59 protein-coding genes (1 of these 59 only partly in view) are annotated in these 54,603 nt (G+C 76.7%); 24 read left to right on the top strand and 35 right to left on the bottom strand.

What is annotated here, in order from left to right; translation table 11 throughout:
• On the top strand, positions 1–281 hold the end of the coding sequence (locus BUE45_RS00295) for a TetR/AcrR family transcriptional regulator (RefSeq protein WP_073373723.1). 298 nt of this gene lie to the left of the window's left edge; the window shows 281 of its 579 coding nt (coding positions 299–579); its start codon lies off the left edge, out of view; its stop codon occupies positions 279–281.
• A 10-nt stretch (positions 282–291) separates the two neighbouring features.
• A complete protein-coding gene (locus tag BUE45_RS00290; protein ID WP_073373721.1) occupies positions 292–1,464 on the top strand; it encodes a GDSL-type esterase/lipase family protein in 1,173 nt (390 codons plus the stop codon).
• Positions 1,465–1,510: 46 nt separating this feature from the next.
• Here the strand turns inward: BUE45_RS00290 and BUE45_RS00285 are convergent, their stop codons facing one another.
• The 4 genes from BUE45_RS00285 to BUE45_RS00270 form a co-directional block, all read right to left on the bottom strand.
• Entirely contained in the window at positions 1,511–1,846 is a 336-nt protein-coding gene (locus BUE45_RS00285; RefSeq protein WP_073373719.1) for an ArsR/SmtB family transcription factor, read from the bottom strand.
• 46 nt (positions 1,847–1,892) lie between these two features.
• The gene (locus BUE45_RS00280) at positions 1,893–2,489 is read right to left on the bottom strand and encodes a dihydrofolate reductase family protein (protein ID WP_073373717.1); all 597 of its coding nucleotides are present in this window, start codon (positions 2,487–2,489) and stop codon (positions 1,893–1,895) included.
• A 179-nt stretch (positions 2,490–2,668) separates the two neighbouring features.
• Positions 2,669–3,424 carry a MerR family transcriptional regulator gene (locus tag BUE45_RS00275; RefSeq protein ID WP_073375169.1) on the bottom strand — a complete coding sequence of 252 codons (756 nt, stop codon included), beginning with the start codon at positions 3,422–3,424 and terminating at the stop codon, positions 2,669–2,671.
• A 20-nt stretch (positions 3,425–3,444) separates the two neighbouring features.
• Positions 3,445–4,335: a DUF2268 domain-containing putative Zn-dependent protease gene (locus BUE45_RS00270; RefSeq protein ID WP_073373715.1), complete on the bottom strand. Its 891-nt coding sequence runs from the start codon at positions 4,333–4,335 to the stop codon at positions 3,445–3,447.
• 104 nt (positions 4,336–4,439) lie between these two features.
• On the opposite strand from BUE45_RS00270, the gene BUE45_RS00265 reads away from it, so the two are divergent.
• Complete coding sequence (locus tag BUE45_RS00265) at positions 4,440–5,624, top strand: MFS transporter (protein WP_073375168.1); 1,185 nt, start codon at positions 4,440–4,442, stop codon at positions 5,622–5,624.
• A gap of 326 nt (positions 5,625–5,950) precedes the next feature.
• Here the strand turns inward: BUE45_RS00265 and BUE45_RS33075 are convergent, their stop codons facing one another.
• Together BUE45_RS33075 and gdhA are read right to left on the bottom strand one after the other, a co-directional pair.
• Entirely contained in the window at positions 5,951–6,451 is a 501-nt protein-coding gene (locus BUE45_RS33075) for a hypothetical protein (RefSeq protein WP_245832667.1), read from the bottom strand.
• Between the two features lie 224 nt (positions 6,452–6,675).
• Positions 6,676–8,049: an NADP-specific glutamate dehydrogenase gene (gene gdhA, locus BUE45_RS00255; RefSeq protein WP_073373713.1), complete on the bottom strand. Its 1,374-nt coding sequence runs from the start codon at positions 8,047–8,049 to the stop codon at positions 6,676–6,678.
• A gap of 235 nt (positions 8,050–8,284) precedes the next feature.
• Between gdhA and BUE45_RS00250 the strand changes: the two genes are divergently transcribed.
• Together BUE45_RS00250 and BUE45_RS00245 are read left to right on the top strand one after the other, a co-directional pair.
• A complete protein-coding gene (locus BUE45_RS00250; protein WP_073373711.1) occupies positions 8,285–8,962 on the top strand; it encodes a GNAT family N-acetyltransferase in 678 nt (225 codons plus the stop codon).
• Positions 8,963–8,999: 37 nt separating this feature from the next.
• On the top strand, positions 9,000–10,151 hold the full coding sequence (locus BUE45_RS00245; RefSeq protein ID WP_245832666.1) for a Gfo/Idh/MocA family protein: 1,152 nt from the start codon (positions 9,000–9,002) through the stop codon (positions 10,149–10,151).
• Between the two features lie 121 nt (positions 10,152–10,272).
• On the opposite strand, the gene BUE45_RS00240 is transcribed toward BUE45_RS00245, so the two are convergent.
• Positions 10,273–10,836, bottom strand: a complete 564-nt coding sequence (locus BUE45_RS00240; RefSeq protein WP_073373709.1) for a helix-turn-helix domain-containing protein — start codon at positions 10,834–10,836, stop codon at positions 10,273–10,275.
• 41 nt (positions 10,837–10,877) lie between these two features.
• Between BUE45_RS00240 and BUE45_RS00235 the strand changes: the two genes are divergently transcribed.
• Together BUE45_RS00235 and BUE45_RS00230 are read left to right on the top strand one after the other, a co-directional pair.
• On the top strand, positions 10,878–11,402 hold the full coding sequence (locus tag BUE45_RS00235; RefSeq protein ID WP_073373707.1) for a GNAT family N-acetyltransferase: 525 nt from the start codon (positions 10,878–10,880) through the stop codon (positions 11,400–11,402).
• Positions 11,403–11,560: 158 nt separating this feature from the next.
• Positions 11,561–12,541 carry an EamA family transporter gene (locus BUE45_RS00230; protein WP_143173223.1) on the top strand — a complete coding sequence of 327 codons (981 nt, stop codon included), beginning with the start codon at positions 11,561–11,563 and terminating at the stop codon, positions 12,539–12,541.
• Positions 12,542–12,553: 12 nt separating this feature from the next.
• Here BUE45_RS00230 and BUE45_RS00225 read toward each other — a convergent pair whose 3' ends face one another.
• Complete coding sequence (locus tag BUE45_RS00225) at positions 12,554–12,958, bottom strand: DUF2784 domain-containing protein (RefSeq protein WP_073373705.1); 405 nt, start codon at positions 12,956–12,958, stop codon at positions 12,554–12,556.
• A gap of 122 nt (positions 12,959–13,080) precedes the next feature.
• On the opposite strand from BUE45_RS00225, the gene BUE45_RS00220 reads away from it, so the two are divergent.
• The gene (locus BUE45_RS00220) at positions 13,081–13,914 is read left to right on the top strand and encodes a sugar nucleotide-binding protein (RefSeq protein ID WP_073373704.1); all 834 of its coding nucleotides are present in this window, start codon (positions 13,081–13,083) and stop codon (positions 13,912–13,914) included.
• A 12-nt stretch (positions 13,915–13,926) separates the two neighbouring features.
• On the opposite strand, the gene BUE45_RS00215 is transcribed toward BUE45_RS00220, so the two are convergent.
• The gene (locus BUE45_RS00215; protein WP_073373702.1) at positions 13,927–14,352 is read right to left on the bottom strand and encodes an HIT family protein; all 426 of its coding nucleotides are present in this window, start codon (positions 14,350–14,352) and stop codon (positions 13,927–13,929) included.
• Between the two features lie 287 nt (positions 14,353–14,639).
• Here BUE45_RS00215 and BUE45_RS00210 point away from each other — a divergent pair, with 287 nt between their 5' ends.
• Together BUE45_RS00210 and BUE45_RS00205 are read left to right on the top strand one after the other, a co-directional pair.
• Positions 14,640–16,202 (top strand): sodium-dependent transporter, encoded by a 1,563-nt coding sequence (locus BUE45_RS00210; protein WP_073373693.1) that lies wholly within the window; start codon positions 14,640–14,642, stop codon positions 16,200–16,202.
• Positions 16,202–16,315 carry a methionine/alanine import family NSS transporter small subunit gene (locus tag BUE45_RS00205; RefSeq protein ID WP_073373692.1) on the top strand — a complete coding sequence of 38 codons (114 nt, stop codon included), beginning with the start codon at positions 16,202–16,204 and terminating at the stop codon, positions 16,313–16,315. Before BUE45_RS00210 ends, BUE45_RS00205 begins: the two co-directional genes overlap by 1 nt.
• Before the next feature lie 157 nt (positions 16,316–16,472).
• Here BUE45_RS00205 and BUE45_RS00200 read toward each other — a convergent pair whose 3' ends face one another.
• From BUE45_RS00200 to BUE45_RS00175, 6 genes are all read right to left on the bottom strand, one after another.
• On the bottom strand, positions 16,473–17,018 hold the full coding sequence (locus BUE45_RS00200) for a type 1 glutamine amidotransferase domain-containing protein (protein ID WP_073373691.1): 546 nt from the start codon (positions 17,016–17,018) through the stop codon (positions 16,473–16,475).
• A 97-nt stretch (positions 17,019–17,115) separates the two neighbouring features.
• Positions 17,116–17,949 (bottom strand): SDR family oxidoreductase, encoded by an 834-nt coding sequence (locus BUE45_RS00195; protein WP_073373690.1) that lies wholly within the window; start codon positions 17,947–17,949, stop codon positions 17,116–17,118.
• A gap of 95 nt (positions 17,950–18,044) precedes the next feature.
• Complete coding sequence (locus BUE45_RS00190) at positions 18,045–18,758, bottom strand: hypothetical protein (RefSeq protein WP_073373689.1); 714 nt, start codon at positions 18,756–18,758, stop codon at positions 18,045–18,047.
• A gap of 46 nt (positions 18,759–18,804) precedes the next feature.
• Entirely contained in the window at positions 18,805–19,419 is a 615-nt protein-coding gene (locus BUE45_RS00185; protein WP_073373688.1) for a helix-turn-helix domain-containing protein, read from the bottom strand.
• Between the two features lie 283 nt (positions 19,420–19,702).
• The gene (locus tag BUE45_RS00180; protein WP_073375161.1) at positions 19,703–20,467 is read right to left on the bottom strand and encodes a MerR family transcriptional regulator; all 765 of its coding nucleotides are present in this window, start codon (positions 20,465–20,467) and stop codon (positions 19,703–19,705) included.
• A gap of 177 nt (positions 20,468–20,644) precedes the next feature.
• Positions 20,645–22,024 (bottom strand): FAD-binding oxidoreductase, encoded by a 1,380-nt coding sequence (locus BUE45_RS00175; protein ID WP_073373687.1) that lies wholly within the window; start codon positions 22,022–22,024, stop codon positions 20,645–20,647.
• Between the two features lie 161 nt (positions 22,025–22,185).
• Here BUE45_RS00175 and BUE45_RS00170 point away from each other — a divergent pair, with 161 nt between their 5' ends.
• Both BUE45_RS00170 and BUE45_RS00165 read left to right on the top strand, forming a co-directional pair.
• Positions 22,186–22,929 carry an SDR family oxidoreductase gene (locus tag BUE45_RS00170; RefSeq protein WP_073373686.1) on the top strand — a complete coding sequence of 248 codons (744 nt, stop codon included), beginning with the start codon at positions 22,186–22,188 and terminating at the stop codon, positions 22,927–22,929.
• A gap of 58 nt (positions 22,930–22,987) precedes the next feature.
• Positions 22,988–23,398, top strand: a complete 411-nt coding sequence (locus BUE45_RS00165) for a DNA-binding protein (RefSeq protein ID WP_073373685.1) — start codon at positions 22,988–22,990, stop codon at positions 23,396–23,398.
• A 42-nt stretch (positions 23,399–23,440) separates the two neighbouring features.
• Here the strand turns inward: BUE45_RS00165 and BUE45_RS32325 are convergent, their stop codons facing one another.
• The gene (locus BUE45_RS32325) at positions 23,441–23,629 is read right to left on the bottom strand and encodes a hypothetical protein (protein ID WP_073373684.1); all 189 of its coding nucleotides are present in this window, start codon (positions 23,627–23,629) and stop codon (positions 23,441–23,443) included.
• 421 nt (positions 23,630–24,050) lie between these two features.
• Here BUE45_RS32325 and BUE45_RS00155 point away from each other — a divergent pair, with 421 nt between their 5' ends.
• Positions 24,051–24,917, top strand: coding sequence for a sigma-70 family RNA polymerase sigma factor (locus BUE45_RS00155; RefSeq protein ID WP_073373683.1), 867 nt, complete (start codon positions 24,051–24,053; stop codon positions 24,915–24,917).
• A 59-nt stretch (positions 24,918–24,976) separates the two neighbouring features.
• Here the strand turns inward: BUE45_RS00155 and BUE45_RS00150 are convergent, their stop codons facing one another.
• Positions 24,977–25,519 carry an MOSC domain-containing protein gene (locus BUE45_RS00150; protein ID WP_073375159.1) on the bottom strand — a complete coding sequence of 181 codons (543 nt, stop codon included), beginning with the start codon at positions 25,517–25,519 and terminating at the stop codon, positions 24,977–24,979.
• A 379-nt stretch (positions 25,520–25,898) separates the two neighbouring features.
• Between BUE45_RS00150 and BUE45_RS00145 the strand changes: the two genes are divergently transcribed.
• Entirely contained in the window at positions 25,899–27,539 is a 1,641-nt protein-coding gene (locus BUE45_RS00145) for an ATP-binding cassette domain-containing protein (RefSeq protein ID WP_073373682.1), read from the top strand.
• A 143-nt stretch (positions 27,540–27,682) separates the two neighbouring features.
• Here the strand turns inward: BUE45_RS00145 and BUE45_RS00140 are convergent, their stop codons facing one another.
• The 3 genes from BUE45_RS00140 to BUE45_RS33070 form a co-directional block, all read right to left on the bottom strand.
• Positions 27,683–28,300 (bottom strand): GyrI-like domain-containing protein, encoded by a 618-nt coding sequence (locus tag BUE45_RS00140; protein WP_073373681.1) that lies wholly within the window; start codon positions 28,298–28,300, stop codon positions 27,683–27,685.
• The gene (locus BUE45_RS00135; RefSeq protein WP_073373680.1) at positions 28,290–28,817 is read right to left on the bottom strand and encodes a PadR family transcriptional regulator; all 528 of its coding nucleotides are present in this window, start codon (positions 28,815–28,817) and stop codon (positions 28,290–28,292) included. Before BUE45_RS00135 ends, BUE45_RS00140 begins: the two co-directional genes overlap by 11 nt.
• A gap of 81 nt (positions 28,818–28,898) precedes the next feature.
• Complete coding sequence (locus BUE45_RS33070) at positions 28,899–29,120, bottom strand: lysophospholipase (protein WP_245832665.1); 222 nt, start codon at positions 29,118–29,120, stop codon at positions 28,899–28,901.
• Between the two features lie 966 nt (positions 29,121–30,086).
• Here BUE45_RS33070 and BUE45_RS33690 point away from each other — a divergent pair.
• Complete coding sequence (locus BUE45_RS33690; protein ID WP_073373679.1) at positions 30,087–31,286, top strand: sensor histidine kinase; 1,200 nt, start codon at positions 30,087–30,089, stop codon at positions 31,284–31,286.
• Here the strand turns inward: BUE45_RS33690 and BUE45_RS00120 are convergent.
• Positions 31,277–32,746, bottom strand: a complete 1,470-nt coding sequence (locus BUE45_RS00120) for a serine hydrolase domain-containing protein (protein ID WP_178378414.1) — start codon at positions 32,744–32,746, stop codon at positions 31,277–31,279. The two genes, BUE45_RS33690 and BUE45_RS00120, sit on opposite strands and share 10 nt — an antisense overlap.
• A 127-nt stretch (positions 32,747–32,873) precedes the next feature.
• On the opposite strand from BUE45_RS00120, the gene BUE45_RS00115 reads away from it, so the two are divergent.
• From BUE45_RS00115 to BUE45_RS00100, 4 genes are all read left to right on the top strand, one after another.
• Complete coding sequence (locus BUE45_RS00115) at positions 32,874–33,545, top strand: response regulator (RefSeq protein ID WP_073373677.1); 672 nt, start codon at positions 32,874–32,876, stop codon at positions 33,543–33,545.
• Between the two features lie 31 nt (positions 33,546–33,576).
• Complete coding sequence (locus BUE45_RS00110) at positions 33,577–34,221, top strand: TetR/AcrR family transcriptional regulator (protein WP_073373675.1); 645 nt, start codon at positions 33,577–33,579, stop codon at positions 34,219–34,221.
• Positions 34,222–34,323: 102 nt separating this feature from the next.
• Positions 34,324–35,475, top strand: a complete 1,152-nt coding sequence (locus BUE45_RS00105; protein ID WP_073373674.1) for an alpha-hydroxy-acid oxidizing protein — start codon at positions 34,324–34,326, stop codon at positions 35,473–35,475.
• A gap of 265 nt (positions 35,476–35,740) precedes the next feature.
• Complete coding sequence (locus tag BUE45_RS00100) at positions 35,741–36,670, top strand: ribonuclease Z (RefSeq protein WP_073373672.1); 930 nt, start codon at positions 35,741–35,743, stop codon at positions 36,668–36,670.
• Positions 36,671–36,800: 130 nt separating this feature from the next.
• Here the strand turns inward: BUE45_RS00100 and BUE45_RS00095 are convergent, their stop codons facing one another.
• The 4 genes from BUE45_RS00095 to BUE45_RS00080 all read right to left on the bottom strand — a co-directional run bounded on the left by BUE45_RS00095 (position 36,801) and on the right by BUE45_RS00080 (position 40,701).
• Positions 36,801–37,820 (bottom strand): aminotransferase class V-fold PLP-dependent enzyme, encoded by a 1,020-nt coding sequence (locus BUE45_RS00095; protein ID WP_073373670.1) that lies wholly within the window; start codon positions 37,818–37,820, stop codon positions 36,801–36,803.
• A 9-nt stretch (positions 37,821–37,829) separates the two neighbouring features.
• Positions 37,830–38,789, bottom strand: coding sequence for a phosphotransferase (locus tag BUE45_RS00090; protein WP_073373668.1), 960 nt, complete (start codon positions 38,787–38,789; stop codon positions 37,830–37,832).
• Positions 38,790–39,071: 282 nt separating this feature from the next.
• Positions 39,072–39,980, bottom strand: coding sequence for a DMT family transporter (locus tag BUE45_RS00085; RefSeq protein WP_073373666.1), 909 nt, complete (start codon positions 39,978–39,980; stop codon positions 39,072–39,074).
• A gap of 10 nt (positions 39,981–39,990) precedes the next feature.
• A complete protein-coding gene (locus tag BUE45_RS00080) occupies positions 39,991–40,701 on the bottom strand; it encodes an ArsR/SmtB family transcription factor (RefSeq protein WP_218619470.1) in 711 nt (236 codons plus the stop codon).
• 218 nt (positions 40,702–40,919) lie between these two features.
• On the opposite strand from BUE45_RS00080, the gene BUE45_RS00075 reads away from it, so the two are divergent.
• On the top strand, positions 40,920–41,654 hold the full coding sequence (locus BUE45_RS00075) for a class I SAM-dependent methyltransferase (RefSeq protein WP_073373661.1): 735 nt from the start codon (positions 40,920–40,922) through the stop codon (positions 41,652–41,654).
• Positions 41,655–41,819: 165 nt separating this feature from the next.
• Here the strand turns inward: BUE45_RS00075 and BUE45_RS00070 are convergent, their stop codons facing one another.
• The 5 genes from BUE45_RS00070 to BUE45_RS00050 all read right to left on the bottom strand — a co-directional run bounded on the left by BUE45_RS00070 (position 41,820) and on the right by BUE45_RS00050 (position 45,011).
• Positions 41,820–42,584 (bottom strand): class I SAM-dependent DNA methyltransferase, encoded by a 765-nt coding sequence (locus BUE45_RS00070; protein WP_073373659.1) that lies wholly within the window; start codon positions 42,582–42,584, stop codon positions 41,820–41,822.
• Positions 42,585–42,698: 114 nt separating this feature from the next.
• On the bottom strand, positions 42,699–43,085 hold the full coding sequence (locus tag BUE45_RS00065) for a pyridoxamine 5'-phosphate oxidase family protein (protein WP_073373657.1): 387 nt from the start codon (positions 43,083–43,085) through the stop codon (positions 42,699–42,701).
• 28 nt (positions 43,086–43,113) lie between these two features.
• A complete protein-coding gene (locus tag BUE45_RS00060) occupies positions 43,114–43,908 on the bottom strand; it encodes a transglutaminase-like domain-containing protein (RefSeq protein ID WP_245832664.1) in 795 nt (264 codons plus the stop codon).
• Positions 43,909–43,925: 17 nt separating this feature from the next.
• The gene (locus BUE45_RS00055) at positions 43,926–44,738 is read right to left on the bottom strand and encodes a MerR family transcriptional regulator (RefSeq protein ID WP_073373655.1); all 813 of its coding nucleotides are present in this window, start codon (positions 44,736–44,738) and stop codon (positions 43,926–43,928) included.
• Positions 44,739–44,771: 33 nt separating this feature from the next.
• On the bottom strand, positions 44,772–45,011 hold the full coding sequence (locus BUE45_RS00050; RefSeq protein ID WP_178378413.1) for a hypothetical protein: 240 nt from the start codon (positions 45,009–45,011) through the stop codon (positions 44,772–44,774).
• 167 nt (positions 45,012–45,178) lie between these two features.
• Here BUE45_RS00050 and pip point away from each other — a divergent pair, with 167 nt between their 5' ends.
• Positions 45,179–46,108: a prolyl aminopeptidase gene (pip, locus tag BUE45_RS00045; protein ID WP_073373652.1), complete on the top strand. Its 930-nt coding sequence runs from the start codon at positions 45,179–45,181 to the stop codon at positions 46,106–46,108.
• Position 46,109: 1 nt separating this feature from the next.
• Here the strand turns inward: pip and BUE45_RS00040 are convergent, their stop codons facing one another.
• Both BUE45_RS00040 and BUE45_RS00035 read right to left on the bottom strand, forming a co-directional pair.
• Positions 46,110–46,763 carry a response regulator gene (locus tag BUE45_RS00040; protein WP_073375157.1) on the bottom strand — a complete coding sequence of 218 codons (654 nt, stop codon included), beginning with the start codon at positions 46,761–46,763 and terminating at the stop codon, positions 46,110–46,112.
• The gene (locus BUE45_RS00035) at positions 46,763–47,956 is read right to left on the bottom strand and encodes a sensor histidine kinase (RefSeq protein ID WP_073373650.1); all 1,194 of its coding nucleotides are present in this window, start codon (positions 47,954–47,956) and stop codon (positions 46,763–46,765) included. The genes BUE45_RS00040 and BUE45_RS00035 overlap by 1 nt, the downstream gene beginning before the upstream one ends.
• 135 nt (positions 47,957–48,091) lie before the next feature.
• Between BUE45_RS00035 and BUE45_RS00030 the strand changes: the two genes are divergently transcribed.
• Both BUE45_RS00030 and BUE45_RS00025 read left to right on the top strand, forming a co-directional pair.
• Positions 48,092–48,409: an SHOCT domain-containing protein gene (locus BUE45_RS00030; RefSeq protein ID WP_073373648.1), complete on the top strand. Its 318-nt coding sequence runs from the start codon at positions 48,092–48,094 to the stop codon at positions 48,407–48,409.
• 572 nt (positions 48,410–48,981) lie between these two features.
• Positions 48,982–50,823, top strand: a complete 1,842-nt coding sequence (locus tag BUE45_RS00025) for a PQQ-binding-like beta-propeller repeat protein (RefSeq protein WP_143173221.1) — start codon at positions 48,982–48,984, stop codon at positions 50,821–50,823.
• A 468-nt stretch (positions 50,824–51,291) separates the two neighbouring features.
• Here BUE45_RS00025 and BUE45_RS00020 read toward each other — a convergent pair whose 3' ends face one another.
• From BUE45_RS00020 to BUE45_RS00010, 3 genes are all read right to left on the bottom strand, one after another.
• Positions 51,292–52,260 carry a DUF2332 domain-containing protein gene (locus tag BUE45_RS00020; protein WP_073373644.1) on the bottom strand — a complete coding sequence of 323 codons (969 nt, stop codon included), beginning with the start codon at positions 52,258–52,260 and terminating at the stop codon, positions 51,292–51,294.
• Between the two features lie 77 nt (positions 52,261–52,337).
• Positions 52,338–52,997: a DJ-1/PfpI family protein gene (locus BUE45_RS00015; RefSeq protein ID WP_073373642.1), complete on the bottom strand. Its 660-nt coding sequence runs from the start codon at positions 52,995–52,997 to the stop codon at positions 52,338–52,340.
• Between the two features lie 3 nt (positions 52,998–53,000).
• Positions 53,001–53,957 (bottom strand): GlxA family transcriptional regulator, encoded by a 957-nt coding sequence (locus BUE45_RS00010; protein ID WP_073375155.1) that lies wholly within the window; start codon positions 53,955–53,957, stop codon positions 53,001–53,003.
• Between the two features lie 151 nt (positions 53,958–54,108).
• Here BUE45_RS00010 and BUE45_RS00005 point away from each other — a divergent pair.
• Positions 54,109–54,603: ABC transporter ATP-binding protein/permease (locus BUE45_RS00005; RefSeq protein ID WP_143173220.1), on the top strand; the 495-nt coding region annotated here is incomplete at its 3' end.

The raw sequence follows: 54,603 nt of genomic DNA, 5'->3' as shown, positions 1-54,603 counted from the left end.
ACACCGCCGCGCGGTTCCGGCTCGACCCGGCCACCGCCGCCGACAGCGCCGGACCCCGGCACGCCCGGATGACCCGCGCCGTCCTGCGCGGCTACGACCTGCCCGAGGGCGAGGAGACCGCCGCCGTGCGGCTGCTCGGCGCGGCCCTGCACGGCTACGTGAGCCTGGAGGCGGGCGGCGGCTTCGACCACAGCGCCCCCGACACCCAGGCCACCTGGGAGCGCACCCTGGACGCCCTCGACTCCCTGCTGCGGAACTGGCCCGCACCCGACCACACCTAGGAACACCGCCATGGACCTCACCACCACCCCGGTCACCGCCGACCTGCTGCGCGGGGCCGTCGAACTGCGCCCCACCGAACACGGGCTCCGGCCCCTGCGCCTGCCCGCACGGGCCCTGGCCCAGGCGCCCGACCCGCTCCTGGACGACATCGCCGCCCAGACCTCGGGCGTGCGGCTGGCCCTGCGCACCCGCGCCACCGTCGTCGAACTGGACGCCCTGGCCACCAAGCGCTCCTACGCCGGCGCCCCGCCGCGCCCGGCCGGGGTCTACGACCTGCTCGTCGACGGGCGCCTCACCGCCCAGGGCACCGTGGACGGCGGCGAGGCCCTCCTCATCGACCTCGCCTCCCAGAGCGTGGAGCGCCGCCCCGGCCCCGTGGGGACCGTGCGCTTCACCGGCCTGCCCGACCGCGACAAGGACGTCGAGATCTGGCTGCCGCACAACGAGGCCACCGTCCCGGTCTCCCTGCGCACCGACGCCCCCGTCCTCGCCGCGCCCGACCGCGGCCGGCGGGTGTGGCTGCACCACGGCAGCTCCGTCAGCCACGGGTCGGACGCGGCGAGCCCCACCGGCACCTGGCCCGCGGTCGCCGCGCTGCGGGCCGGGGTCGACCTGGTCAACACCGGCCTGAGCGGGAACGCCATGGTGGACCCGTTCACCGCCCGCGCCCTGCGCGGGATCCCGGCGGACGCCATCAGCGTCAAGTTCGGCATCAACGTCGTCAACGCGGACGCCATGCGGCTGCGGGCCTTCGGCCCGGCCGTGCACGGGTTCCTGGACACCGTGCGCGAGGGCCACCCGGACACGCCGCTGCTGGTGGTCTCCGCGATCCACTGCGCCCTGCACGAGGAGGTGCCCGGGCCCACGGCGATGGACACCGGGGCCCTGGCGCAGGGGCGGCTGTCCTACCTGGCCACGGGCGACGCGGCCGACCGCGCGGCCGGGCGGCTCGCACTCGCCGACATCCGCCGCGAGCTGGCCCGCATCGTCGCCGAGCGGGCGCCGCAGGACCCGCACCTGCATTACCTGGACGGCCTGGAGCTGTACGGGGAGGCGGACGCGGCCGAGCTGCCGCTGCCCGACGGCCTGCACCCGGGCCCCGAGGCCCACCGGCGCATCGGCGAGCGGTTCGCCGACCTGGCCCTGGCCGGCGGCGGCCCCCTGGCCGCCGCGGACCGCTAGGAGCCGCGCCCCGGGGCGGGCGCGGCGGGCAGGGCGGGCGGCCCGGCTAGAGGGCGGGGGCGCGCCCGGCGCGGTCGGCGCTCACGACGGCGTCCAGCACGCCGGGGAAGGCGGCCTCGACCTCCGCGCGGCGCAGGGCGTTCATCCGCGAGGTGCCCTCGTAGTACTGGCGGATGAGCCCGGCCTCGCGCAGGACGCGGAAGTGGTGGGTGGCGGTGGACTTGCCCACCGGCAGGTCGAACCCGCCGCAGGCCACCGCGGCGGGGGCGTCGTAGAGCTGCTCGACGATACTGCGGCGCACCGGGTCCACCAGCGCCTCCAGCAGGCGCTGGAGCGTGAGGGCTCCGACGTCGGGGTGCCGGGGGATGCGCTCGGTGTCCATGCGGTCATCTTACGAGCGGCGGCCCGGGCCCGGGCCGCCCCGCGCCTCACACCCGGGCGTACTCGGTGACGCTCACCCCGTTGTCGAACACCTGCCGGTCCCGGACCTCGAACAGCCCGGGGTCGAACCCGCCCTCCACCAGGGGCACGCCCGTGCCGGCCAGCACCGGGTAGGCCTTGAGCACCAGGCGGTCGATCTCGGGCAGCAGGGCCCCGGCGAGCCGGCCGCCCCCGCACAGCCAGATGTCCAGGCCGGAGTCCTGCGCCTTGAGCCCGCGCACCAGCCCCACCGGGTCGCCGCCGACCACGGTCACCTCCGGGGCGGAGACCGGCCCCAGGGTCGTGGACACCACGTACTGGCGCAGGTGGGCGTAGGGGCTCTCGATGCCGTGGTCGTAGGCGGCCCGGTAGGTGCCCAGCCCCATGACCACGGTGTCGAAGCGGGCGTTGGGGACGTCCTGGAGCCCGGCCGCGGCGCGGCCCGCGGTGGGCGTGGCCTCGGGGAAGCGGGCGTCCACCCAGGCGTTGTAGGCGGCCGAGCGCTCCTCGTCGGCCAGCGGGGCGAAGAAGAAGTCGAACTCCCCGCCGGGCCCGGCGATGCGCCCGTCCAGGGAGACGGCGGCGTAGTAGACGAGTTCACGCATGAAACCACTCCATTCAAAGTACTCCACTTGAAGTGGTCATGACTGTAGCAGGGAACCCGCCCCCGCGGCGCACCCGGGCCACCCCGCCCTCGCGGTGCCGGCCGCCCCCCACGGCGCGCACCGGGCCGGCACCGCCGTGGCCGGGCCCGCCCCCCGCGGAGCCCGCCGGCCCCGCCCCCCTACATGCGGGTGCGGGTGTGCACGTACAGCGCCTCGCGCACGAACTCCGCGACCTCGGCGTCCCGGAAGATGTGGGCGTACGCCGGATCCTTCGCGTAGGCGTCGGCCAGGCACTCCACCATCTCGACCGAGCGCTCCCGCTCCCCCGCGTGCAGCGGCGTCCCCGGGACCGCCAGCCACTCCACGTGCCGGACCGCCAGGTCGCGGGCACGCGCGGAGCCGGGGGCGGCGCCCTCGCGGTGGGCCGCCGCCCAGTCGGCCACCAGGGCCTGGGCCCGGCGCTTCCACTCCTGCTGTCCGGCCAGGCCCTTGCCGTGCCACCAGTCGTTGGCCGCCCGGAACGCCTCCTCGCCCCAGCGCCGCACGACCTCCTCCTCGTAGCGGTCGTTGAAGCCCTCCAGCATCACGTCCGGGCTGGGGTCCACCCCCGCCTCCCGCGCCCGCAGGGTGTGCCGCACCGCCCGCAGCCGCCGGTCGACGCGCTCGCGCTCCTCCTCCAGCGCCGCCACGTGCGCCCGCAGCCCCTCGACCTCGTCCAGCTCCTCCGACAGCACCCGGCCGATGTCGGCCAGCCCCATCCCGGTGCGGCGCAGCAGCAGGATCCGCTGGAGGCGGGCCACCTCGCCGGGGCCGTAGTGGCGCAGCCCGCCCGGCCCCGTGCGGGAGGGGGGCAGCAGCCCCACCAGGTCGTAGTGGCGCAGCGTACGGCTGCTGACGCCCGCCCGGGCGGCCAGCTCCCCGATCGTCCACTCCACCGCGGTCCCCCCGCCCTCCGTCACCGGGCCGTGCGGCCCAGCGCGGTATCGATGATCAGCGCGTGGTCGTCGCGCAGCGCCTGCGCGGCGGTGCGCCCGGTCGCCGCCAGGTAGGCGTCGACCAGCCGGGTCCCGGCCGCGTACCCCGCCCCCGCCGGCAGCCCCACCGGGGCGGTGCCGAAGCGCCGGGCGCTCTCGTCGCCGTGCACCCAGGCCGTGAAGTTCTCCATGCCGGTCACCTCCAGCCCCGTGACCACCTTGGCGAACACCGCATCGTCGTGCAGGTGCGGCACACCGATGCGGGTGTGCCCCAGGCGGTCACCGTACAGCTGCCGGGCGAACGCGTCGGCCAGCCCCTCGCCGACGATGTGCTCGCCCACCGTCACCGTCGCCGGGTTCCACACCACCCCGCCCGGGGCCCAGCGCAGGTTGTGGTGCAGCTCGTGCACGGCGGTGCTCTCCAGCCGCTCCAGGTTCTCCGGGGACGGCCACAGCGTGATGGCGACGTACCCGGGGATGCCCCCGAAGCCCGTCACCCCCAGGGCCGTGTCCGTGAAGTGGGCATCGCCCGGGTCGCCCAGGGTGAGCAGCACGGTGATGTCGTGCACCTCCAGGCCCGGCACCGCGCCGGCCAGCTCGGCGGCGGCGCCCTCCATCGCGGCCCCGATCCGGTTCCACGCGTCGGCCCGGGCCAGCTCCCCGACGGCGGCCAGGCACCGCTCCCCGTCGCGGTCCAGCGGGAACCCCATCCCCCGCAGGTGCACGTCGGCGAGGTCGACCTCGCCGGGGTGGTAGCGGTACATCCCCCGCGAGGGTTCGAGCATCTCCTCCAGCAGGGCGCGGCGGTCGGCGGCCGGGGCGCGCAGCACGCCCTCCATGCCGGTACGGGTGTCGACAACGGTGATCGTCATGGCCCCGACCGTAGGGGTTGACGCTGCGGCAACCGCAAATCCGCGCCCGCCCGGGCCCGCACCGCGGAAACACCCCCGTGACCCGGCCCGCCTAGGCTGTCGTGATGCGCGTGCGCAACCGTTGGGTCATCCTGTCCTTCGCCATGGTGGCCCAGATCGCCGGGGTGACCGCCGTGTTCGGCGTCCCCGCGGTCCTGCCCCAGCTGGGCGAGGCCCTGGGCACGGGCACCGCGCAGGCCGGAGCGGTGGCGGGCCTGCCCTCCCTCGGGCTCCTGCTCACCCTGCTGCTGTGGGGCGTGGTCATCGACCGGGCCGGCGAGCGGGCCACCATCGTCCTCAGCCTCCTGCTCACCGCCGCCGCCCTGGCGGCGCTGCGGGCCGCCGACGGACTGTGGGGGGTGTCCGCCGTCATGCTGGCCGTGGGGGCGGCGGCCGGCCCCGTCAACGCCGCCAGCGGACGGCTCGTCCTGACCTGGTTCTCCGCCGCCGAACGCGGATTCGCCATGGGCGTGCGCCAGTCCGCCCTGCCCCTGGGCGTGGCGCTGGCCGCGCTCGTCCTGCCCGGGGCGGCCGAGCGGTGGGGGTTCGCGCCGGCGATGACCCTGCCCGCCGCCCTGGCGCTGGCCGCCGTCCCCCTGGTCCTGCTCACCGCGGCCCCGCCCCCCGCGCGGCCCGGCGCCGGCGGCTCCCCCGGGGGCACCGCCGCCAACCCCTACCGGGGCCCGGCCCTGTGGCGGGTCCACGGGGTCAGCATGCTCCTGGGGGTTCCGCAGGTCACGCTCATGGTCTACGCCCTGGTGTACCTGGTGCAGGAACAGGGGTGGGAGGCCCCCGCTGCGGGTGCCGCGGTGGCCGCCGCCCAGCTTCCGGGTGCCGTCGGGCGGCTGCTGCTGGGGGTGTGGTCGGACCGCACCGGCGACCGGATGCGGCCGGTGCGGTGGCTGGCCGCCGCCACCGCGCCCGCCCTGCTCCTGCTCACCCTCCTGCCGCCGCTGTGGAACGGGGCCGCGGTGCCCCTGCTCCTGGTGTGCCTGGTGTCCACCATGTGGCACAACGGGCTGACCTTCACCGCCGTGGCCGAACTCGCCGGGACGGCGTGGGCGGGGCGGGCGCTGGCGGCCCAGAACTGGCTCCAGGCCGTCAGTACCACCCTGACCCCGCTGCTGATGGCGGCGGTCATCACCCTGTGGGGGCTGCCCGCGGTGTTCGCGGTCGCCGCCGTGTTCGCCGCGGCGGCCGTGGCCGCGGTCCCCGCGCTGCGCGGCGCCCGCGCCGGCGCGCACCGCTAGGTGTACCGGCCCCGGAGGCCGGTGGCACCCGCCCCGCCCGGCAGGGGCGGCGAGACTCTGCGGTGCCGGTGGGGCTCGCGGCGCCACCCCGGCCGCCGGGCCGCCCGCACCGCCCGCGCCCGCCTCACGACCCCCGGCCACCTCGCGTCGGCCCGCCGTGCCGCGGACGGCCGGTGGCCGGGCGGCACCGCCGGGCACCGCCCGGCAGGGGCGCCTTCACGCGCCGTCCGGTGGGCGAGCGCCCGGAAACCGCCTCCGCGCTCGGGCCCCGGTCCGCGCGCTGCGCGCCGGGCGCGCATCCGGGCCCCGCCGGGACCCGGCCACCGTCAGTGGGCGGGCACCGACACGCAGACCACGGTGGTGTCCTCCAGCGCCTCCACCGTCCCGGGGGAGTTTTCGGGCACGTGGACGTGGTCGCCCGAGCGCACCGTGGCGGCGCCGGCCCCCTCGCCCACGCGCAGCGCTCCGGCGAGCACCACCCAGACCTCCGTGTAGGGGGCCGGCAGGTCGGCGCGCGCCCCGGCCGCGAAGAACGCCGTGTAGGTGCTCAGCGGTCCGCCCTCGGCGGCCTCCACGCCCGGAGCGATGCGGATGCCTGCGCCGAAGCGGACGGCGTCCCCGCCCGTTCCCGGGCCGAACCCCCGCACCCGCGGTGGTGTGTCCACGGCGTCCTCCCCGGTCTCGGTGACGGTCAGGCGTCGAAGTCGGTGACGCGCACCGGCGGCCCGGAAGGCCTCCGGGGGCCGGTCGGGGCCGGCGACCCGGGCGACGGTGACGGCCATGGCCTGCTCCCCGGGGCCGCGGGCGGTGTCCTGCCGGTCGGCCACCACCGTAGAACCTCGACTCCGCTTGAGGTCAAGGGCCCCGGTGCCGTGGCCCCGAGGCCGGAGGGAACCCAACGCGCGCGGCCCGGTTCCCGCCTCCCGTCCGCACCGGCGGTCCGCCGGGCCTGCGCAAACCGGTCGGGGCCTGCTTCCCGGGGCCGCGGACGGCGGCCCGCCCTCCGGCCACCGGAGGGCGGGCCGCGCCGCGCGGGCCCGCGCCCGAACCCCTAGACCAGGCCCTGGGCCACCATCGCGTCGGCCACCCGCTCGAACCCGGCGGCGTTGGCCCCCAGCACGTAGTCGCCCGGGGAGCCGTGCCGCTCGGCCGCCTCCTCGCACCGGTCGTGCACGTCCGCCATGATCGCGGCCAGCTCGCCCTCGGTGTACTCGAACGACCACGACTCGCGCCGCGCGTTCTGGCGCATCTCCAGCACGCTGGTGGCCACACCGCCCGCGTTGGCCGCCTTGCCGGGGCCGAACAGCACCCCGGCCTCGCGCAGCACCCGCACCGCGTCGGGGGTGGTGGGCATGTTCGCGCCCTCCACGACCGCCTGCACGTCGTTGGACACCAGGGTCCGGGCGTCGTCGGCGCCCAGCTCGTTCTGGGTGGCCGAGGGGATCGCCACCGCGCACGGCACGTCCCACACGCTGCCGCCCGCCACGTACCGGGAGTCCCCGCCGCGCCGCGCCGGGTACTCGGCGATCCGGCCCCGCTCCACCTCCTTGATCTGCTTCAGCAGCTCCAGGTCCAGGCCCTTCTCGTCGACCACGTAGCCGCCGGAGTCGGAGCAGGCCACCACCACGGCGCCCAGCCCCTGCGCCTTCTCCACCGCGTACAGCGCCACGTTGCCCGACCCCGACACCACCACGCGTGCGCCCTCCAGCGAACGGCCCCGGCGCTCCAGCATCCGCTGCGCGAACATCACGGCCCCGTACCCGGTGGCCTCGGTGCGCACCCGCGAGCCGCCCCACTCCAGGCCCTTGCCGGTCAGCACCCCCGCCTCCCAGCGGTTGGCCAGGCGCCGGTACTGGCCGAACAGGTAGCCGATCTCGCGCCCGCCCACACCGATGTCGCCGGCCGGGACGTCGGTGTGCTCGCCCAGGTGGCGGTACAGCTCGGTCATGAACGACTGGCAGAACCGCTCCACCTCGGCGTCCGAGCGGCCCTTGGGGTCGAAGTCCGAGCCGCCCTTGCCGCCGCCGATGCTCATCCCCGTCAGGGCGTTCTTGAAGATCTGCTCGAAGCCCAGGAACTTCACCACGCCCAGGTCCACGCTCGGGTGGAAGCGCAGACCGCCCTTGTAGGGGCCCAGCGCCCCGTTGAACTCGACCCGGAACCCCCGGTTGACGTGCACCCGGCCGCGGTCGTCGCGCCAGGGGACGCGGAACGCGATCTGGCGCTCGGGCTCGCACAGCCGCTCCAGGATGCCGGCGTCGACGTACTCGGGGTGCTGCACCAGCACCGGCGAGAGCGTCTCCAGGACCTCCAGGACCGCCTGGCGGAACTCCGGCTGGTCGGGGTCGCGGCGCACCACCCGCTCATAGGCGGCGCGCACGGCGGGGTGGTGGTCGGCCAGGCCGGTGGGGTGAACGTCGGACATGCGCAACGCGGTCCTCTCGGTGGCGGCGGCCCCGACGCCGGCGGGGCCGCCGCGGCAGGGTGATGTCGTGGCTGTTTCGGTGGCGTGCCATCGACGTTACACACGCCCCGACCACCGCCTTCGAACGCGGGGTACCTCCCCGCGCCGCCCGGACCGGCGCCACCCCCCGGGTGTGATCTGATATGGACACCGGACCCAGGGGTCACACCAGACCCGCACCCCGCAGAGGACGCCCATGACCGACCCCGCCCGCACCCCGCTGCCCGACCTGGTCCGCCGCTGGCAGAGGGGCTGGGGGACCGCCCGCTCCCTGCCCGAACCCCTGGAGCGGGACGGGGCGCTGCGCGTGCACTTCGGGTTCGAGCACCGCCACGACGAGTACGTGCTCACCGACGCCGACGGCGACCCGGACTCGATCGCGGCCGTCGCCCGGCGCGTCCTGGCCTCCTCCCGCACCGACTGGGTGACCTCCCCCACAGCCGCCCCCGACAAGACCGCGCTGCTCCTGCGGGAGGCGGGCCTGGAGGTCGACCCGGGCACCGAGACGCTCATGGGCGCCGACCTGGACGAGCACCCCCTCCTGGACCCGCCGCGCCCCTACCGCGTCACCACCGGGCGGGCGCGCGGGGTGCTGCGCGCACGGGTCTCCACCGCCCTGGGAGAGGAGGCGGCCAGCGGCGCCATGGGGCTGTCCGACGGCGACGCCGTGGCCGACGCCATCACCACCGAGCCCGCGCACCGGCGCCGCGGCCTGGGCGGGGCGCTCATGTCCTCCCTGGTCGGGCACGCCCGGCGGGCGGGGGCCGAACACGGGCTGCTGGTGGCCTCCGCCGAGGGGCGCCACCTGTACACCTCGCTGGGCTGGACCCCGCTGGCCACGGTCCTCATCGCCCGCGCCCCGGCCGGAAAATAACGCGCGCCCGGGCCCGCGCCCCGCCATCATGGGCCCCATGGAAGACCCGACCCGGGCCGCCGGGCCCCCTGCCGACCGCGCCGCCGCCCGCGACACCGCGCCTGCCGCACCCGCCGACCCCGGCGCGCCGCCCGCGCGGCGCGTGAGGATGGGGGTGGTGGGCCTCGTCCAGGGGCTGCACCTGGCCCGGTGGGCGCGACGGGTCGGCATCGACGTGGTCGCCGCCTGCGACACCGACCCGGCCGCCCGCGCCAGGGCGGGCGCCGCCCTGCCCGGGGTCCCCCTGGGCGGGCACTGGCGCGACCTGCTCGGCGCCGACCTGGACGCGGTCCTGCTGGCCGACGACTTCGACACCCACGCCGCCCCGGCCGAGGCCTTCCTCGGACGCGGCGTCCACGTCCTGTCCGAGACCGCCGCCTGCGCCGACGCCGACCAGGGGCGGGCGCTGGTGGAGGCCGCCCGGGCCTCCGCCGCCACCTACTCCTTCGCCGAGAACTACGTCCTGCACCCCCACGTGCGGCTGCTGCGCGCCGCCGTGGCCGCCGGGGAGCTGGGCCGGGTCTCCCTCATCGAGGCCGACTACCTGCACGGCATGTCCCCCGGGGCCGTGCGCGCCCTCACCGGGGACCCCGCGCACTGGCGGGGCCGCATCGCCCCCACCGCCTACTGCACCCACGCGCTGTCGCCGATCCTGGCGGTCACCGGCGCGACGCCCGTGGAGGTCACCGCGTTCCCCGTCGACACCGCCGACCCGCGCGGGGCGAGCGTGATGGCGGTGCGCCTGTCCACCGGCGCCCTGGCCCTGACCCGCAACGGCTTCCTCCAGGGCGAGTCCGACGCCCACTGGAGCCGGATGTCGGTGCACGGCACCCTGGCCGCCGCCGAGTCGGTCCGCGCCGCCGGGGAGCGCGCCTGGTCGGTGCGGGTGCGCCACGAGGCGTGGACCCGCCCGGACGGCGCCGCGCACGAGGAGGAGCGCACCGCGCCGCCGGTGCTCCTGGACGGGGAGCCCGTGGAGCGCGGTCAGGAGGGGACGGTGCTGGTGCTGCGCGGCCTGCGCGACACCGTGCTGCACGGGGCGCCGCCGCCGGTGGGGGTGCGCGAGGCGGTGGCGGCCTCGCTGGTCGGGGTCGCCGGGGCCCGCTCCCTGGCCGAGGGATCGCGGCCGGTCCCGGTCCCCCTGCCCTGAGCCGCCCGCTCCGCCGGGCGGCGGGCTCCCGCGGTCCCCTCGGGGCGGCCCTGCGCGGAGGGCCCCCGGTCGTGCGGCTGCGCCCCGCGCCGGTCCCCCGAGCCCGTGTCGGATTGCCCCCTCAGGGGGCGCGGCGGGTGACGGCCACCAGGTAGCGGCACTCCCGCCCGCCCGGGTTGTGGAACTCGCAGGGGGCGGGCGGCCCCGTCTGGAGGCAGTCGCCCGCCCCCAGCCCGTGCACCGTCTCCCCCTCCCGGAACTCCAGGTCCCCCTCCAGCACCCAGATCTGGTGGTGGGTGAAGGCGTAGGCCTCGGCGGGGAAGGACACCCGGGCCCCCGGGGGCAGGTGCACCTCCACCAGCTCCAGGCGGCCCCCCGAGGCGGGCGAGACGGCCCGGCGGGTGTACCCGGTGCCGGGGTCGGTCCACACCGGCTGCTCGGCGCGGCGGACCAGGCGGCGCTCGCCGCGCTCGGCGCTGGCGATCAGCTCCGACAGGGTGATGCCCAGCGCCGCCGACAGCCGTCCCAGCAGGGACGCGGTGGGCTGGACGTCGCCGCTCTCGATCCGGCTGACCATGGACCGGGAGACCCCGGAGCGGTCGGCCAGGGCGGCGCCGGACAGGCCCCGGTCGGCGCGCAGGCGCTGGAGGGTGGTGGCGAGGGCCACAGAGAGGTCGTCGCTCATGGCGTTCATCATAGTGGACAGATGCGTTTACCATCCTCACTATGAACGCGATGCCCGCACTCCACACCGTCCGCGACGCCACAGCGGCCGACGCCGCCGCCTGCGCCGACATCTACGCGCCCTACGTCACCGACACCGCCGCCACCTTCGAACTCCAGGCCCCCACCGCCGAGGAGATGGCCGTCCGCATCGCCGCCGCCCGCAGCCGCCACGCCTGGCTCGTCCTGGAGGACGCCGGGGGCACCGTCGCCGGCTACGCCTACGGCGGCGCCTTCCGCGCCCGCGCCGCCTACGACCGGTGCTGCGAGGTCAGCGTGTACCTGCGCCGCGGACTGCGCCGCACCGGCGCCGGACGCACCCTCTACACCGCACTCCTGCCCCGGCTGGCCGAACGCGGCATGACCCGCGCCATCGCCTGCATGACCCTGCCCAACGACGCCAGCCTGGGCCTGCACCGCGCCCTGGGCTTCACCGACGTCGGCGTCATGCACAAGGTCGGCTTCAAGCACGGCGCCTGGCACGACGTGGCCTGGGCCGAACTCGACCTCACCGCCCCGCCGGCCTGACCCCCGCCGCCCGCGCCCGAGGGCACCGGGCGCGCACCGGCACGAAGGCCCGGGCCGGCACCGGCCCCCGGCCGGACCACCCGGGGAGGACGCCCCGCCCCGCCCGCCCCTATCCTCGAAAGATCCCACCTTTTCCGCCGCGTCCCCCGGGAGAGACCGTGCCCGCAGCGCCCGCCCGCCACCGCCCCACCGGCCTGGCCTTCGCCCTCGCCTCGGCCCTGGCCTTCGGCGGCTCGGGCGTCTTCGCCCGGCCCCTCCTGGACGCCGGCATGGACTCGGTCCACGTCACCTGGCTGCGCCTGGCCGGGGCCGCCCTCCTGCTGCTGCCCGTCGCCGTGCGCCACCGCCGCCTGCTCACCCGCCGCCCGCTGCTCATCCTCGCCTACGGCGTCTTCCCCATGGCCGGCGTCCAGGCCCTGTACTTCGCCGCCATCGCCCGCATCCCCGTGGGCATCGCCCTGCTCATCGAGTTCCTGGGCCCCGTCCTGGTCCTGCTCTGGCTGCGCGCGGTCCGCCGCACCAAGGTCCCCCCGGCCGCCGTCGTCGGCGTCATCATGGCCCTGACCGGCCTCGTCCTGCTGCTGGAGGTGTGGGCGGGCATGCGCCTGGACGCCCTGGGCGTGGGCCTGGCCCTGGGCGCCGCCGCGGCCCAGGCCGCCTACTTCCTGCTGTCGGACCGCACCGGCGAGGACGCCGAACCCCTGGCCGTCATCGCCTTCGGCGCCCTCACCGCCACCCTCCTGCTGCTGCCCCTGGCCCGCCCCTGGAACCTCGACTGGGGCCTGCTCGCCACCACCACCGCCCTGGGGCCGCTGCCCCTGCCCGGCTGGGCGCTCGCCCTGTGGCTGGGCCTGGTCTCCACCGTCATCGCCTACTTCACCGGCATCGCCGCCGTGCGCCGCCTGTCCCCGCAGATCGCCGGGGGTGTCGCCTACCTGGAGGTCGTCACGGCGATCGTCCTGGCCTGGGTCCTGCTGGGCGAGGCCCTGACCCCCGTGCAGATCCTGGGCGCCGCGGTCATCGTCGCCGGGGCGTTCATCGCCCAGACCGCCGTCCCGGCCGCCCCGCACCCCCCGGCCCCAGCGCCCGCGGACCCCGGCGACCCGGCCGGCCCCGACCGGCCCGCCGCGCTGGCCTGAACCCCGCACCGCTCACCCGCGCGCGCCCACCGACGGGAGCCCGGCGCCGCCGGCCGCGCGGCGGCCCCGCCACAGCCACCACGCGCCCGCCCACGAGCACGCCACCACCGCCGCGATCACGTACCGCGACGTCATCAGGTGCTCGCGCGGGTACAGGGTGCCGGTCAGGTAGTGGTCGATGAACCCGAACTCCATCTCCGGCCGCCCCGTCGCCGCCCGCGACCAGTTCTCGATCTCGGTCAGGAAGCACGGCCAGTCCACGATGACGATCCCCAGCGCGTAGGCGGCCACCCCCAGGTGCACCCAGAACATCCGGGGGCGGCGCCAGGCGGTGAACCCGCCCAGGACCACGAAGGCGAAGAACACGAAGTGCAGGGCGGCGGCCGCGTACCCGGCCGCCAGAACGAGGGAGGTCATACCCCGACGCTACGAGGGCGCCCCGCCCCTCCGCATCGGTACGCGTACTCATTCCCTCCGGGCCCCGCACCCGCCCCGGCGGCCTCCCGCAGCGCCCGGGCGCCCACCGGTAGCGTGGCCCCATGAGCACCGTTCTCGTGCTGGGCGCCGGCGGCCACCTGGGCGGGGAGGTCGTCCGCCTGGCCCTGGCCGCGGGCCACCGGGTGGCCGGGACCTGGGCCACCCGCACCCCCCACGCCCCGCCGGGCACGGCCCTGCACCGGCTGGACCTGCGCGAGCGCCGCGCCGTCGCCGACCTGGTGCGGCGGGTGCGCCCCGACGCCGTCGTCAACGCCGCCTACCGCCAGGACGACTGGCCGGTCACCGCCGACGGGGCCGCCCACGCCGCGCTGGCCGCCGCCGCGGCCGGGGCCCGCCTGGTCCACGTCTCCAGCGACGCCGTGTTCTCCGGCGCCGCCCCCTCCTACCCCGAGACCGCGCACCCGGACCCCCGCACCCCCTACGGCGCCGCCAAGGCCGCCGCCGAGACGGCGGTCGCCGCCGTACACCCCAACGCGGTCATCGCCCGCACCTCCCTGATCATCGGCGGCGGCGCCTCCGCCCACGAACGCCGGGTCCACGCCCTGGCCGCGGGCGCACCCGGCGCCCTGTTCACCGACGACGTCCGCTGCCCGGTCCACGCCGGCGACCTGGCCCGGGCCCTGCTGGAGCTGGCCGCCACCGACCGCTCGGGCGTGCACCACCTCGCCGGGCCCCACGCCCTGAGCCGCCACGAGCTGGGCGTCCTCATCGCCCGCCGCGACGGGCTGGACCCCGGCCTGCTGCCCCGGGGGCGGCGCGCCGAGTCCGGACCTCCCGGGCCCCTGGAGGTGCGCCTGGACTGCACCGCCACCCGCGCCGCCCTGGACACCGAACTGCGCGGGGCCCGGGCCTTCCTGGCCCGGACCCCGCGCTGACCGCCCCCGGCGTCAGCTCCCGGGGAGCAGGGCGCGCAGCCGCGCCGCCTGCCCGTGCAGCACCTCCCGGTCGGCCTCCTCCCACAGCGCGTGAAGGGAGAAGGGGTCCCCCGCGAACCGGGGGAAGACGTGCAGGTGCACGTGGAAGATCTCCTGCCCGGCGGCCTCGCCGTCGGCCAGGAAGAGGTTGACCCCCTCGCAGCGCACCGCGCCGCCGCGCAGGGCGGTGCCGATCCGGCGGGCCGCGCTCCACAGCCTCGCGCCCAGGGCGTCGTCCAGGTCGCCCAGCCCGGCCACGTGGGCGCGGGGCACCACCAGCACGTGCCCGGGCGTCACCGGGTACAGGTCCATGAACGCCACGACCAGGTCGTCCTCGTAGACCGGGCTGGACACCAGCCGGCCGGCGACGATGCCGCAGAACGCGCACTCCTCGTCCACGAAGGGACCTCCTCACCCGTCCGGGGCCGCGGCGGGGGTGGCCGCGAACCCCACCGTCGCACGCCGCACCGCCGTGCCGCCACCGATTTCGGACCGGCCGGGCCCGCCCCCGGAGCGCGCCCCCGTGCGCCGCAGCCACCCGGGAACGCGGCGCTGGACGTTCGATCACCAGGGACTTTCCGGAGAAGACGAACATACGACACCAGGTCCCGGAACATGCCCCTTCGTCCAAATCCTGCTACCGTGCGGGGCGCGCAACGACGGTATGTGACGGAGGAGACCTCACCATGGCCCAACAGGCCCAACAGCCCCGCGAGCAGTGGGGGTCGCGCGCGGGCTTCCTGATGGCGGCGATCGGCTCCGCCGTCGGCCTCGGCAACATCTGGCGCTTCCCCTACATCGCCTACGAGAACGGCGGCGGGGCGTTCATGGTGCCCTACCTGGTCGCCCTGCTGACCGCGGGCATCCCGCTGCTGATCCTGGAGTACTCGATCGGCCACAGGTACCGGTCCTCCGCCCCGCTCTCCTACCGGCGCATCTCCCGGCCGGCCGAGGCGATCGGCTGGTGGCAGGTGGCGATCTGCTTCGTCATCGCCGTCTACTACGGAGCGATCATCGCCTGGAGCGCCTCCTACGTGTGGTTCTCCCTCACCGGGGCCTGGGGCGAGGACCCCGACGGGTTCTTCTTCGGGGAGTTCCTCCAGGCCAGCGAGGCACCCGGCGCCATCACCGGCTACGTGCCCGCCGTCGCCTGGCCGCTCCTCGCCGTGTGGGTCGTCGTCCTGGCCATCCTGGCCCTGGGTATCCGCAACGGCATCCAGAAGGCCAACATGGTCTTCATCCCGCTGCTGGTGGTGCTGTTCCTCGTCCTGGTCGTCCAGGCGGTCACCCTGGAGGGCGCCGCCGCCGGCCTGGACGCCCTGTTCAGCCCGGACTGGAGCGCCATGGCCGACGGGAGCGTGTGGGTGGCGGCCTACGGGCAGATCTTCTTCTCCCTGTCCATCGGCTTCGGCATCATGGTCACCTACGCCTCCTACCTCAAGCGCAAGGCCGACCTGACCGGCTCGGCCATGGTCGCGGGCTTCGCCAACAGCTCGTTCGAGCTGCTGGCGGGCATCGGCGTGTTCGCCGCCCTGGGGTTCATGGCCACCGCCGCCGGGACCGCCGTCGACGAGGTCGCCACCTCCGGGATCGGGCTGGCCTTCATCGCCTTCCCGCAGATCATCTCCACCCTGCCCCTGGGCGGGTCGGTGTTCGGCGTGCTGTTCTTCGCGTCGCTGGTCATCGCCGGGCTCACCTCGCTGATCAGCATCGTCGAGGTCGTCGTCTCCGCGGTCCGGGACCGCGTCGGCCTGGGCCGCCTCCAGGCGGTCCTGCTGGTCGGCGGGGTCATCGCCCTGGTGTCGGTCCTGATCTTCCCCACCCACCAGGGCGTGCACTACCTCGACGTGTTCGACCACTTCATCAACCAGTACGGCATCGCCCTGGCCGCCCTGGTGATGCTCATCGTGTTCGGCTGGGTCCTGCGCCGCCTGCCGGCCCTGCAGGCCCACGCCGACAGCGTGTCCTCGGTCCGCCTGGGCCGGTGGTGGCGGATCACCCTGAGCGTGGTGACGCCCGTCCTGCTGGGCTTCATGATGTGGGACGGCCTGCGCAGCGAACTGGCCGAGAACTACGCGGGGTACCCGACCGGGTTCCTGCTCGCGGCCGGGTGGGGCGTGGCCATCGGGGCCGTCGTCGTCGGCGTCGTCATCGCCCTGGTGCCCTGGAGGCGCGCCGACCGGATGGCCGCCCACGAGCGCGCGGACGGTGAAGGGGACGAGCAGGACCGGAAGAAGGAGGACCGCTGATGTCGATGGGCGCTATCACCATGATGGTCGTCTCCATGGTGCTGCTGTGGGGCGGTCTGGTCGCCGCCGTCGTCCACCTGCGGCGCCACCCCGAGGCGCCCGAGGACGACTGACCCCGGGCGCGCACGCGCACGCACGGAGAGGGGGCGGGGCCGGTCGGCCCCGCCCCCTCTCCGTGCCGCTCCCGGTGGTCGGGAGCACGGGGGCGGACCCGCGGGTCCGCCCCCGCAACCTCGCGGCCCGGCCCCGGCGCCCGCCGGACCGCTCCGCTCAGGACCGGGACAGCTCCTCCACGATCCGCGCGCAGAACGCCGGCAGGTCGTTCGGGTCGCGGCTGGTGGTGATCCCCCGGTCCGTCACCACCTCGGCCTCCACCACCTCGCCCCCGGCGTTGCGCACGTCGGTGCGGATGCTCGGGTACGACGTCACCGAGCGCCCCCGCACCAGGTCGGCCTCCACCAGCATCCACGGGCCGTGGCAGATCGCCGCGATGGGCCGCCCCTGCGCGGCGAACTCGCGCACGAACCGCACCGCGTCGGCGTCCGCGCGCAGGTTGTCGGGGTTCACCGTGCCGCCGGGGATCACCAGCCCGTCGTAGTCGCCCACCGACGCCCGGGACACCCGCCGGTCCACGGGGAACCGGTCGGCGGGCTCGATGTCGCCGTTCATCGCCTGGATCTCGCCGTCTTCGAGCGAGAGCAGCTCGGTGTCGGCCCCCGCCTCGCGCAGCACCCGCCACGGCTCCCGCAGCTCGACCTGCTCCACACCGTCCGCCGCCAGGAACGCCACCCGGCGCCCGTTCAGCTCGCCTGTCATCGTCGCTTCCCCCTCGTCGACTCATCGGACGGGGCCGCCACTACCCACAGGGCGGGCGCGCCCAAACACCCCCCTCGCGCGCCCGCCCCCGGGCCGTTCAGCCCGCCCGCCAGGTGGCGTCCTCCAGCGCCCCCGCGGCCTGGGGGCCCATCAGAGAGAGTCCGCCGTCCACGAAAAGCGACGCCCCCGTCACGTACGAGGACCCCGGCCCCGCCAGGAAGGCCACCGCCTCGGCCACCTCGAAGGCGTGCCCCGGACGCGCCAGCGGGTACCCCGCCCGCGAGTCCAGCCGCGGCTCCTCCTCGTGCTGTCCCGTCATCGGCGTGGCGATCTCCCCGGGCGCCACCGCGTTCGCCGTGATCCCGTACAGCCCCAGCTCCAGGGCCAGCACCCGGGTCAGCATCCGCAGCCCGCCCTTGGCCACGCAGTACGGGCCCGCCGTCACCCGCGGGTACTCCTCGTGGACGCTGGTGACGTTGACGATGCGCCCGCCGCGGCCCGCGTCGCGCATGTGCGCGGCCGCGACCCGCGCGCACAGGAACGGCGCGTCCAGGTCCACCGCCAGCACCTCGCGCCAGCGCTCGTAGCCGGTGTCCAGCAGGTGGGCGTCCGAGCCGGTGCCCGCGTTGTTGACCAGCACACCCACCCCGCCCAGCTCCTCCACCAGGTCGGCGACCGCCTGCGAGCCCAGCTCCGGGTCGGCCAGGTCGTGCCGGCGCACCGCCGCCCGGCGCCCCTGGTCGCGGACCTCCCGCGCGGTGCGGGCCACCCCCTCCTCGTCGCTGTGGTAGGTGATGCCGATGTCGAAGCCCTCCCGGGCCAGCCGGACCGCGGTGGCCCGGCCGATCCCGCTGTCGGCCCCCGTCACCACGGCCACCCGGTCGTAGTCGTCGAAAGCGCCCGCACCCGCGACGCGGTCGTCGTCCGCCATGATCCCCCCTCGCCTGCGCCGCGACCGGCGCACACGGGGGCGGCTACCCGCCGCGGCCCCCGGTACACCCGCGCGGTGCGGCGCCGGGAGCGGGCTCAGCCCACCGCGTCGCGCTGGTCGCCCCACACCGCGGCGGGCACCCGCTCCAGCAGCTCCACCAGGGCCTGGGCCGCCTGCGCCGCCGCACCGGGGTCCATCGCCCGGTCCTGCCACGTCAGCAGGTGGGTGCTGGCGAACCGGAACGGCACCGGCACGGCGCCGCCGGCCCGCACCAGGTGGGCGCGCACCCCCTCGTCCAGCACGCGCCGCGCGAAGCCCTCGTCGGCCGCGGCCACCGTGAACGCCGCGTCGAAGGCGGCGTCGCCCACCGCCGCCTCGCGCACCCCCGCCGCCGGCGGCTGCGGGCCCGCGGCGCCGCGGGCCCGCACCTCCACCGCCGGGACCGGCACCGGCAGCGCCACCGCGACCACGGTGTGCACGTGCCCGGTGGTGACGGTGTCCCGGCCGTCGTGGCGGGAGGTGGCGTAGGAGTACTCGTAGGCGGTCACCGCCCGCCCGCCCGGCCGCGCGCACAGCACGTGCCGGGCGCGGGCGTTGGAGCGCCGCTCCACGAACGGGTCCCCCTCGAACCGGTCCACCAGCTCCGGGCGCTCCCGGTCGTAGCTCCACCCGTGCTCGCGCGCCCACGCCGCCAGCCGCTCGCAGTGCTTGCGCTCGGGCACCGCCCCCACCACCCGGGAGGCCACGACGGCGACGGCGACGAGCACCAGCACCCCCAGGACCACGGCCTCCACGACGACGATATCCATGGGGTTCTTTCCTTCCGGCGAACGGCTCTTACCGTTGAGACGCCCCTCACCGCCCCTGCGGTTCCCGATCCGCCGCGCGTCCGTCCCCGCCGGGGCGGACCCGCACGTGGGCGCGCTCCCCCTGCGGGCCGAACAGCCCCAGGTAGGACGCCGGGCCCGGCCCCGGGTTGTAGAACCCGTGGGGGATGCGGGTGTCGAACTCGGCGACCTCCCCCTGTTTGAGCACCATGTCGTGCGGCCCCAGCAGCAGCCGCAGCCGCCCCTCCAGCACGTACACCCAGTCGTGTCCCTCGTGGCTGCGCTGCTCGGTCTCCACGTGCCCGCGGGGCGGCGGGATGGTGATCCGGAACGCCTGGATGCCGCCCGGGGTGCGCGAGAGCGGCAGGTACTCCACCCCGTCGCGGGTGAAGGGCCGCAGCCGCACCCGGGGGTCGGCCGTGGCCGACTCCACCAGCTCGTCCAGGGCCACCCCGTGCACCCGGGCCAGCGGCAGCAGCAGCTCCAGGGTGGGGCGGCGCCGCCCCGACTCCAGCCGGGACAGGGTGCTCACCGAGATCCCGGTGGACTCCGACAGGCGTGCCAGGGTGATGCCGCGGTCGCGGCGCAGCTCGCGCAGGCGCGGGCCCACCGCGTCCAGCACCGGGTCGAGTTCGTCGTCCATGGCGGCCAATCTGCCACAGCCCGGACCGCCGGAGAAGAAAGGACCCCCACCGGGGGGAGCAAGGGGTCGGATCCGGTCCCAGTGGGGGTGGGGAAGGGATCACACCCTACCCCGACTCCGGGGCGCCCCCGCCGGTCGGCCCGGGGCCGGGGCGGTTCTCGCGGCCCCGGCCGGTGCGGCTTCGTCCGGCCCTGGCGCTACCGGGGCGAGGGCCCACCGATCAACGGGTCGCCCCCGGTGCGAACGGTCCGGCGCCTGCACACCACGCGGCGCGACGCCGCACTCACCCCCGGGCGCCGCCCGCCGCGTCCACGTAGTCCTGCAACCGCGCCACCCCCGCCGCCAGGGCGCGCGAGCGCCCGGCCAGCTCCTCCTCCCGGCGGCGCAGCACGCCCTGGAGCGCGTCCCCGCCCCCGCCGCCCGAGGCGCGCAGCTCCTCCATCACCGGGGCGATGCGCTCCAGCCCGTACCCGCCCCGGCGCAGCTCGCACACCACCCGCACGTCGCGCACCTGCTCGGGCCCGTACACCCGGTACCCCGTGGCCGCATCGCGCCCGGGCCGCACCAGGCCGGCCCGCTCCCACACCCGCAGCGCCGAGGCCCGCACCCCCACCAGGCGCGCCACCGCGCCGATCCGCAGCGGCCCCTCCCGGCCCGGGGCCCCCACCCCGGCCAGCACCCGGGGCGGTCCGGGCGCGGCCGCCGCGCGGGCCACCGCCGCCAGCGCCCCGGCGGCCTCGCGCACCGCGGCCCGCTCCCGGTGGGCCCGCGCGAAGGCCGCCTCCACCAGTTCCAGCGCCGCGTCCACCCCGTCGGTGTGCAGGGTGCGCAGCACCTCCCCGGCCGCGGCCACCCCCATCCCCGGGGCCAGGGCCCGGTAGGCCACCAGCGCCGCCAGGTGGCGGCCGGTGAACCTGCGCTGGCCCGAGGCGGTGCGCCGCGCCGGCGGCAGCACCCCCGAGGCCTCGCAGTCGCGCACCGTCTGCGCCGAGACGCCCACCGCCCGGGCCAGGTCCACCGGGCGCAGCCCCTCTCCCCCACCGGTCACCGCGACCTCCCCCTCCACGCTCCCCGGTGCGCCGCGCACGGCGCACCGGACGACGGTACCGGGACGGCGCGGGCGGGGCCCGCCGGGGCCGCGCCCGGCGCGCGGGCCCGACCGCACCCGCCGTTCGGACGGGGCCCGGTCCGCGCGCACCTGCGGCCGACCGCGCGCGGTCGGCGCTCACGCCGTGGCGAACACCTTGCCCGGGTTGAAGATCCCCGCCGGGTCCAGCGCCCCCTTGACCGCGCGGTGCATGGCCACCACCTCGGGCCCCATCTCCCGGGCGGCCCCGCGCATCTTCAGCAGGCCCACCCCGTGCTCCCCGGTCACCGTGCCGCCCAGCGCCAGCGCCTCGTCCACGATCACCTCGAACGCCTCCTTGGCCCGCTTCTTCGCCTGCTCGTCCCCGGCCGGCACGATGAAGAGGGGGTGCAGGTTGCCGTCCCCCGCGTGGGCGATGTTGCCGATGTGGGTGTCGAACCGGCGGGCCGCCTCCTCGATGCGCTCCAGCATGTGCGGCACCCGCGCCTTGGGCACGCACACGTCCTCGGTCAGCAGCGGGCCCAGCCGCTCCAGCGCCGGGTAGGCCAGCCGCCGCGCGGCGAACAGCGCCTCGGCCTCCTCGGCGTCGGTGGAGCGCACCGCGTACACCGACCCCTGGGACTCGAAGCAGCCCAGGATGGTGTCGGCCTCCTGCTCCCCGGCCGCCCCGGGCTGGTCGCTGCGCGCCAGCAGCAGCACCTCGCCCTCCGCCGACAGGCCCATGTTCTTCCACTCGTCCACGGCCTGAAGGCAGAACCGGTCGATGAGCTCCAGCGCCGAGGGCACCACCCCCGAGGCCGCCACCGCCGCCACCGCCCGCCCGGCGTCGGTGAGGGAGTCGAAGTAGCCCACCACCGTGTGCTCCACGCCCGTGCGCAGCGGCCGCATCCGCAGCGTCACCTCGGTGACCAGGCCCAGTGTGCCCTCCGAGCCGACCATGAGCCCGGCCAGGTCGTACCCGGTCACCCCCTTGGCGGTGGAGCGGCCCAGCCGCACCACCTGCCCGGTGCCCACCACCGCCTCCATCCCCAGCACGTAGTCGCGGGTCACCCCGTACTTGACGCAGCACAGCCCGCCCGCGTTGGTGGCGACGTTGCCGCCGATCGTGGACCAGGGCGCCGAGGCCGGGTCCGGCGGGTACCACAGCCCGTCCCGCGCCACCCGCTCGCGCAGCCGGTCGTTGACCACGCCGGGCTGGACCACCGCGCTCTGCTGGACCGGGTCCACCGCCAGCACCCGGTCCATGCGCTCGAAGGACACCACGACCCAGCCGTCCACGGCGTTGGCCGCGCCCGAGAGCCCGGTGCCGGCGCCGCGCCCCACCAGCGGCACGCCCTCGCTCGCGCACAGGGCCACCACCGCCGCCACCTCGGAGGTCTCGCGCGGGCGCACCACCGCCGCGGGCCGGCCGTAGGGCGCCCACTCGGCCTCGTCGTGGGCGTAGCCCCGCATGATCTCGGGGTCGGTGACGACCTGGTCGGCGCCGATCGCGTCGGCCAGCCTGCGGGCGAGGGACATCGCTCCTCCTCGGTGCGGGGTCGCCGGTCCCGGGTCGGGCGGCGCTGACCAGCACACTAGCGACCCGGTGCGGGGGCCGCTCCCGCGCGGTGCCCCGCCGCGGAGCCGGCGCGGTGCTAGCGTCGCCAGCGTTCGCGCGGGCGGCGGGGAAGGGGCGGCGGATGACACGGATCCTGGTCACCGGGGGCACCGGGACGCTGGGGCGGCCGGTGGTGGAGGGGCTGCGCAGGACGGGGGCGCGGGTGCGCTCGCTGAGCAGGCACCCCCGCGACGGGGACCCCGACTCCTTCGCGGTGGACCTGCGCCGCGGGACCGGGCTGGACCGGGCCCTGGAGGGGGTGGACACGGTGGTGCACTGCGCGAGCAGCCCGGCGGGCGGGGACCTGCGGGCCGCCGCCCGCCTGATCCGCGCGGCCCGCCAGGCGGGGGCGGGGCACCTGGTCTACATCTCGATCGTGGGCGTGGACCGGATCCCGCTGGGCTACTACCGCGACAAGTACACGGTGGAGCGGGCGCTGGCTGCCTCGGGCCTGGGGTGGACGGTGCTGCGCGCCACCCAGTTCCACGACCTGGTGGCGGCGGTGTGCGCGGGTGCCGCCCGCCTGCCCGCGGTGCCCGTCCCTCGGATGGCGGTGCAGCCGGTCGCCGTGCGGGAGGTGGCCTCCCGGCTGGTGCTGCTGGCCCGGGGGGAGCCGCGCGGGCGGGTGCCCGACATGGGCGGCCCGGCGGTGGAGTCCTTCGCCGGCCTGATGGACGCCTACCTGCGCCACCGCGGGCTGAGCAGGCGCACGGTGGCGGTGCACCCGCCGGGGCGGGTGTTCGCGGCGCTGCGCCGGGGGGAGAACCTGGTCCCGGAGCGGGCGGTGGGGACGGTGTCGTTCGCGGACCACCTAGCCCGGCTTTGAACAATATGTTGAAAACACCACGTTGACAACCGGGGGTTGTCGGGGTGATGCTGGGCCCATGACCACATCCGGCCTCACCCCGCCCGACCCCGAGAAGGCCCGCAAACAGCGCGCCTACCCCGCCCTGGCCCGCCTCACCGAACGCCACGCCACCGACGCCGACCGGCTCCGCTGGGAGGGCGACCAGCGTCCGATGGCGCCCCTGGACGCCGTGCGCCGCACCGCCGACCTCGCCGCCGGCAGCGCCGAACCCGACACCGGGCACCCCGGCGTCGACCGCGAGGACCTGCTGGCCGCCCTCACCCTGCTGCCCCTGGCCCGCGCCGAGTTCGACCGCCTCGAACAGGGCCTGCTCGACATGGCCAAGGGCCGCGGCATGACCTGGCAGGAGATCGCCTTCGGCCTGGGCCTGGGCTCCGCCCAGGCCGCCCGCCAGCGCCACGAACGCCTGGCCCGCCGCACCGACTGACACCCGCCGGGGTCCCGCAGAGCCGCGGGACCCCCGCCCGGGTCAGCCCGGCACCGGGTGCGCGGCCCGCACCACACCACGCGGGTCCCGCTCCCGCTTGATCCGCCCCAACCTCTCCAGCACCGCGGGCGGGAACACCCGCCCGAGCGGCTCCCCGCCCGTCAGCGCCGTCAGCGGCTTGCGCCCGCTCACCGCCACCCCCGCGAACAGCCGCTCCCACCGCTCCCGCACCGCCCGGCCCCCTCGGGGCACCGAACGCGTAGGCGTAGAACGGCTCGGACAACGGCCCGAACGGCGTCCCCGACGGCCCCGCCAGCGCCCCGCCCAGATGACGCACCTGCACCCCGGACAACGGGCCCAGCGGCTCCGCCGCCAGCCCGCGCTCACCCGCCCACCGCACCACCGCGGCCACGTCCTCGGCGTCGGCGGCCTCCACCACCGCCACCGGATCCTGCGCCACCGCCAGGTTCCACGGCCGCGACGCCGCCGCGAACCCCGCGGCCCCGCCCACCAGCACCCGGCCGCGCACCACCGCGTCCAGACCCCGCACACCCATCTCGACCCTCTTCCCTCGGTCACACCACCGGGACCCCGTACGTCATCCCGATGAGCCGTCGCACCCCTGACGGACCCCGCCGCGAGAATGTGACCGATGCACGAGAAGAACGCCGAAGAAGAACGCGCCGCCCTGTTCCAGGCGCACCGACCGCTGCTGCTGTCCGTCGCCCACCGCATGCTCGGCTCCCACGCCGAGGCCGAGGACGCCGTCCAGGAGGCCTGGCTCCGCCTGGCCCGCACCACCGGGGAGATCGACAACCCCGCCGGGTGGCTCACCACCGTCACCGGCCGCATCTGCCTGGACCTGCTGCGCTCGCGCACCGCACGCCGCGAGGAACCCGCCGACCGCCCCGGCACCGAACCCGCCGACCCCGCACCCGGCCCCGAACACCACGCGCTGACCGCCGACGCCGTCGGCGTCGCCCTGCTGGTGGTCCTGGACGCGCTCACCCCCGCCGAGCGCCTGGCGTTCGTCCTGCACGACGTGTTCGCCGTGCCCTTCGAGGACATCGCCCCCATCGTCGAGCGCACCCCCGCCGCGGCCCGCCAGCTCGCCAGCCGCGCCCGCCGCCGGATCCGCGGCGCCCCCGCCCGCACCACCGCGGTCGTCCCCGGCCACCGCGACGAGGTGGTGGACGCCTTCCTGGCCGCCGCCCGCGGCGGCGACCTCACCGGCCTGCTCGCCGTCCTGGACCCCGGCGTCACCGCACGCGGCGACGTCTTCGCCCGCCTGCACGGGATCCCCGCGCGGACCCACGGCGCCGACGCGGTGGCCGCCCAGGCCCTCGCCTTCTCCCGCCTGGCCCGCAGCGCGCGCCCCGTCCTGGTCGAGGGCCGGCCCGGGTTCGCGTCCCTGTCCGCCGACGGCCCCACCGCGGTGCTGCTGCTCACCGTCGCCGAGGGCCGCATCACCGGCATCGACATCAGCTGCGACCCCGACCTGCTCGCCGCCCTGTCCTGAACACACCGGCGGCCCCGCACCCCTGTCACCAGGGGGCGCGGGGCCGCGGGCGCTCGACCTCAGACGCGTTCCAGCGCCAGGTGCGGACCCTGCGGGAGCAGCACGTCCACCGCCATCCCCGGCTCCACGGCGCCGCCCTCCAGCACCACCCCCATCACCCCGGCCAGCCGCTCCACGGCACCGTCCCGGCCGCGCCGCACCAGCCGCTTGAGCAGCCCCGGCGCGAACGCCTCGATCTGCGCGCACGGGTTGCGCAGCCCCGTCACCTCCACCCGGGCGTCCGGCCCCAGGCACAGCACCGCGCCCCGCGGCAGGCCCAGCAGGTCCACCCCCCGCGTGGTCACGTTCTCCCCCAGCTCCCCGGGCCCCACCGCGAACCCCTCCGCCGCCAGCTCCTCCAGCAGCTCGGCGTGGATCAGGTGCACCTGCCGCAGGTTGGGCTGGGTGGGGTCCACCGCCACCCGCGACCGGTGCTTGACCGTCACCCCCAGGTGCGCGTCACCCTCCACCCCCAGCCCCGCCAGCAACCGGATGCCCTCCCGCACCGGCTTGCCGAACGTGTGCCCCGCACTGCTGGCCACCGCCTCCACGACCGCGCCCACCGCCACCGCCCCTTCTCACGCGAACAGGTCCGACCCGCCACCCTAGCGCCCGCCCGGCGGGCGTTCCGGGCCCACCGCCGGCTTCACCGCCCCGCCCGGACGGCGACCGGGACCCGCGCACCCGCACCCGGGACCGCGCCCCCCGGGTGGCGGGCCCCGCACCCGCCACCCGGGAAAACCCCTGGACCGGCCCCGTGCCCCGCGCCTACCCTGGGCACCGTGCAGTACCTCTACTTCCTGTGAGCAGGACACCGCCCGCCCGTCCCCGCGCCCACGCGCGGCCACGGGCGCCGCGCGCGTACCCCGACCCCGCACCCCGGGGTCCCTGCCACCGGAACCGGGGGCCCGCCCGCACGGGCCCGGCCCCCAGAGGAGAAGCATGCCCACCCTGGACCCCGCCGCCGCGCCCGCGGGCGAGCGCGCCCAGCTCACCGCCGCCGGCCTGCACGTCAGCCGCGGCGCGACACCCGTCCTGACCGGCCTCGACATGACCGTCACCCCCCGCTCCCGCTGGGGCGTGGTCGGAGAGAACGGACGCGGCAAGACCACCCTGCTCCACGTCCTGGCCGGCGCCCTGGCACCCGACCGCGGCACCGTCCGCCGCACCGGCACCCTGGGCCTGGCCGAACAGGAGCTGCCCGCCCGCGACGGCCGCACCGTCGGCGACCTGGTGGACGCCGAGCTGGCCGAGGCCCGCACCGCCCTGGCGGCCCTGGACGCCTCCGCCGAGGCCCTGGCCGCGGGCCGGCCCGGCGCGGACGCCGACTACGCCGCCGCCCTGGCCGCCGCCCAGACCCTGGACGCCTGGGACGCCGACCGGCGCGTGGACCTGGCCCTGGAGAACCTGGGAGCGGACACCGACCGCACCCGCCCCTTGGAGGAGATGTCGGTGGGCCGGCGCCACCGGGTGCGCCTGGCCGCCCTGCTCGGCGCCGGGCACGACTTCCTGCTCCTGGACGAGCCCACCAACCACCTCGACGCCCACGGCCTGGACTTCCTCACCGCGTGCCTGCGCGAGCACCGCGGCGGCGTGGTCCTGGTCAGCCACGACCGCGCCCTGCTGTCGGACGCGGCCACCACGGTCCTGGACCTGGACCCCAGCCGCGACGGCCGCCCCCGCACCTACGGCGGCGGCCTGGCCGGGTACCGGCGGGGCCGCCGCGCCGAACGCGACCGCTGGGAGCAGGAGTACGAGCGGCAGCAGGCGGAGCACACCCGCCTGGCCCGGGACCTGTCCCAGGCGCGGAACCGGCTCGTCGACGGCTGGCGCCCCGACAAGGGGACCGGCAAACACGCGCGCGCCACCCGCGCCGGGGCCCTGGTGCGCGCCGTCCGCCGCCGCCGGGCCGACCTGGAGGCGCACGCCCTGCCCGTGCCCCCGCCGCCGGTGCGGCTGCGCATGCCCGACCTGCCCGCCCGGCCCGGCACCACCCTGGTGGACGCCGTGCGGGTGAGCGTGGCCGGGCGCCTGGACCGCCCCGTGGACGTGCGCCTGGAGTCGGGGGACCGCCTGGTGGCCACCGGCCCCAACGGGGCGGGCAAGTCCACCCTGCTCGCGGTGCTGGCCGCAGAGCTGGAGCCCACCGCGGGCACGGTGCGCACCGCGCCGGCGGCGCGGGTGCGGCTGCTGTCCCAGGAGTCGCCGCCCCTCTCGGGGCTGCGGGCCCGCGAGGTGTTCGCGGCCCGGATGGAGTCCCTGGTCAGCCGGGGCGTCCTCGCCGAGCCGGTGCCGCTGGCGTCCCTGGGGCTGCTGTCGGCGGCCGACGCCTCGCGGCCGGTGGGCGAGCTGTCCACGGGCCGGCGCCGCCGCCTGGACCTGGCGATGGCGCTGGCCGAGCGGCCGCACGTGCTGCTGCTGGACGAGCCCACCAACCACCTGTCCGTCCCCCTGGTGGAGGAGCTCACAGAGGCGTTGGGCGCCACCGCCGCCGCGGTGGTCGTGGCCACCCACGACCGGTGGCTGCTGCGCGAGACGGCGTCCTGGCCCCGCCTGGCCCTGGGGGCGGGTGCCCGCGCCTAGCGCGCCCGTGTGCGGGGCCGCCCGGCCGGGCGGCCCCGCACACGGGCCTGGCGGGCGGCGGCGGGCCGGGGCGCGCACCGCCGTCACCGGCGGGTACCCGCGGCCCCGGCCCCTCCCGCGCATCCCGGCGGCCTGCCGGGGCCTCAGGCGGGGGCCACGGGCTGGCGCAGGAGGGTGCGGCGCTTGTCGGGTGCGGTGCGGCGGAAGTCGCCGAGGTAGACCTCGTGGTGGCGCCCGCGCAGGCGCAGGCCCTGGGCGGGGATGAACTCGCCGTGCATGCGCTCCAGCACCGGGGCCTCGTCGTCGAAGGTCCCCACGTGCAGGGTCTGGACGCACCGGCCCTCGCTCAGCCGCTCCAGGCGCACGTCCCCCAGCCGGGCGGGGGCGTCCTTGGCGCCGGCCGCCGCGACGGCGGCGGCGACCATCTCCGGCGAGGTCCAGTCCGGGACCATGATCATCAGCGTCCAGTCCCAGCGGGTCTTGTCGCGTGCGGCGGTGAAGGCGTCCATGGAGTCGGACCACCACAGGCCCTCCAGGGGCATGACCGCGTAGTCGCGGCCCAGCTCCTTCTTGGAGGCGAACTTGAGCTTGTAGGCCACCGGGTACAGGGCCTGGACGGCCTCGGCGAAGGCGGGGCCGTTGGGGTCGCCGTGGCCGTCGACCATGAGGTAGTCCAGGTCGGGCACGTCCACGATCCGGAACCGGCCGCTGCGGGCGGTGTAGGAGTCCAGGGTCTTCTTGAAGTCGGTCTTATCGGCCATGGTCGTCTCGGGCCCGCCGGGCGAGCCACGTCCTTTCCGCCTCCAGGAGGCTGATCGAGTAGGAGAACACCTCGTGCGCGGCGTGCGGCAGGGGTTCCTGGGCGTCCTGCGCGGCCCGGACGGAGGCCAGGGCCTCCTCCACCCGGGCGAGCCGGGCGGCCAGGGCCCGCGGGTACTCCCCGGGGGCGAGCAGGTCGAGGTTGGCCACGCCCACCAGCAGCGGGTGGGTCACGCCGGCGGGGTCGCGCAGCAGGGCGAGCACGCCCTCGCGGGCGGCCCGGCGGCCCTCGTCGGTGGCGTGGAAGACGCGGCGGGAGCGGGCCGCGGCCGGGGCGTCGGGGACGTGGACCAGGCCCCGCCCCTCCAGTTTGGCGAGCAGGTAGTAGATCGAGGAGAACCCGATGTCCGCCCACCGGCGGACGCCGCGCTCCTCGATGACGCGTTCCAGGTCGTAGCCGTGGCGGGGCCGTTCGACCACCAGTCCCAGGACGGTGAGTTCGGCGGGTGTCGTCTTCACCCTCGTATTCTAGTACTGGAATAGACGGGGTGGGAACCCCCGCGGTGTCGTCCCCGCCGCGGCGGGGACGACACCGGCCCCCTACTTCAGGTGGCGGGTGAAGAAGCGGTTCCCGGCCTCGTTCTCGAAGGCGGGGACGCCGGCGTGCCCCCCGGTGTTGGCGTGCAGGGTCTTCTCCGCCGACCCCAGGGCGTCGAACAGGTCCAGGGCGGCCCGGCGGTCGTTGCCCTCGTCGTCCCACTGGAGCAGGACCTGGAGGGGGATGGTGATCTCGCGGGCCCGGGCGAGCATCGCGCGGGGCACGCGGGTCCCGGCGAACAGCAGGGCAGCGCGGCTCGGCCAGGGCCAGCCCCAGGCCGACCGAGACCACCCCGCCCGAGTACCCGGCCGGGCCCCGGACGCCGGGCAGGTCCAGCAGGGCGTCCAGGGCGGTGCGCAGCTCGGGGACGGCCCGCTCGACCAGCGCAGGGACGAGCCGCTCGACGATGCCCTGGACCGGTGCGCCCCGGTCCAGGGCGCGGCGCAGGTCGGCACGGGCCCGGTCCAGCTCGGGCAGGGGGTCGCGCCCACCGGCGCCGGGGAGTTCCAGGGCGGCGGCGGTGAAGCCCGCCGCCACGCTCGCCCGGGCGCGCCGGGCCAGGCGGGGGCCCATCCGGTCCAGTCCGCCGGGGTGGCCGACCAGGATCAGCGGGGCCGCCGGGGCGTCCGGTCCGGGCGTCCACAGCAGGCCGGGGACGCCGTCGAGGGTGAACGTGCTCTCCAGGACGCCGTCGTCCAGGCGTCGCTGCGAGGTGAGGTGCATGGTGGTGCCTTTCGGGAGTGCGCTGTGCCGGCGCTCCCGGGCCGCCTACCGCCCGGCCGTGACCCGCGAGGGGAGCGCCCGTCTCACTGCTGTGTGCACGGGTACCACCTCCTCGGTCTCTGGCACGGCCTGTGGGGGAACGTAGCAGGGCGCCCCGGCGCCGGCCAACGGGTTTTCCCCGGCCGGGGCGCCGCCGGGGTGCACCTCCGGCCCCTTCCAAATAACGTTTCGTTGGTAACGTAACTAATAAAACGTAAGTGATTGCGTTGGCTTCCGAGCCCTCCGGAAACCCCGGAATCCTGACTCACGATAAGTGGGCCTTATAATGATGTACATCTTGTGTTGCTACATAGGTGGGACAAAGCCGCCGCATAACGTTGGCACCCCCGCCCGCCCCCTCTCCCGGGCGCGCGAAAACGCGATGGGTACAGCCACCGCTGAACCGAGGGTGCGGTTAGCGTGAACCCATGACGGAGCGCCCCCGCACCCCCCGCCACGCCGACCCCCGCTGGACCGCCCCCGCCGCCCTGGCCCTGGCGGCCCCCGCCCTGGCCGGCACCCACCCCGCCGTGGTCGCCCTCGCCGCCGCCACCGGCGCCGCCGCGGCCCTGGCCCACCCCTGCACGCCCCGCACCGCGCTCGCCCTGGCCGCCACCGCCACCACCGCCGCACCCCTGCTCGGCATCCTCACCTGCCTGCTCGCCTACCGCGGCGGACGCACCGCCACCCCCCTGCGCCCACCGCACCTGGTCGCCGCCGCCGCGCTCACCGCCGCCCTGGCCGCGCTCGCCCTGACCGGACCCCTGCCCCTGAGCGCCGACGCCGTCGCCGCCCTGCCCCTCTACGTCGCCCTGCCCTGGGCCGCGGGCGCCCACCGCCGCGCCCTGGCCCTGGCGGCCCGCACCCGCGACCGGGAACGCCGCCACCGGGCCCGGCTGCGCGAGCGCGCCCGCATCGCCCACGACATGCACGACTCCCTGGGCCACGAACTCGGCCTGCTCGCGGTACGCGCCGCCGCCCTGGAGGTCGCCCCCCACCTCACCCCCCGCGACGCCCGCGCCGCCGCGGCCGACCTGCGCCGCGGCGCCGCCCGGGCCACCGAGAGCCTGCACCGGGTGATCGGCGTCCTGCACCCCGGCACCCCCGAGGCCGACCCGCCCGCCGACCTGCCCGACCTGCTGCACCGGGCCCGCGCCGCCGGCATGGACCTCACCGCCGACCTGGACACCGCCCCCGCCCCCGATGCGGTGGCACGGGCCCTGCACCGCATCGTGCAGGAGGCCCTGACCAACGCCGCCCGCCACGCACCCCGCGCCCCCGTCACCGTGCGGGTGCGCACCGGCCCCCACACCACCGACGTCACCGTCGCCAACGACCCGGCCGGCCCCCACCCGCCCCCGGCTCCCGCGCCGGGCACCGGGGTGGGGCTGGTCGGCGCCCGCGAACGCGCCCGCGCCCTGGGCGGAACCCTGGACGCCGCCCCCGACGGGGACGGGTTCACCGTCCGCGCCCGCCTGCCGCACACCGGCCCCGCCGCCCCGCCCGAGCCGGACGGGGCGCCCCCGCACGCCGACCCGCGCCACCCGCACCGGGACCTGGCCCTGGCGGGCGCCCTGGCCCTGGCGCTGACCTGCACCGCCACCCTCGCCCTGGCCCTCTACGCCTGAGGGCCGCCCGCCCCGGAACGCGCCCGCCAGCGCACCGCGGCCACCACCGCCCCGCACACCGCCGCCACCGCCAGCCACACCATCGCCCCGGCGGGCACCATGCCCCCCGACAGCACCGCCCACACCGTGCGCGGATGCGCACCCGAGGCCGCCCCCGTACCCGCCAGCCACACCACCACCGCCCCCGGCACCAGCACCGGGACCAGCGCCGCCCCGGCCCGCCACCGCGGACGCCCCGCCCACCGCGCGCCCCACGCACCCGCACGGCGCAACCGCACCGCCCCCGCCACCGCCGACGAGGCCGCCCCCGCACCCAGCACCGCGTCCAGGAACAGGTTCGCGGGAGCGCCCGGACCGGGCTCGGCGCCCCGAGCCGCCGCCAGCACCCCGGCCGCCAGCGGATAGGCGGTGTCCAGGTAGGAGAACGTGTCGTCCAGCACCGCCACCCCCCACCGCCCGTCCGCCGACAGCAGCTGCTGGGCCAGGTGGGAGTACTCGGTGCCGCCGTGCCCCCACCCGCCCCCGTCCAGGCGCCGCCACCCCAGCCCGTAATCGCCGCCGGCCCCGCCGGCCCCGCCGGGCCCCAACGCCTCCCGCACCGCCGCCGCGGACAGGAACTCCTCCCCTCCCGGACCGCGCCCCCCGGCGGTGAAGGGGACCAGCCACCGGCCCAGGTCGCCGGCGGTGGAGACCACCTCCCCCGACCCCGTCGACAGGTCCGGCGGCAGCGCCCGCACCACCCGCACCCCCAGCACCCGCAGGTGCCCCGGGGCCATCCCCTCCACCGGCGCGCCCGCCGGGACGCTGGCGCTGTCCCCCATCCCCAGGGGCTCGAACACCCGCCCCCGCACCACCTCGGCGAACGGCTCCCCCGCCACCTCCTGCACCAGGGCCGCAGCCAGCCAGTAGTTGCCGTTGAAGTAGCGGTGCACCGTGCCGGGCTCCGACACCGGACCCATCCCCGACAGCACCCGCACCGCCTCCTCCAGGGACTCCTTGTGCGCCCGGTCCGGGGACAGCAGCCCCTGCGAGGCGAGCCCCGAGGTCTGCTCCAGCAGGTGGCGCACGGTGATGCGGCGCCCCCGCGGATCGGCCGGAGCGAACGCCGGCAGGTGCTCGACCACCGGGTCGTCCAACCCCAGCCGCCCCTCCCGCACCAGGCGCAGCACCGCCGCGGCGGTCATCGACTTGGACAGCGACGCCACCGGCATCACGCTGTCGGCGCCCACCGGCCGCCCCAGCGCGTCGTGCCCGTACCCGGCCGCGTGCACCACCCGCCCCCGGTGCACCACCGCCACCGCCACCCCGCCCAGCCCGTTGCGCTCCCGGTACCCCTCCACGAAAGCGTCGACCCGCTCCGACCGCGAACCCCCTCCCTGCGCACCGGCCCCCGCCGGGCACACCAGCACCACCGACACCGCGACCGCCACCGCCATCCGCGAAACCGCACCGATACCCATGCGCCCGAACCTAAGAGCCCGGCCGGGGCCGGCGCCTGGGCCGCCGGGCAGCGGGCACCCCCTACTTTCGGGGGAGGCGCCCGGGCCCGCGCTACCCTTCCCCGCAGAAGGGGAAGAGGGGGTGAGAATGAGCGAGATCCGCCTGCTGCTGGCCGACGACGACGCCCTCATGCGCGCCGGCGTGCGCGCCATCCTGGCCGCCGACCCGCACCTGCGCGTGGTCGCCGAGGCCGCCGACGGCGACCAGGCCGTGGAGCGGGCCCTGCACCACCGCCCCGACCTGGCCCTGCTGGACGTGCGCATGCCCGGCACCGACGGCCTCACCGCAGCCCGCCGCATCCGCTCCCTGCTCCCGGCCACCGCGATCGTCGTGCTCACCCTGTTCGGACAGGACGAGAACATCGACGCCGCCCTGGACATCGGCGTGGACGGGTTCGTCCTCAAGACCGGCGACCCCGCCGACCTGCTCACCGGACTGCGCGCCGCCGCCGCGGGCGCCGCCTTCCTGTCCCCGCCCGTGGTCCGCCGCATCCTGGCCCGCCACTACGGGCCCCGCACCCGCCGGCGCGACCTGGACCGCGAACGGGCCGCGGCGCTGACCCCGCGCGAGCGCCAGGTCCTGGCCCTGCTGGGCCGGGGCGAGACCGACCGCGACATCGCCCGCCTGCTCGGCGTGGCCCCCAGCACCGTCAAGACCCACCTGGACTCCCTGCGCACCCGCCTGGGCGTGCACGGCCGGGTCCACCTGGCCCTGCTGGCCCACCGCGCCGGCCTGACCGACCACCCCCCGGCCCCGTGAAACGCCGCCGCCCGGCGGCTACCGTGAGGGCATGACACGACCCCGGGTCGAACTCGTGCGCCCCTGGCGGGGAATGACACCCGAGCAGCGCCAGCGGGACCGGCGCCGCCGCCTGCTGGACGCCGCCCTGGAGGAGTTCGGCACCGCCGGCTTTCGCGCCACCACCGTCGGCGCGCTCTGCGCCCGCGCCCACCTCACCAACCGCTACTTCTACGAGCACTTCGCCGACCGCGAGGCCGCCCTGCGCGCCCTGTACGACGAACTCCTGGGCCGGGCCCTCCAGGAGATGGCCGCCGCACTGGAGGGCGCCGACACCTTCGAGGACCAGGTGATGGCCGCCCTGGACGCCTACCTGGACTTCGCCATGGCCGACCCGCGCCGCCCCCGGGTGGTCTCGGTGGAGAGCGTGGGGGTGAGCCCGGCCATGGAGGAGCGCCGCCGCGCCGCCCGCCACACCATCGCCGGCCTCATCGACGCCGCCTACGCCCGCGGCGTGGAGTCCGGGCACCTGGTGGACCGGCCCTTCGGCAAACAGGCGCTGGCCCTGGTGGGCGCGGCCAACGAGCTGGTCGTCGACTGGGTCCTGGGCGACCGCTCCCAGGACGCCGCCCGGGTGGGCGACGACATCGCCCAGGTGTACCTGCCGCTGCTGCGCTCGCGCCGCACCCGCCCCTGACCGCCCCGCGCCGGGGATCCGCCGCCCGCACTCTTGACACATCCGCATGTCAACTCGCAGGCTGTGAACCACACCACACCCCCCGACCCGGCGGAGACCACCATGCACCCCGGCGACTACCAGCTGGAGATCTACCTCAACGGCCTCACCGGCACCGTCCCCGACCACCCCATGACCTTCACCGAACTGGCCGAACGCGCCCAGCGCGCCCTGCCCCCCGGCCTGTGGTCCTACGTCGCCGGAGGCGCCGGCGACGAGCACACCCAGGACGCCAACGCCGCCGCCTTCACCGACTGGGGCCTGTACCCGCGCATGTTCGTCGGCGCCGACCGCCGCGACCTGTCGGTGGACCTGTGCGGCATCCCCCTGCCCTCACCCCTGCTCATGGCCCCCGTCGGCGTCATCGGCCTGTGCTCCCAGGACCGCCGCGGCGACATCGCCACCGCCCGGGCCGCCGCCGCCACCGGCGTGCCCATGGTCGCCTCCACCCTCACCCAGGACCCCATGGAGGACGTCGCCCCCCACCTGGGCGACACCCCCGGCCTGTTCCAGCTCTACACCCCCACCGACCGCGACCTGGCCGCCAGCCTGGTGCGCCGCGCCGAACAGGCCGGGTTCCGGGCCCTGGTCGTCACCCTGGACACCTGGATCACCGGCTGGCGCCCCCGCGACCTGGCCACCGCCAACTTCCCCCAGCTGCGCGGCCACTGCCTGGCCAACTACACCTCCGACCCCGTCTTCCAGGAACTCGTGGGCCCCGACCCCACCCCCGACCAGGTGGTCGCCACCTGGGCCGGACTCTTCGGCAACCCCCTCACCTGGGACGACCTGCCCTGGCTGCGCTCCCTCACCGACCTGCCCCTCATCGTCAAGGGCATCTGCCACCCCGACGACGCCCGCCGCGCCGCCGACGGGGGAGTGGACGCCCTGTACTGCTCCAACCACGGCGGCCGCCAGGCCAACGGCGGCATCCCCGCCCTGGAATGCCTGCCCGAGGTCGCCGCCGCCACCGACCTGCCCGTCATCTTCGACTCCGGGATCCGCTCGGGCACCGACATCGTCAAGGCCCTGGCCCTGGGCGCCACCGCGGTCGCGGTGGGCCGCCCCTACGCCTACGCCCTGGCGGTGGGCGGCCTCCCCGGCCTGGTGCACACCCTGCGGGCGCTGCTGGCCGAGGCCGACCTGCTCATGGCGGTCAACGGCTACCCGACCCCGGCCGACCTCACCCCCGCCGCCCTCAAGCGCCTGCGCTGAGCGGCGGCCCGGCCCGGGACCTGCACACCCGGGCCCGGGACCGCCGACAGTGGTCGCGGCCCTCCGGCCGCACCGCCATCCGCTCCAGCCGGGCGGCGACCGAGGCGGCCGGCCGAAATCCCGGCCCCCCGGGGGCGTCCCGCGACGCCGGGCCCGCACCGGTGCGGACACGAGGGCCCGGCCGCCTCCCGCCCGGCCCTGGACCGCCCCCACCCCGCGGAAAAACACGCGCCCCGCCGCCCGGACGCGTGACAGGATGCACCCCATGTCCGCACGCGAGCTCACCGTCCTGGGCACCTCCAGCGCCGTCCCCACCCCCCGCCGCAACCACAACGGCTACTTCCTGCGCTGGGACGGCCACGGCATCCTCTTCGACCCCGGCGAGGGCACCCAACGCCAGATGCGCGCGGCCGGACTGTCCGCCCACGACATCACCCGCATCTGCATCACCCACTTCCACGGCGACCACAGCCTGGGCCTGCCCGGCACCATCCAGCGCATCTCCCGCGACGGCGTCCCCCACCGGGTCCCCGTCGCCCACCCCGCCCAGGGCGCGGCGTACTTCGAGCGGCTGCGCCACGCCACCGCCTTCCACGACACCGCGCGCATCGTCCCCCAACCCGTCGCCGGGGACGGCGCCTGCCCGCTGGGCGAGACCGACCTGCGCATCACCGCCCTGCCCCTGGAACACTCCCTGCCCTGCTACGGGTACCGCATCGCCGAACCCGACGGGTGGCGCATGCTCCCCGACCGGCTCACAGCCCACGGCGTCACCGGCCCCCTCATCTCCCTCCTGCAACGCCAGGGGTGGGTGGACGCACCCGACGGCCACCGCGTGGCGCTCGCCGACTGCGCCCAGCCCCGCCCCGGCCAGGTGATGGCGTTCGTCATGGACACCGCCGACTGCCCCGGCGCCGTCGAACTCGCCCGCGGCGCCGACCTGCTCGTCATCGAGTCCACCTACCTGGACTCCGAGGAACACCTGGCCGCCTCCCACGGCCACCTCACCGCACGCCAGGCCGGGCGCGTCGCCGCCCGCGCCGGAGCCCGCTCGGTCGTGCTCACCCACATCTCCGAACGCTACGGCGCCGAACACGACCCGCTCTTCCTGGAACAGGCCGCCCAAGAATTCGACGGCACCCTCACCCTCGCCCAGGACCTGGACCGCGTCCCGGTACCCGCCCGCACCGGCTGACCACCCCCGCGCACACCCCGTCACCGAACACCGGCGGGCCCCTCACTCCGCGTTCACCGGCCGTTACCGTACGGCGGCCACCGTCACCGACACCCGCGGACACCCCCGCCCGCGGCCCCCGCGGGCGGGATCAGCCCACCAGCGCGGCCGCCGCCCGGTCGGCGTCCTCCACCGTGTTGTACAGGTGGAACGCCACCCGGGTACGGCCCCCGCGCACCGTGCTCACCACCCCCGCCCGCGCCAGCAGCCCGTGCGCCCCGGGCACCTCCACCGACGCGATCGCCGACCCGCCCGGCCCCAGCCCCAACCGCGCCCGGAACCGGTCGGCCAGCCCCGTGTCGTGCGCGTACACCCGCTCCACCCCCACCCCCAGCAGCACGTCCAGCGACGCCACCGCCGCCGCGTGCGCCATCCAATTGGGGGAGGTGTCGAACCTGCGCGCCCCGGGGGCGGGCACGAACCGGTCGGCGAACAGCGCCCCCGGATCCGCCGACGCGGCCGGCCCCGCACCGGGGGAGCCCATCCGCTCCCCCAGCGCGGGCGCCACATAGGCGTAGGCCAGCCCGCGGGGGGTCATCAGCCACTTGTAGGTGGTCCCCACCAGCACGTCGAACCCGGTCGCCGCCAACGGCAGCCACCCCGCCGCCTGCGTGGCGTCCCCCACCACCAGCGCCCCGCACCCGCGCGCCGCCGCCACGATGTCGCCCACCGGCGCCACCGCCCCGGTCGCCGCGTGCACCACACTGAACGCCACCGCGTCGCACCCCGACCCCACGGCGTCGGCGAGCCGCTCCAGCGGCGCGGTGCGCACCCGCACCCCCCGCTCCAGGAAGGGGAACAGCACCGACGCGAACTCGCCCTCGGGCACCAGCACCGTCGCCGTCCGCGGCAGCGACGCCGCCACCGTCCCCAACATCTGGGAAGTGGCCGCACCCAGGGCGATGTCCCCGGCGGGCACCCCCAGCAGGGAGCCCAGCCGCTCACGGGCCAGCCCCGTCCCGCGCCACCAGTGGGCCGGGTCGGCGGTGGCCGCCGCCCAGGAGTCCAGATGGGCGTCCAAAGCGGCCCGCACCGTGGCCGGCGGGATGCCGTACTGGGCGGTGTTGAGCCAGACGGTCTCGGTGTTCCACAGGTGGCGCAGCTCGTCCATCCCCCTGTCCTACCAGCCCGCCCGCCCCGGCCCCGGGGCCAGGGCCCGCCCCAGGGCGTACTCGGCGATCCGCGCCATCTCCTCGCGCCCGCGCACCGCCGGCCCGCGCAGGTACCGCAGCGGCCCCGCCACCAGGCTCAGGTCCAGGGCCAGGGCGTACAGGTCCATCCGGCAGGGGTCCAGGTCCGCGACGGCCAGCCGCGGGTACAGGTCGCCGAACCGCAGCCGCAGGAACACGTGCTCCCACTCCGCGTCGAAGTACATCAGGCCCTCGATGTCGATGAGCACCGCCTGCCCGCCGGGCGCGGCCAGGACGTGGTCGGGCCCCAGCTCGCCGTGGACCAGCGCGTACCCTCCGCCGCGGGGGCGCACCCGCGCCGCCCGCGCGTGCAGCTCCTCCTCCAGCCGGGGGCGCGCCGCCGCGGCGCGCGCGTCCAGGCCGGCGGCCTCCTCCAGGTCGGCCAGCGCCCGCTCCAGGACGACGCCGTGGCAGGAGCCGCCGACGGCCGGGCGGGTCAGCCCGCCGAACCCGGCCCGGGTGCGCGCGTGCAGGGCCCGCACCCCGCCGGCCAGGTGCTCCAGGACCGGTGCGGCCCCGGCCGGGTCGGCCGCCAGCAGGTGTTCGAGGGTGGGCCCGGCGTCCTCCACCACCGCCAGCGTCCCCGGCCCGGAACCGTCCAGGGCGTACAGGTCGGGGACCCGCACCCCCGCCTCCACGAGGTGGGCGCGGGCGGCGGCGAACAGCTCGGGGCCGCTCGCATGGGAGAACGGGTCGGCCGGGTCGGCGGGCGCGGACCCGGCGGGCCACCCGTCGTGGTCGGGGTGCCAGAGGTAGGCCACGACGGTGGAGCCGCCGGCCAGGGTCAGGCGCCACACGCCCTTCTTGGTGCCGCCGCGCAGCTCGCGCACGTCCAGGGCCGGGTCCGGGTCGCCCAGCAGGGCGGGAACACGGGTGAGCAGGGATCGCACGGGGCCTCTTCCTGTGGTGGGGGGCACATCCTCCCACGGCCCCGGGGACGCTCCCCGGCCGCGCAGGCACCGCGGCGGCCCCGCCACCACGTCCGGGGCCGGGGCGCACAGGCCCGGCCGCCGATGGCGCCCCAACGCGGGGTGTGCAAGCGCCGGACCGCTCGAACGGAAGCGACCCGTCGACCAGCGGGCCCTCGCCCCTGCAACGCCACGGCCCGACGAAGCCGCACCACACCGGGGCGCACAGGCCCGGCCGTCCCGGGCCCGGGACGGCCGTCCGCGTCAGCCCCGCACCGCCACCCCCGGCCGCGACGGCCCGCCCACCGGGCCCCGCCGCGACAGCGCCACCCCCACCAGGCACAGCACGCCCCCCGCCAGCGCCCCCACCGCGGGCACCTCGCCCAGCACCGCCCACGACACCACCACGACCAGCGCCGGCACCAGGTACGTCACCGCCCCCAACCGCGACGCGCTCATGTACGACAACGCGTACCCCCACGTCGTGAACGCCACCGCCGTCGGGAACACCCCCAGATACAGCACGTTCGCACTCGCCCACCACGGCGCCGCCGCCACCTCGGCCACCAGCGTCGGAGCGAACGGCAGGCACGCCAGCGCCCCCACCACACACCCCCACCCCGACACCTGCAACGGACTCGCGTGCGCCAGCGCCGGCTTCTGCGCCACCACCCCCACCGCGTACGACACCGCCGCCACCAGGCACAGCATCACCCCCGTCCACGTCACGTGCCCCGGCCCGGCCGTGGTCACCCCCACCACCACCGCACCCGCGAACGCCACCAGCCCGCCCGCCACCAGCCACCCCGTCAACCGCTCACCCAGCCACGCCACCCCCAGCAACGCGATCACCACCGGCCCGATGTTCACCAACAGCGCCGCCGTCCCCGCGTCCACCTCCCGCTCACCCCAGTTCAACGCCACCATGTACACCCCGAACCACAGCAGCCCCGCACCCGCGATCCCCGGCCACGCCGCCCGCGGCGGCCACCCCGACCGGGTCACCGCCAACAGCGCCACCAGCACCACCGCACCCGACACCAGCCGGCCCAGCGCCAGCGCCCCGGGCGAGTAGAACTCACCGGCCACCCGGATCGACACGAACGCCGACGCCCACAACACAACCGTCACCCCGGCCGCGACCACGGCCCCCGGGGGAGTAGGAGAAGTCATGCGGCCGACCCTAGACAGCGGACGCTTCGCCCCCCGACGAAACGTCCACGCCCCCCAGCGCCTCCCCCAGCCCCGCCCGACCCGCCGCCGTCAACCGCACCGCCCGCGAGGACCCCACCCGCTCACACCAGCCCACCGCGAACACGTGCGCGCACAGCACCGCACCCGCCGCCCCCGCCAGGTGCCGGCGCCGCTCCGTCCAGTCCAGGCACCCCCGCGCCAACGGCCGCCGCCCCCGCTCCGGCAGCGGCGCCCCCAGCTCCGCGAACCACGCCCGCCCCTCCTCCCCCACCCCCAGGTCGGCGGTGAGCAGCCCACGCCGCACCATCGCCTCCGCCACCGCGCACCCCAGCGCCCCGGCCAGGTGGTCGTAACACGTCCTCCCCCGGGCCAGCGCGTCCTGCGCCCGGTGGGCGCGCAGCGTCGGCGCCACCGCCGCACCCGGCGCCGCCCGGGCCGCCAGCGCCTCCACCAGCCCGGCGATCTCCGGATCGGCCAGGGCCACGTACCGGTGCCGGCCCTGGCGGCGCTCCACCAGCACCCCGCCGCCGACCAGCCGCCCCAGATGGGCGCTCATCGTGGACGCCCCCACCCCGGTGTGCCGGCACAGCTCGGTGGCCGTCCACGCCCGCCCGTCCGCCAACGCCAGGCACACCCCCGCCCGGGTCGGGTCCGCCAGCAGGGCCGCCAGCGCGGCCGTCGTATCAGCATGCGTCGCCATGGCGCCCAGCATGCCACCGCCACACTTCGCCGGCCGGCGAACCGTCACCGCGGGAGCGAACACCCCGCGGGCACCTACCCGCAGGTCCGCACCGGCGCCGCCCCCGCCCCAGGGCCTGGCACCCCGCGGAGCGGGAGCACCCCGAACACGCCCGCCGCGGGGGGCCGCCCGCGAAAAAACCGGTGCGCACCCCACCCTGCCCTGGACATACTCGGCGGATGCACAACCCCTACGACGACCCCGCCGTCGCCTCCCTCTACGACGTCTTCAACCCCTGGGCGCCCTGCGACGACTTCTACCTCGGCCTGGTCATGGACGCCCCCGCGGCCCTGGACGCGGGCTGCGGCACCGGCCTGCTCCTGCGCACCGCCCGCCGGCGGGGTCACACCGGCCGCCTGGTGGGCCTGGACCCCGCCGTCGCCATGCTGGAGGTCGCCCGCTCCCACACCCGCGACGTCGACTGGGCCTGCGGCGACCTGTCCACCCACACCCGGGAAGGCGGGTTCGACCTGGTCACCATGACCGGCCACGCCTTCCAGGAACTCCTCACCGACACCGCCGCCCTCGACGCGCTCACCGCCATGCGCACCGCCCTGAACCCCGGCGGGCTGGTCGCGTTCGAGACCCGCAACCCCGGCGCCCGCGCCTGGGAGCGGTGGACCCCCGACCACCCCCGGGCCGCGACCCTGCCCGACGGCCGGCCCCTCACCCTCACCCACGACGCCCGCCCCCTCACCCCCGAAGGGCTGGTGACGTTCACCTCCACCGCCGCCGACGCCGACGGCCGGGAGCTGTCGGCCACGGTGAGCACCCTGCGGTTCGTCACCGCCCCCCACCTGGACACCCTGCTCGCCGCCGCCGGGCTGCGCGTCACGCACCGCTACGGCGACTGGGACCGCACCCCCCTGACCCCGGCCTCGCCGGAGGTCATCACCCTGGCCCGCCCCGCCTGAGCGGACGGCGCCCCCGACCACCCGCCCCGCCCGTTCCGCACCGCACGGGACCGTTCACCCCCCTCGCGGGCGTCCCCGCCGGCCTCGGGCACGGTCCACCCGCACCGGGCCGCCCTCTCACACCCGGCCCCGATCCGGGCCACCGGAACCCGGCCCGGCCCCGCCTCAGGCGGGGCCGGCCACAGTGATGATCTCCGTACTGGTGGCGGTCGGCGGGGTGCGGTCCCAGTCGCCGTACCGCTCCTGCACGGCGAGCCCGGCCCCGGCCAGGAACCCGTCCAGGGCCGCGGCGTCCAGGAACCGCAGGGTGCTGCGGCTGACCACCGGCTCCGCCCACCCCTCCAGCACATAATCGCTGGTGAAGGTCACCAGGTCCCCGCGCACCTCCCGCAGCCGGTGCACCGACGTGGCCCGCCGCCCGCCCGGCCCCCGCACGGTCCGCACCCGCTCGGGGTCCCACGCCCGCCACCCCCGCGCCGCCGGGTCGCGGGTCTCGAACACGAACCGGCCCCCCGGCGCCAGCGCCCGCCGCACCGCGGCCAGGACCGCCCGCAGCTCCTCGTCGGAGGTGAACACCTGGAAGGCGTGCCCGGACATCATCACCAGGTCGAACCCGCCGGCGAACGGGCCGCGGCCGGGCTCGTCGTAGGGGCCGCGGAGCAGGTCGCCGCGGACCCACGCGATGTCCCCGCGGTCCCGGCGGCCCACCGCCAGCATCGCCCCGGCCGGGTCCAGGCCCACCAGGCGCCCGGTGTGCCCCCGCTCGCGGGCGGTGCGCAGGATCAGGCCGGTGCCGCAGCCCACGTCCAGCACGGCGGGGGAGCCCAGGACCAGGTCGAGGTAGAAGTCGTTCTGGGGCGAGGAGTCCCAGGGGTGGAAGTAGTCGTACAGATCGGCCAGGTCCGGCTCGAAGAAGTGTCGATCGACCATCCGGGCATCATCGGCCCGCCCGGGCCCGCGGGTCCAGCGGTTTTCCGCCGACCCGCCGCCCCACCGCGGTGCCCGGGGGACCGCACACCCCGCCCCACCGCCCGCACCCCGCCGCTACTGCGGGCGGACGTTGCCCAGCACCCGCTCCACCGCGATCTCGATGACCACCCGCCCCGGGTTCACCCGCGGCTCCCGGTACCGCTCCCCGTACCGGCGCACCGCCTCGGCCACCCGCTCCGGATCGTCGGAGACCACCGCCGGCCCCTCCACCGTGCACCAGCGCCGCCCCTCCACCTGCGACACCGACACCCGCACCCCCGGATGCGCCGCCAGGTTCCGGGCCTTGAAACTGCCCCCGTCCGAGATCACCCGCACCACACCCGCGTCCGCGTCGTAGGTCGCCCCCACCGGCACCTGGTGGATCGACCCGTCCGGCCGGGGCGAGGCCAGCGTGCACAGCCGCCGCTCACCCCAGAACTCCACGAAACCGCTCTCCCCCACAACGACCCCCTCCACACGACCCGGGCGTTCAGCATCGCACGCCCCCGCGCCGCCCCCCGTCCAGGTCCACCCAACCGCGAAACCCCGACGGCGAGGCGCACCACACCCGCCCCCGCGGCCTCCACCGCTCCCACAGCCCCGCGATCCGCTCCTCGTCCTCGTCCGCCAGCGCCGCCGCCATCACATCGGTGCGCGCCTGCTCCGCCCAGGGCCCCATCCCCTCCCACGCATCCCACAACAGCGCCTCGAACCCGCACCGGTGCGCCGCCTCCAACCACACGTAGTCCCCGACCAGCCACCCGCCCCGCAGAGCAGACCCCGCGGCCACACCGAACCGGTCCCCGTCCAGCTCCCCCGACCGCACCCCCCGCCACACCCGTGCCGCCGAGGCGAACACCCCCGGATCGTCCACCGGCAGGTCCCCCAGATCCACCCCGCCCGCCGACCCCGGCGCCAACTGGGTGTCCACCCGCACCCACCGCGCCCCGTCGTGGTACTCCGCCACCACGTGATCGGCACCGAACCCCTCCTCCAGGTACCCGGCGAACCCCACCCGGGTCCGGGCCGCCACCCCCTGCGCACGCAGCGCCGCCACCGTCACCAGCGCGAAATCCCGACAGCACCCCACCACCGGGCCCCGCCCCGACGCCCCCAGGATCGCCTCCACCCACCGCAGGTCCACCTGCGCGTGGGCCGCCGCCCACCCGCCGCCCGCCCGGTAGTGCACCAGCATCTCCCGCACCCGCACCCCCACCCGGGCCGCACCCCCCGCCGGCAACCGGTCGGCGTAGCCGCCCGGATCGCTGAAAAGACCGTGCTCCACCCACCGCCCCACCCCGCTCACAGCACTCCCCCCACCGGGCGGCCCACCCGCGCCACCACCGCGTCCCGGGCACCCTCCCAGGCACCCGTGTACACCTCACAGCCCACCCCGCCGGCCCCGGCCGCCGCCGCGACCGCCCGGTGGGCGCCCATGATCCGCGGCTGGAAGCAGTCCCGGCGCACCACCTCGCACACCGCCCACCGGCCCCCGCCCACCACCCGCACCACCGCGTCGGCCATCGGGTCCGCACCGCCCGCGCAGGGCACCGCCACCTCGATCTCACCCACCGTCTCCACCCCCACCACACCCGGGTAGAACACCCACGTCTCCTCCCCCGGGGCCGCACCCTGGTCGACCAGCAGCCGCCGCAGGTACGCGGCCCGCTCCCGGAACGTCTCCACCAACCGCACCTGGTCGGTGCGCGCCCGCACCGCCAGCGCCCGCACCGGCTCCCACACCCGCTCCTGCACCCGCCAGTCGACCTCCTCCTGCGCGCCCCCGCCGTCCAGGCGCCGGTCCAGCTCGGCCAGCACCCGGCGCTGGGCCGCCACCGTCTCCTCCCGGCCCGCCCACCACGCCCCCACCCGCTCCCGGGCCGCCTCCGCCGACAGCTCCAGCACCTGGCCGATCAGCGCCAGCGGCATCCCCGCCTGGCGCAGCAACCGGATCCGCACCGCCCGCTCCACCTGCCCCGACCCGTACCACCGGTACCCGCCGCCCGCCCCCACCCGCACCGGCGGCAACAGCCCCGACCTCTCGTACACGCGCAACGCCTTGACCGTCAGCCCGCTGCGGCGGGCGAACTCCCCACGGGTCCACTCCACATCCATGCGCCCAGTGCACACCGCGCCCCAGGGGCGCGGTCAACCCCGCACCGCACACAAAAAAGCGGGGGCGGGCCGCCCCGGACCCGCCCTCGCCCCCCGCGGCTCCCCCTCACCCCAGGGCGCCCGCCGCGCCGCCGGATCCCACCCCTGCACCACCGACACCACCTCCGCCACCTGCACCAGCGCCCGCACCGCGCCCTCCACCACCAGGCGCGCCAGCGCCGCCGCGTCCACGAACTCCTCCACCGGGGTCCCCGCCAGCACCCCCCGCACCACCACCGGATTCGTCTCACCCGACTACGCCACGGCCCGCACCGCCTCCCCCAGCGTCCGCGCCTGCCTCCACCCGCCCCCCGCAGGAACGGTGACACGGACCCCGCGCCCGCCCCCACTCCTCTCCAACACCGCTAAAATCGCCCCTCGCCCCACCACGAAAGGCCGCCATGACCGCACCGCGCACCCAGGGCCTGCTGCCCGTCACCGATCACAACACCCTCCACTGGGAAGAACACGGCACCCCCGACGGCACCCCCTGCCTGGTCCTGCACGGCGGCCCCGGCTCTGGCGCCCACCCCGGCTTCGTGAACTTCTTCGACCCCCACCGCCACCGCATCGTCCTGTTCGACCAGCGCGGTGCCGGCCGCTCCACCCCCGACGCCGGCCTGCCCACCACCGACCTGACCACCAACACCACCGCCCACCTCATCGACGACATCGAGGCCCTGCGCACCGCCCGCGGCATCGACTCCTGGGTGGTCCTGGGCACCTCCTGGGGCTCCACCCTGGGCCTGGCCTACGCCCAGGCCCACCCCAACCGGGTCCGCGCCCTGGTCCTGGTCGCCGTCACCACCACCTCCGCCACCGAGGTGCACTGGCTCACCCACGCCATGGGCCGCGTCTTCCCCGAACAGTGGCAGGCCTTCCGCGACGCCGCCGGCCCCGACGCCGACCCCCACCGCCTGCCCGCCGCCTACGCCCGCCTGCTCGCCGACCCCGACCCCCGCGTCCGCGAGAGCGCCGCCCGCGCCTGGTGCCGGTGGGAGGACACCCACATGGCCACCACCGCCGACTCCACACCCTCCCTGTCCACCCGCCCCCTGGACTTCCAGCTCCGCTTCGCCCGTCTGGTCACCCACTACTGGGCCCACCACGCCTTCCTCCCCCACGACCACCTCCTGGACACCATGCACCGCATCGCCCACCTGCCCGGCGCCCTCGTCCACGGCCGCCTCGACATCAGCGGCCCCGCCGACACCGCCTGGCACCTGTCCCGGCGCTGGCCCGCCGCCACCCTGCACATCATCGAAGGCGCCGGACACACCAAGGGCCTGCACGCCACCGCCGTACAGGCCCTGGACCGCCTCACCCGCTGACCTACCGCACCAGACCCGCCCGGAACGCGAACACCACCAACTGCGCCCGGTCCCGCGCCCCCAGCTTCACCATCGCCCGCGACACATGGGTGCGCGCCGTCGCCGGCGAGACCACCAACCGCGCCCCGATCTCCTCATTGGACAACCCCTCACCCACCAACCCCACCACCTCCCGCTCCCGCTCGGTCAACACCCCCACGTCCACCACCGGACCCACCGCCGGCCGCGACGACGTGAACGCCGCCACCACCCGCCGCGTCACCGACGGCGACAACAACGCCTCACCCCGCGCCGCCACCCGGACCGCCTCCAACAGCTCCCCCGGATCGGCGTCCTTGACCACGAACCCCGCCGCCCCCGCACGCAACGCCTCGAACACGTACTCGTCCAGCTCGAACGTCGTCAGCACCACCACCCGCACCCCCGCCAGCGCCGCGTCCGCACTGATCTCGCGCAGCGCCGCCAACCCGTCCATCACCGGCATCCGCACGTCCATCAGCACCACGTCGGGCACCGCCTCACGCACCAGGGCCAGCGCCGCCGCCCCGTCGGCCGCCTCACCCACCAGCTCCAGGTCCTCCTCCGCCTCGATCAGCACCCCCAACCCCATCCGCACCAGCGCCTGGTCATCGGCCACCACCACCCGCACCGCCATCACACGCCCCCCTCCACCGGAACCCGCACCTCCACCACGAAACCGCCCCCCGCACCCGGGCCGGCCTCCAACTCCCCGCCCACACCCGCGGCCCGCTCACGCATCCCCGCGATCCCCGCACCCTCACGCCACCCCGCCCCCGGACCCGCACCGGTGTCGGACACCGCAAGGCGCACCAGCCCGGCACCGAACACCACCTCCACCCTCGCCGCCGCACCGGCCCCGGCGTGGCGCAGCACGTTCGTCAACCCCTCCTGGGCGATCCGCAGCAGCGCGTGGTCCACCGCCCCCGGCAACGCCACCTCCCGCCCCGACCGCTCCACCCGCACCACCAACCCCGCACGCCCCATCTCCCGCACCACACCCTCCAACCGGTCCAGCCCCGCCACCGGCTCCAGCGCCGCGCCTTCCTCGCCCCGGAACACCGCCAGCGTGCGCCGCAGCTCCTCCAGCGCCGACCGGCTGCTGTCCCGGATCGCCGACAGCGCCACCGCCGCCTGCTCCGGGCGCCGGTCCACCACGTGCAACGCCACCCCCGCCTGCATACTGATCACCGACAGGCTGTGCCCCACCAGATCGTGCACCTCCCGGGCGATCCGCAACCGCTCCTCGTACCGGTGCCGGGCCACCTCCGCCTCACGCTCACGGCGCCGCCCCTCCCGGCGCGCCCGCACGAACACCCCGCCCCCGGCCCAGGGCGCCATCACCCCCACCGCCACCGCCACCGCGGCCCACACCGACCCGTCGGCCAGCCCCCACCACGGCTCACCCGCCCGCGAGAGCACCCCCGCACCCACCACCGGGGGCAGCGCCCAGCACAGGAACCGGACCGGCTCCATCCGCGCCGCCGCCGAGAACACCACCAGGGCGCCCATCACCACCACGACCGGGGACAGGGACCCCCCGCCCAGCAGGAACACCGCCGCCCCCGCACCCGCCGCCACCAGCGCCGCCGGCGGACGCACCCGCCGCACCGCCACCGCCGCCACCAGCAGCGCCACCCCGGCCCACACCCCCGGGGGCACCTGCCCCCACTCCGGACCCGCCCCGCCCGCCCACGGCGGCCCCTGGCCGCCCCGCCACGGACCCCCCGACCCCTGCCACGCCGCCTGAGCGCGCACCGCCACCACGGCCGCCGCGCCCAGCACCGACCCCAGCACCGCGTCCACCGCGACCGCCCGCACTCTCCTCATCCCACCGACCCTAGGCTCCCCGCCCGCCCCGCGCATCGCCCGCGCGGCGCAGCCGGTCCTACGCCCGCCGACGTAGGCGCGGAGCCGCCCCCGGGGCGACGCGCGCGACCCCCCGCACCGCCCACAGTGGAACCCATGGACACCGCAGCCCTGATCACCGACCTGGCCGGCCGCCCCCCGTGGGGCGACGGACCGCCGCCCTTCGCACCCCTGGGAGCACTCATGTTCTGCCTGCTGCTCATCGCCGCGGCAGCCGCCGCGTTCGTCCTCATCCGCCGCCGCGGCGGCGGCCCGCCCCCCTGGGTGAGCGGACCCCGGCCCGCCCCGCCCGAGTACGAGGCCCGCCGCACCCTCGCCGACCGGTTCGCCCGCGGCGACATCACCGTCGAGGAGTTCATGGAGCGCGCCAGCGCCCTGAACTGGAACCCCGGGCACAACGACGGCAGGAAGTAGCCGAACGCACCGGAGCCCGCGGCCCCCCGGGCCGCGGGCGCCGCCGTACGCCCGCACCCGGGCGGGCCGCCGCCGAAGGCGGCCCCGCCACGAGCGGCGCGGGATCCCCTCCCGTGTCGGGAGAACGGGGCCTGCCCGCGCGGGGTGACGGCGGCACGCCGGACACCCCCCGCGCCGTCCTCGCCGGGCCGACCGGCAGGACCCGCACGGGACGGTCGGCACGCCCGGCACCTTCCAGGCCGACCGCCCCGCCCGCGTGCCCGGGGGCGCGCTGCCCCGGGTTCCGTCCCGGCCACCGGGGCCCGGCCGAGGCGGGACCGAGGCCGCGCGGGACGGCACCGCCCGGGGTGCGGGTGGGGCCGCTCTCAGGGGTTCCCCGTGTCGGCCGACCGGCCGCGCACACCGTCCTCGCCCCTCTGCTCGCCCGTGTCCTCCACCCACCGCCGACCAGCCCACCGCCGCTTTCCGGCATACGCGCTCCGCCCCTCCTCGAACACCGGCCCGGCGCGCGGCCCCCGCCCCCGCAACGCCACCGGTCCCAGAAGCCGGCCACGCCGTGGGAGGCTTTCGCAATGCCCCTGAAATCCTCCACAACACGACTTGCACGGACACGGACACCCGCAGGCGTCGGCCGGGCCCTCCTGCACAGCGCGGCGCTGCTCGCAGCCTCGACGGCGGTGGTGTGGACGCTCACGGTGTTCTCACCCGTCGCGGCCGGGGCCGCGGCGGCCGGAGCACTCGCCCTGATCACGTGCCAGATCCCCCGACGTGACGGCACACCCCTGGTCCGCGTACCGGGACTCCTGCCGGTCCTCGGAGAGATCGTGCTCTTCGGCGCCGGGGTCTGGGCCGGCTGGGCCGGCTGGCCGGTACCGGCAGCGCTCGGCGCCACCGTGCTCATCGCGGCCGCCGCCACCGCCCGGGTGCCGACCTGGATCAGGCTGACGGACGGCGACCCGGGACGACCCGGGAGAACGGCCGCCCGGGCCCTGGCGGCCGCGACGGCGACGATGGCCGCCGCCGCGGCCCTGTCGCCCTGGTACTGGTCCCCGGCGGCCGGGGCCGCCCTGTGCGCGCGTCCCACGGTGCAGCAGGGAGCCGACGCCACCTGGCCCGACGCGCGTGCACTGGACCAGCGCGATGCCAACGCCGAGAACTCCCCCCTGCTGGACGCGGCCAGGGCCTTCGAAGGCAACGCGGCCTTCGGAACAGCCGCCTGGTCGGTACCCGTGGGCGGGGCGGCCACCGGCAACTCCACATCGGTGGTCCTGACGGGCGTGGACGGCCTCGGCGTCTACGACGCCGCCGAGGGCCGGGTGAAGTGGACGCTCGACAGCCGCACCACGGGTGCGTTCGGATGGGGCGGCGACGACAACACGGAAATGAACCACGGCGGCCGTGTGCACGCCCTCGCCGACACGCTCATCGTCCACCTCAGCCCCGGTGAGGGCCCCACCGGCCGTGCGCGCGACGCACTCCTGGGATTCGATATCGAGACCGGGGAACGGCTCTGGTGCGTTCCGGGTTTCACACACCTGCGGGTCGACCCCCACACCCCCGACCGCGTCGCGGTCTTCGACGGCTCCTGGAGCCTCCTGGACACCGTCCACGGACGCACGGTGGCCGCCCTCGACATCGGTCCGACCCCACTGGCCGAGGTGACACCGGAAGAGCCCGTGAGACCGATGCTGTCCCCCGACCACAGGACCAGCGAGCAGGCCATGCTGGGAGGCGGCCGACTGGTGCTGACCAGGGGACCGGCCATCGCCGTCTACGACTCCGCCGACGGAAGCCTCCTTTTCGACGCGACGCTGCCCGCCCCGCGCCCCGTCTCCAGCGAGTACGCCATCGAGGAGGGGCACGCGGTGTACAACGTCGTCGCCGACGCAACGGCCGTGGTGGTGGAGGTCGCCGCCAACGAAGGCGATTTCGGTTCCCGCAACGTGAGGGGTACCGAACTGTTCGCGTTCGGCCCCGACGGCGAGGAACTGTGGCACCGCCAGGCCCCGGGCCCGGACCAGGAGAGGGCGCTCGCACTGGCGAACTACGACCTGTCCGGGCCCGTCCGGGCGGACGACGGGATCTTCGTGACCGGTGACAGGGCGATTCGGGTCAGCGACGGAACCGACGTGTGGGAGGCGGGGACCCAGGTCCGCATGGACCGTGACCGGGGCCACTACCTGCGTCACGGATTCTTCTACGGCCACACCGGGGAGGACCCGGCGCCGGCCGCGGTCGACACCCGCGACGGCAGCCCCGTCCCCGTTCCCGTGGACGCGGACCGGCTCGACCAGGGATCCGCCGCCTTCTTCCTGAGTCACACGGCCCTGCCGACCGGGAACGTTTTCGCCCGGTCCACCTCGGCCGGTTCTTCGGAAACGGTGATGTTCGGCCTTCCCGCACCCCTGGAATGAACCACTCTCCGGGCGTGAACAGGGCCCGAAGGGCTCCCGGCCCCCTTCGGGCCGCTCCGCCGATCTGAACACCACCCGCCGCGACGCCCTACCGGGCGGGGCCCACAGGGCCCCGCGCCGCAGGCGCCTCACCACCGGCCGGTGAGCCCGCGGGCGGTCGCGCCCCCTCCCGGGCATCGGGGGGCGGGTGCCGCACCCCGCGGATGGGCGCACCGAGCGCCTGCCTCAGCACAGCAGGCGACCATGCGCCGACCCAAGGGCGGCCCCGCTGTCGGCGGCCGTGAGTACGCCCCCCGGACCCGGAGCGGGACAGCCCGGGACCGAGCACACGCCCGGCTCAGGCGGCGCCGCGGCCACGACGGCCCCCGAACGACCGGCCGGCGCGCAGGATACTCCCCGGCCCCACCGGGAAACAGGAGACGGACCCGCCCCCTCGGGGGGCGGCGCGCCCCGCACCGCCCCCGCCGATCAGGCCCAGACCAGGGACTGGCCGTGCTCCCCCGCCCAGCCCACCACCCGCTCGTCCACCGCCACCGTCAGATGCGTCGGCTCGGCCGGGCGCGCCCCCTCCAGCCACGGCAGCACCCGCCACCCCTCCAGCGACACCCAGTGCCCGGGCAGCCCCCGCACCACCCGCGCGAACCGCTCCCGCTCGGCCAGGGGCAGGTAGGTCAGCACCGCCCCGCCGAACACCACCGGCGTCACCCCCGACGGAACCCGCCCCACCAGCTCCGCCACCGTCTCCACCAGGTCACCGGCCACCACCGGCGCCGGCCCCTGCGCCGCGACCAGCGACGCCGCCGCCCGCAGCCGCTCGCGCCGCTCCCGCTCGTGGGCACCGGGCCAGACCAGCGCCTCCAGCCACCGAACGTCCCCCTCGTCGGCGGCGTCCAGCGGGTTCAGGTCCACCCCCGCCCGCCAGGCCACCTCCACCACCCGCCCCGGCAGCGGCACCCCGCCCGAGGTCGCGCACTCCAGCACCAGCGGGGAGTCGCCGACCGGCGCCCCGCCGTCGTAGGAGTACGCGTACCGGTCCGGGTACAGGCACAGCCCCGCCGAGGACCCCACCTCCACCAGCCCCAGCGGCCCCTCCAACGTGGCCAGCACCGGCATCAGCGCCGCACACCGGCGCACCTCGTTGGTCTGGGTCATCCGCTCCAGCACCACCGCGCGCACCGCCGCCCAGTGCTCCACCGTCCACGCCCGAAACGCCGCCCACTCCCGCACCGGCCCGCCCAGGAACCGCACCGCCCCCAGCAGCAGGTTGGGCTGGCGCTTGTTGCCCCCGGGCAGGGTCAGCACCAGCCCCACCAGCTCCTCGTCGCCCGCCACCGCGCGGGCGATCCGCGCGTAGGAGTCCGCGCCCCCCGCCTCGTAGTGGTCCGCGAACCGCGTATACCACGACCGCACCGCACCGGCCTCGTCCCGCTCGCTCACCGCGGCCTCATCTCATCAAGGGGAAAGGGGTAACCATCCCATACCCATGACAGACCCCGGGGCCACCATGACCCCCCTCACGCCCAGTCCGGCCGGTCCCGCTCCCACAAAAGGAAACTCCGGCTCTCCCGCGCCAGCCCCACCACCTCCGGCGGCGCCTTCTCCGGCGACCCCGCGTCGAACGGCGGCGCCGGATCGTACTCCAGCGCCAACTGCGCCATCTGCGCCCCGAAGTCCCCCATCAGCTCCCCCGCCAGCGCCAACCCCATGTCGATCCCCGCACTCACCCCCGCCGCCGTCACGTACTTGCCGTCGAACACCACCCGCTCCCCCGCCGCGTGCACCACGCCCAACCGCTCCAGCTCCCCGCCCGCCAACCAGTGCGTGGCCGCACGCCGCCCCGCCAGCACCCCCGACGCCGCCAGGATCAACGACCCCGTGCACACCGACGCCGTCCACCGCGACCCCGCGTCCACCTGGCGGACCCACTCCACCAGCGCACCCCCCATCTGCTGCGCCTGCCCCGGCCCGCCCGGCACCACCACCAGATCGGCCGCGTCCACCTCACCGAACGCCGCGTCCACCACCAGCCCCACCCCGCCCGCCGACGCCCGCACCGGCCCCGCCCGCTCACCCACGAACACCGTCTCCACCCCCGGCAGCGACCCCAGCACCTCATAGGGGCCGATCGCGTCCAACGCCGTCACACCCTCGAACAACACGACCGCCAACCGCACCGCTCACACACCTCCACCGTGGAACCTGCTCCGATACCCCGCCGGAGAACACCCCAGCGACCTCACGAACACCCGCCGCATCACCTCCGCCGACCCGAACCCGCACCGGCGCGCCACCGCCTCCACCCCCGCCTCGGACTCCTCCAACCACCGCCGCGCCGCCTCCACCCGCACCCGCTCCACATACCGGCCCGGCGTACACCCCACCTGCCGGGCGAACACCCGCGCGAACTGGCGCACCGACAACCCCACCCGCCCCGCCAGCGCCTGCACCGACAGGTCCGCCCCCGGATGCTCCACGATCCAGTGCTGCACCTCCCGCACCGCCGGACGCTGCGCCCACTGCTGCGCCAACGGAGCCGAGAACTGCGCCTGCCCGCCCGGCCTGCGCAGGAACACCACCAGGTGCCGCGCCACCGCCAGCGCCACCCGCCGCCCCAGGTCCTCCTCCACCAGCGCCAAAGACAGGTCCACCCCCGCGCTCACCCCCGCCGACGTCACCACCCGCCCCTGCCGCACGAAGATCGGATCCGCCACCACCTCCACCCCCGGGAACCGCCGCGCCAACTCCTCGCAGTACGCCCAGTGCGTCGTGACCCGCAACCCCTCCAACACCCCCGCCCGAGCCAGCAGGAACGCCCCCGTGCACACCGACGCCACCCGCCCCGCCCGCCCGCACGCACCCGCCAACCACGCCACCAGCGCCGGATCCGCCTCCCCCCGCGCCCCCTCACCCCCCGCCACCACCAGGGTGTCGATCCGCCCCACCTCCTCCAACGCCACCGACGGCACCAGCCCCAGCCCGCTCGACGAGGCCACCGCGCCCCCGCCCAGCGACGCCACCCGCACCCGGTACCGCCCGCCCGGCGCCCGCGCCGCCCCGGCGAACACCTCCAACGGCCCCGACACGTCCAGGCTCTGCACCCCGTCGAAGACCACGATCACCACCTCGTGCTCCATACAGGCCACCCCACCACCGCCCACCCGCGGCCGCAAGGTCGCACACCCCACGCAAAAGGACACCCCCGCCCGTGGGTAGGACCCCCACCATGAGAAGAAAGACACGAACAGATAACGAGAACTCTCACGCGCCCCGGGCGATCACAGCCCCATGACACCCCACCACCACGAACGGACACCCGTGAGGCTCACCGACCGCGACCGCATGCACCGCAGCCGCGCCACCCACGCACCCGGCGCACGCCCCCTCGTCGAGTTCCACGACGTGTCCCACACCCCCCTGCTCTCCCACCTGGACCTGACCGTCCACCCCGGCGAACACGTCGCCCTCATCGGCCTGCCCGCCGACCACACCGCCACCCTCACCGACCTGCTCACCGGGCACACCGCCCCCGCCCACGGCCGCATCACCACCCACACCACCCCCCACCTGCACACCGCCACCCCCACCACCACCCTCGCCCACACCGTCACCGGCCACCCCCGCCCCGCCGACGACGACCCCCACCTGCACACCGCCCTCACCGAGGCCGGCCTGCCCGCCACCCCCGCCGCGCCCCTGGCCGACCTACCCCCCCATCTCGCCCCCCGCCTGCACACCGCCCGCACCCGCTACGCCCACCTCACCGACGCCCACCTGCTCGTC

This window comes from Nocardiopsis flavescens (genome assembly GCF_900141985.1).
In the GTDB taxonomy this organism is placed as follows: domain Bacteria; phylum Actinomycetota; class Actinomycetes; order Streptosporangiales; family Streptosporangiaceae; genus Nocardiopsis; species Nocardiopsis flavescens.
The sequence above is the reverse complement of the archived record's forward strand: the minus strand, read 5'-3'. Positions and strand labels throughout refer to the sequence as shown.

Excerpts from the sequence above, each read along its gene's own strand:
- BUE45_RS00290 (WP_073373721.1), top strand. The coding sequence starts at position 292 with ATGGACCTCACCACCACCCCGGTCACCGCCGACCTGCTGCGCGGGGCC.
- BUE45_RS00285 (WP_073373719.1), bottom strand. The coding sequence starts at position 1,846 with ATGGACACCGAGCGCATCCCCCGGCACCCCGACGTCGGAGCCCTCACG.
- BUE45_RS00280 (WP_073373717.1), bottom strand. The coding sequence starts at position 2,489 with ATGCGTGAACTCGTCTACTACGCCGCCGTCTCCCTGGACGGGCGCATC.
- BUE45_RS00270 (WP_073373715.1), bottom strand. The coding sequence starts at position 4,335 with ATGACGATCACCGTTGTCGACACCCGTACCGGCATGGAGGGCGTGCTG.
- BUE45_RS00265 (WP_073375168.1), top strand. The coding sequence starts at position 4,440 with ATGCGCGTGCGCAACCGTTGGGTCATCCTGTCCTTCGCCATGGTGGCC.
- gdhA (WP_073373713.1), bottom strand. The coding sequence starts at position 8,049 with ATGTCCGACGTTCACCCCACCGGCCTGGCCGACCACCACCCCGCCGTG.
- BUE45_RS00250 (WP_073373711.1), top strand. The coding sequence starts at position 8,285 with ATGACCGACCCCGCCCGCACCCCGCTGCCCGACCTGGTCCGCCGCTGG.
- BUE45_RS00245 (WP_245832666.1), top strand. The coding sequence starts at position 9,000 with ATGGAAGACCCGACCCGGGCCGCCGGGCCCCCTGCCGACCGCGCCGCC.
- BUE45_RS00240 (WP_073373709.1), bottom strand. The coding sequence starts at position 10,836 with ATGAGCGACGACCTCTCTGTGGCCCTCGCCACCACCCTCCAGCGCCTG.
- BUE45_RS00235 (WP_073373707.1), top strand. The coding sequence starts at position 10,878 with ATGAACGCGATGCCCGCACTCCACACCGTCCGCGACGCCACAGCGGCC.
- BUE45_RS00225 (WP_073373705.1), bottom strand. The coding sequence starts at position 12,958 with ATGACCTCCCTCGTTCTGGCGGCCGGGTACGCGGCCGCCGCCCTGCAC.
- BUE45_RS00220 (WP_073373704.1), top strand. The coding sequence starts at position 13,081 with ATGAGCACCGTTCTCGTGCTGGGCGCCGGCGGCCACCTGGGCGGGGAG.
- BUE45_RS00210 (WP_073373693.1), top strand. The coding sequence starts at position 14,640 with ATGGCCCAACAGGCCCAACAGCCCCGCGAGCAGTGGGGGTCGCGCGCG.
- BUE45_RS00205 (WP_073373692.1), top strand. The coding sequence starts at position 16,202 with ATGTCGATGGGCGCTATCACCATGATGGTCGTCTCCATGGTGCTGCTG.
- BUE45_RS00200 (WP_073373691.1), bottom strand. The coding sequence starts at position 17,018 with ATGACAGGCGAGCTGAACGGGCGCCGGGTGGCGTTCCTGGCGGCGGAC.
- BUE45_RS00195 (WP_073373690.1), bottom strand. The coding sequence starts at position 17,949 with ATGGCGGACGACGACCGCGTCGCGGGTGCGGGCGCTTTCGACGACTAC.
- BUE45_RS00190 (WP_073373689.1), bottom strand. The coding sequence starts at position 18,758 with ATGGATATCGTCGTCGTGGAGGCCGTGGTCCTGGGGGTGCTGGTGCTC.
- BUE45_RS00185 (WP_073373688.1), bottom strand. The coding sequence starts at position 19,419 with ATGGACGACGAACTCGACCCGGTGCTGGACGCGGTGGGCCCGCGCCTG.
- BUE45_RS00175 (WP_073373687.1), bottom strand. The coding sequence starts at position 22,024 with ATGTCCCTCGCCCGCAGGCTGGCCGACGCGATCGGCGCCGACCAGGTC.
- BUE45_RS00170 (WP_073373686.1), top strand. The coding sequence starts at position 22,186 with ATGACACGGATCCTGGTCACCGGGGGCACCGGGACGCTGGGGCGGCCG.
- BUE45_RS00165 (WP_073373685.1), top strand. The coding sequence starts at position 22,988 with ATGACCACATCCGGCCTCACCCCGCCCGACCCCGAGAAGGCCCGCAAA.
- BUE45_RS00155 (WP_073373683.1), top strand. The coding sequence starts at position 24,051 with ATGCACGAGAAGAACGCCGAAGAAGAACGCGCCGCCCTGTTCCAGGCG.
- BUE45_RS00145 (WP_073373682.1), top strand. The coding sequence starts at position 25,899 with ATGCCCACCCTGGACCCCGCCGCCGCGCCCGCGGGCGAGCGCGCCCAG.
- BUE45_RS00140 (WP_073373681.1), bottom strand. The coding sequence starts at position 28,300 with ATGGCCGATAAGACCGACTTCAAGAAGACCCTGGACTCCTACACCGCC.
- BUE45_RS33690 (WP_073373679.1), top strand. The coding sequence starts at position 30,087 with ATGACGGAGCGCCCCCGCACCCCCCGCCACGCCGACCCCCGCTGGACC.
- BUE45_RS00120 (WP_178378414.1), bottom strand. The coding sequence starts at position 32,746 with ATGGGTATCGGTGCGGTTTCGCGGATGGCGGTGGCGGTCGCGGTGTCG.
- BUE45_RS00115 (WP_073373677.1), top strand. The coding sequence starts at position 32,874 with ATGAGCGAGATCCGCCTGCTGCTGGCCGACGACGACGCCCTCATGCGC.
- BUE45_RS00110 (WP_073373675.1), top strand. The coding sequence starts at position 33,577 with ATGACACGACCCCGGGTCGAACTCGTGCGCCCCTGGCGGGGAATGACA.
- BUE45_RS00105 (WP_073373674.1), top strand. The coding sequence starts at position 34,324 with ATGCACCCCGGCGACTACCAGCTGGAGATCTACCTCAACGGCCTCACC.
- BUE45_RS00100 (WP_073373672.1), top strand. The coding sequence starts at position 35,741 with ATGTCCGCACGCGAGCTCACCGTCCTGGGCACCTCCAGCGCCGTCCCC.
- BUE45_RS00095 (WP_073373670.1), bottom strand. The coding sequence starts at position 37,820 with ATGGACGAGCTGCGCCACCTGTGGAACACCGAGACCGTCTGGCTCAAC.
- BUE45_RS00085 (WP_073373666.1), bottom strand. The coding sequence starts at position 39,980 with ATGACTTCTCCTACTCCCCCGGGGGCCGTGGTCGCGGCCGGGGTGACG.
- BUE45_RS00080 (WP_218619470.1), bottom strand. The coding sequence starts at position 40,701 with ATGGCGACGCATGCTGATACGACGGCCGCGCTGGCGGCCCTGCTGGCG.
- BUE45_RS00075 (WP_073373661.1), top strand. The coding sequence starts at position 40,920 with ATGCACAACCCCTACGACGACCCCGCCGTCGCCTCCCTCTACGACGTC.
- BUE45_RS00070 (WP_073373659.1), bottom strand. The coding sequence starts at position 42,584 with ATGGTCGATCGACACTTCTTCGAGCCGGACCTGGCCGATCTGTACGAC.
- BUE45_RS00055 (WP_073373655.1), bottom strand. The coding sequence starts at position 44,738 with ATGGATGTGGAGTGGACCCGTGGGGAGTTCGCCCGCCGCAGCGGGCTG.
- pip (WP_073373652.1), top strand. The coding sequence starts at position 45,179 with ATGACCGCACCGCGCACCCAGGGCCTGCTGCCCGTCACCGATCACAAC.
- BUE45_RS00040 (WP_073375157.1), bottom strand. The coding sequence starts at position 46,763 with ATGGCGGTGCGGGTGGTGGTGGCCGATGACCAGGCGCTGGTGCGGATG.
- BUE45_RS00035 (WP_073373650.1), bottom strand. The coding sequence starts at position 47,956 with ATGAGGAGAGTGCGGGCGGTCGCGGTGGACGCGGTGCTGGGGTCGGTG.
- BUE45_RS00030 (WP_073373648.1), top strand. The coding sequence starts at position 48,092 with ATGGACACCGCAGCCCTGATCACCGACCTGGCCGGCCGCCCCCCGTGG.
- BUE45_RS00025 (WP_143173221.1), top strand. The coding sequence starts at position 48,982 with ATGCCCCTGAAATCCTCCACAACACGACTTGCACGGACACGGACACCC.
- BUE45_RS00010 (WP_073375155.1), bottom strand. The coding sequence starts at position 53,957 with ATGGAGCACGAGGTGGTGATCGTGGTCTTCGACGGGGTGCAGAGCCTG.